At 43.5% G+C, this 57671-nt stretch carries 45 protein-coding genes (2 of these 45 running past the window's edge); 24 read left to right on the forward strand and 21 right to left on the reverse strand.

What is annotated here, in order from left to right; translation table 11 throughout:
- From SNR28_RS06705 to SNR28_RS06715, 3 genes are all read right to left on the reverse strand, one after another.
- Positions 1 to 389, reverse strand: the start of a protein-coding gene (locus SNR28_RS06705) for an HD domain-containing phosphohydrolase (RefSeq protein WP_375748436.1). The gene continues 865 nt to the left of window position 1, outside the view; 389 of the gene's 1254 nt are visible here — the first part of the coding sequence; the start codon lies at positions 387 to 389; its stop codon lies beyond the left edge, outside the window.
- 155 nt (positions 390 to 544) lie between these two features.
- Positions 545 to 1606, reverse strand: a complete 1062-nt coding sequence (locus SNR28_RS06710; protein WP_375748437.1) for a 6-phosphofructokinase — start codon at positions 1604 to 1606, stop codon at positions 545 to 547.
- A 33-nt stretch (positions 1607 to 1639) separates the two neighbouring features.
- The gene (locus tag SNR28_RS06715; protein WP_375748438.1) at positions 1640 to 1819 is read right to left on the reverse strand and encodes a ribbon-helix-helix protein, CopG family; all 180 of its coding nucleotides are present in this window, start codon (positions 1817 to 1819) and stop codon (positions 1640 to 1642) included.
- 267 nt (positions 1820 to 2086) lie between these two features.
- Here SNR28_RS06715 and SNR28_RS06720 point away from each other — a divergent pair, with 267 nt between their 5' ends.
- Positions 2087 to 2488, forward strand: coding sequence for a hypothetical protein (locus SNR28_RS06720; RefSeq protein WP_375748439.1), 402 nt, complete (start codon positions 2087 to 2089; stop codon positions 2486 to 2488).
- A gap of 68 nt (positions 2489 to 2556) precedes the next feature.
- On the opposite strand, the gene SNR28_RS06725 is transcribed toward SNR28_RS06720, so the two are convergent.
- Positions 2557 to 4077 carry an aldehyde dehydrogenase family protein gene (locus SNR28_RS06725; RefSeq protein ID WP_375748440.1) on the reverse strand — a complete coding sequence of 507 codons (1521 nt, stop codon included), beginning with the start codon at positions 4075 to 4077 and terminating at the stop codon, positions 2557 to 2559.
- A 227-nt stretch (positions 4078 to 4304) separates the two neighbouring features.
- On the opposite strand from SNR28_RS06725, the gene SNR28_RS06730 reads away from it, so the two are divergent.
- Both SNR28_RS06730 and SNR28_RS06735 read left to right on the forward strand, forming a co-directional pair.
- Positions 4305 to 6056 carry a sigma-54-dependent Fis family transcriptional regulator gene (locus tag SNR28_RS06730; protein WP_375748441.1) on the forward strand — a complete coding sequence of 584 codons (1752 nt, stop codon included), beginning with the start codon at positions 4305 to 4307 and terminating at the stop codon, positions 6054 to 6056.
- 78 nt (positions 6057 to 6134) lie between these two features.
- Positions 6135 to 7010 (forward strand): multidrug transporter, encoded by an 876-nt coding sequence (locus tag SNR28_RS06735; RefSeq protein ID WP_375748442.1) that lies wholly within the window; start codon positions 6135 to 6137, stop codon positions 7008 to 7010.
- A 19-nt stretch (positions 7011 to 7029) separates the two neighbouring features.
- Here SNR28_RS06735 and SNR28_RS06740 read toward each other — a convergent pair whose 3' ends face one another.
- A complete protein-coding gene (locus tag SNR28_RS06740; protein WP_375748443.1) occupies positions 7030 to 7404 on the reverse strand; it encodes a hypothetical protein in 375 nt (124 codons plus the stop codon).
- Between the two features lie 237 nt (positions 7405 to 7641).
- Between SNR28_RS06740 and SNR28_RS06745 the strand changes: the two genes are divergently transcribed.
- Positions 7642 to 8619 (forward strand): DUF2860 family protein, encoded by a 978-nt coding sequence (locus tag SNR28_RS06745; RefSeq protein WP_375748444.1) that lies wholly within the window; start codon positions 7642 to 7644, stop codon positions 8617 to 8619.
- Positions 8620 to 8697: 78 nt separating this feature from the next.
- Here the strand turns inward: SNR28_RS06745 and SNR28_RS06750 are convergent, their stop codons facing one another.
- Positions 8698 to 8970, reverse strand: coding sequence for a D-fructose-6-phosphate amidotransferase (locus SNR28_RS06750; RefSeq protein ID WP_375748445.1), 273 nt, complete (start codon positions 8968 to 8970; stop codon positions 8698 to 8700).
- Positions 8971 to 9178: 208 nt separating this feature from the next.
- Between SNR28_RS06750 and SNR28_RS06755 the strand changes: the two genes are divergently transcribed.
- Positions 9179 to 10084 carry a LysR family transcriptional regulator gene (locus tag SNR28_RS06755; RefSeq protein WP_375748446.1) on the forward strand — a complete coding sequence of 302 codons (906 nt, stop codon included), beginning with the start codon at positions 9179 to 9181 and terminating at the stop codon, positions 10082 to 10084.
- A gap of 57 nt (positions 10085 to 10141) precedes the next feature.
- Here the strand turns inward: SNR28_RS06755 and SNR28_RS06760 are convergent, their stop codons facing one another.
- From SNR28_RS06760 to SNR28_RS06775, 4 genes are all read right to left on the reverse strand, one after another.
- On the reverse strand, positions 10142 to 11728 hold the full coding sequence (locus tag SNR28_RS06760) for an L-lactate permease (protein WP_375748447.1): 1587 nt from the start codon (positions 11726 to 11728) through the stop codon (positions 10142 to 10144).
- 921 nt (positions 11729 to 12649) lie between these two features.
- Entirely contained in the window at positions 12650 to 12799 is a 150-nt protein-coding gene (locus SNR28_RS06765) for a hypothetical protein (RefSeq protein ID WP_375748448.1), read from the reverse strand.
- A 188-nt stretch (positions 12800 to 12987) separates the two neighbouring features.
- On the reverse strand, positions 12988 to 13977 hold the full coding sequence (locus SNR28_RS06770; protein WP_375748449.1) for an ABC transporter substrate-binding protein: 990 nt from the start codon (positions 13975 to 13977) through the stop codon (positions 12988 to 12990).
- Positions 13978 to 14171: 194 nt separating this feature from the next.
- Positions 14172 to 16076: a PhoX family phosphatase gene (locus SNR28_RS06775; RefSeq protein ID WP_375748450.1), complete on the reverse strand. Its 1905-nt coding sequence runs from the start codon at positions 16074 to 16076 to the stop codon at positions 14172 to 14174.
- A gap of 249 nt (positions 16077 to 16325) precedes the next feature.
- Here SNR28_RS06775 and SNR28_RS06780 point away from each other — a divergent pair, with 249 nt between their 5' ends.
- The 5 genes from SNR28_RS06780 to SNR28_RS06800 are packed head-to-tail and all read left to right on the forward strand — an operon-like array spanning position 16326 to position 22663.
- Positions 16326 to 19496, forward strand: a complete 3171-nt coding sequence (locus tag SNR28_RS06780; protein WP_375748451.1) for a response regulator — start codon at positions 16326 to 16328, stop codon at positions 19494 to 19496.
- Positions 19489 to 20580, forward strand: coding sequence for an HD domain-containing phosphohydrolase (locus SNR28_RS06785; protein ID WP_375748452.1), 1092 nt, complete (start codon positions 19489 to 19491; stop codon positions 20578 to 20580). Before SNR28_RS06780 ends, SNR28_RS06785 begins: the two co-directional genes overlap by 8 nt.
- Before the next feature lie 47 nt (positions 20581 to 20627).
- Complete coding sequence (locus SNR28_RS06790) at positions 20628 to 21920, forward strand: hypothetical protein (protein ID WP_375748453.1); 1293 nt, start codon at positions 20628 to 20630, stop codon at positions 21918 to 21920.
- A gap of 15 nt (positions 21921 to 21935) precedes the next feature.
- The gene (locus tag SNR28_RS06795) at positions 21936 to 22349 is read left to right on the forward strand and encodes a hypothetical protein (RefSeq protein WP_375748454.1); all 414 of its coding nucleotides are present in this window, start codon (positions 21936 to 21938) and stop codon (positions 22347 to 22349) included.
- Positions 22350 to 22387: 38 nt separating this feature from the next.
- The gene (locus SNR28_RS06800; RefSeq protein ID WP_375748455.1) at positions 22388 to 22663 is read left to right on the forward strand and encodes a nitrogenase-stabilizing/protective protein NifW; all 276 of its coding nucleotides are present in this window, start codon (positions 22388 to 22390) and stop codon (positions 22661 to 22663) included.
- A 6-nt stretch (positions 22664 to 22669) separates the two neighbouring features.
- Here SNR28_RS06800 and SNR28_RS06805 read toward each other — a convergent pair whose 3' ends face one another.
- The 4 genes from SNR28_RS06805 to SNR28_RS06820 form a co-directional block, all read right to left on the reverse strand.
- On the reverse strand, positions 22670 to 24136 hold the full coding sequence (locus tag SNR28_RS06805; protein WP_375748456.1) for an FAD-dependent oxidoreductase: 1467 nt from the start codon (positions 24134 to 24136) through the stop codon (positions 22670 to 22672).
- Positions 24137 to 24189: 53 nt separating this feature from the next.
- Positions 24190 to 24933 (reverse strand): murein L,D-transpeptidase family protein, encoded by a 744-nt coding sequence (locus SNR28_RS06810; protein WP_375748457.1) that lies wholly within the window; start codon positions 24931 to 24933, stop codon positions 24190 to 24192.
- A gap of 84 nt (positions 24934 to 25017) precedes the next feature.
- Positions 25018 to 25884 (reverse strand): hypothetical protein, encoded by an 867-nt coding sequence (locus SNR28_RS06815; RefSeq protein WP_375748458.1) that lies wholly within the window; start codon positions 25882 to 25884, stop codon positions 25018 to 25020.
- Positions 25885 to 26008: 124 nt separating this feature from the next.
- On the reverse strand, positions 26009 to 26890 hold the full coding sequence (locus SNR28_RS06820; RefSeq protein WP_375748459.1) for a helix-turn-helix transcriptional regulator: 882 nt from the start codon (positions 26888 to 26890) through the stop codon (positions 26009 to 26011).
- A gap of 198 nt (positions 26891 to 27088) precedes the next feature.
- On the opposite strand from SNR28_RS06820, the gene SNR28_RS06825 reads away from it, so the two are divergent.
- Positions 27089 to 28651 carry an ATP-binding protein gene (locus SNR28_RS06825; RefSeq protein ID WP_375748460.1) on the forward strand — a complete coding sequence of 521 codons (1563 nt, stop codon included), beginning with the start codon at positions 27089 to 27091 and terminating at the stop codon, positions 28649 to 28651.
- A gap of 43 nt (positions 28652 to 28694) precedes the next feature.
- Here the strand turns inward: SNR28_RS06825 and SNR28_RS06830 are convergent, their stop codons facing one another.
- Positions 28695 to 29501, reverse strand: a complete 807-nt coding sequence (locus SNR28_RS06830) for a substrate-binding periplasmic protein (protein WP_375748461.1) — start codon at positions 29499 to 29501, stop codon at positions 28695 to 28697.
- Positions 29502 to 29750: 249 nt separating this feature from the next.
- On the opposite strand from SNR28_RS06830, the gene SNR28_RS06835 reads away from it, so the two are divergent.
- A complete protein-coding gene (locus SNR28_RS06835) occupies positions 29751 to 31718 on the forward strand; it encodes an ATP-binding protein (protein WP_375748462.1) in 1968 nt (655 codons plus the stop codon).
- Positions 31719 to 31735: 17 nt separating this feature from the next.
- Here SNR28_RS06835 and SNR28_RS06840 read toward each other — a convergent pair whose 3' ends face one another.
- The gene (locus tag SNR28_RS06840; protein WP_375748463.1) at positions 31736 to 33277 is read right to left on the reverse strand and encodes a DUF3369 domain-containing protein; all 1542 of its coding nucleotides are present in this window, start codon (positions 33275 to 33277) and stop codon (positions 31736 to 31738) included.
- A 151-nt stretch (positions 33278 to 33428) separates the two neighbouring features.
- Positions 33429 to 34274, reverse strand: a complete 846-nt coding sequence (locus SNR28_RS06845) for an alpha/beta hydrolase (RefSeq protein ID WP_375748464.1) — start codon at positions 34272 to 34274, stop codon at positions 33429 to 33431.
- Between the two features lie 164 nt (positions 34275 to 34438).
- Here SNR28_RS06845 and SNR28_RS06850 point away from each other — a divergent pair, with 164 nt between their 5' ends.
- From SNR28_RS06850 to SNR28_RS06860, 3 genes are all read left to right on the forward strand, one after another.
- Positions 34439 to 35395 carry an AEC family transporter gene (locus tag SNR28_RS06850; RefSeq protein ID WP_375748465.1) on the forward strand — a complete coding sequence of 319 codons (957 nt, stop codon included), beginning with the start codon at positions 34439 to 34441 and terminating at the stop codon, positions 35393 to 35395.
- 166 nt (positions 35396 to 35561) lie between these two features.
- Positions 35562 to 35903, forward strand: a complete 342-nt coding sequence (locus SNR28_RS06855) for a DUF4258 domain-containing protein (protein WP_375748466.1) — start codon at positions 35562 to 35564, stop codon at positions 35901 to 35903.
- 10 nt (positions 35904 to 35913) lie between these two features.
- The gene (locus SNR28_RS06860; RefSeq protein ID WP_375748467.1) at positions 35914 to 36351 is read left to right on the forward strand and encodes a helix-turn-helix domain-containing protein; all 438 of its coding nucleotides are present in this window, start codon (positions 35914 to 35916) and stop codon (positions 36349 to 36351) included.
- Between the two features lie 78 nt (positions 36352 to 36429).
- Here the strand turns inward: SNR28_RS06860 and glgB are convergent, their stop codons facing one another.
- The 3 genes from glgB to SNR28_RS06875 form a co-directional block, all read right to left on the reverse strand.
- Entirely contained in the window at positions 36430 to 38616 is a 2187-nt protein-coding gene (gene glgB, locus SNR28_RS06865) for a 1,4-alpha-glucan branching protein GlgB (RefSeq protein ID WP_375748468.1), read from the reverse strand.
- Positions 38617 to 38817: 201 nt separating this feature from the next.
- Entirely contained in the window at positions 38818 to 40995 is a 2178-nt protein-coding gene (gene malQ / locus SNR28_RS06870; RefSeq protein WP_375748469.1) for a 4-alpha-glucanotransferase, read from the reverse strand.
- A gap of 133 nt (positions 40996 to 41128) precedes the next feature.
- Positions 41129 to 43582, reverse strand: a complete 2454-nt coding sequence (locus SNR28_RS06875) for a glycogen/starch/alpha-glucan phosphorylase (RefSeq protein ID WP_375748470.1) — start codon at positions 43580 to 43582, stop codon at positions 41129 to 41131.
- 575 nt (positions 43583 to 44157) lie between these two features.
- On the opposite strand from SNR28_RS06875, the gene malT reads away from it, so the two are divergent.
- From malT to sstT, 8 genes are all read left to right on the forward strand, one after another.
- Positions 44158 to 46866, forward strand: a complete 2709-nt coding sequence (malT, locus tag SNR28_RS06880; protein WP_375748471.1) for an HTH-type transcriptional regulator MalT — start codon at positions 44158 to 44160, stop codon at positions 46864 to 46866.
- 14 nt (positions 46867 to 46880) lie between these two features.
- Positions 46881 to 47564 (forward strand): hypothetical protein, encoded by a 684-nt coding sequence (locus SNR28_RS06885; RefSeq protein ID WP_375748472.1) that lies wholly within the window; start codon positions 46881 to 46883, stop codon positions 47562 to 47564.
- 480 nt (positions 47565 to 48044) lie between these two features.
- The gene (locus SNR28_RS06890; RefSeq protein WP_375748473.1) at positions 48045 to 48959 is read left to right on the forward strand and encodes a DUF368 domain-containing protein; all 915 of its coding nucleotides are present in this window, start codon (positions 48045 to 48047) and stop codon (positions 48957 to 48959) included.
- Positions 48960 to 49037: 78 nt separating this feature from the next.
- Positions 49038 to 49463: a hypothetical protein gene (locus tag SNR28_RS06895; protein ID WP_375748474.1), complete on the forward strand. Its 426-nt coding sequence runs from the start codon at positions 49038 to 49040 to the stop codon at positions 49461 to 49463.
- A 9-nt stretch (positions 49464 to 49472) separates the two neighbouring features.
- Entirely contained in the window at positions 49473 to 50081 is a 609-nt protein-coding gene (locus SNR28_RS06900; protein ID WP_375748475.1) for an SCO family protein, read from the forward strand.
- Positions 50082 to 50128: 47 nt separating this feature from the next.
- The gene (locus tag SNR28_RS06905) at positions 50129 to 50572 is read left to right on the forward strand and encodes a copper chaperone PCu(A)C (RefSeq protein WP_375748476.1); all 444 of its coding nucleotides are present in this window, start codon (positions 50129 to 50131) and stop codon (positions 50570 to 50572) included.
- Positions 50573 to 50847: 275 nt separating this feature from the next.
- Positions 50848 to 51891 (forward strand): ribosome small subunit-dependent GTPase A, encoded by a 1044-nt coding sequence (gene rsgA / locus SNR28_RS06910; RefSeq protein ID WP_375748477.1) that lies wholly within the window; start codon positions 50848 to 50850, stop codon positions 51889 to 51891.
- A gap of 220 nt (positions 51892 to 52111) precedes the next feature.
- Positions 52112 to 53332, forward strand: a complete 1221-nt coding sequence (gene sstT / locus SNR28_RS06915) for a serine/threonine transporter SstT (protein ID WP_375748478.1) — start codon at positions 52112 to 52114, stop codon at positions 53330 to 53332.
- 90 nt (positions 53333 to 53422) lie between these two features.
- On the opposite strand, the gene SNR28_RS06920 is transcribed toward sstT, so the two are convergent.
- Positions 53423 to 54562 carry a tetratricopeptide repeat protein gene (locus SNR28_RS06920; RefSeq protein ID WP_375748479.1) on the reverse strand — a complete coding sequence of 380 codons (1140 nt, stop codon included), beginning with the start codon at positions 54560 to 54562 and terminating at the stop codon, positions 53423 to 53425.
- A 611-nt stretch (positions 54563 to 55173) separates the two neighbouring features.
- Here SNR28_RS06920 and SNR28_RS06925 point away from each other — a divergent pair.
- Positions 55174 to 57671, forward strand: partial view of an amylo-alpha-1,6-glucosidase gene (locus tag SNR28_RS06925; RefSeq protein WP_375748480.1) — the 5' portion only. Its footprint extends 274 nt past the window's final position; the window shows 2498 of its 2772 coding nt (coding positions 1-2498); the start codon lies at positions 55174 to 55176; its stop codon lies beyond the right edge, outside the window.

Consider the following 57671-nt stretch of genomic DNA (forward strand, 5'->3'; position numbering starts at 1 on the left):
CGGTCAAACTCTTCCAGATCCAGAGTTACCAGATCTTCCCATTGGGTATGATGATATAAGACAGGAACTGCGAACCGACTTAAAAGCGGGCAATTGATGAGCTGGTCATATCCCCTGATGCAGTGCTCGCGGACATTTTCAGGCTGAAGCTTACCGATAAGAGCAGAGTGTTCTTCTGTTGTTGATACGCCGGAGTCATGAATAAGGCCTGTGTAATAGGCAAACTTGGCTTTTTTTTCATTCCAACCAAGTTTTTTGGCACACTCGTAAGCCATATAGGCAACTCTGTGTCCGTGATTAATGTCATCGATACCAACAAAGTCCAAAGCACGGGCAATCATCAACAAAGCATGCCTGAGATCGATTGATATTTTTTCCTTATACACCATAGCCATCATCCATAAATAATTATTTTATATGGATAAAGCATAAACCAGGATCTCAATAAAATCGAAACTAACGGACTTAATGAATTGCGTAGAATAGAAAATGCCACCTATCTGAATAAGGTGGCATTTATGTTGGCTTTTGAGACTAATGTACCTTAGTCGGCAAAACAAATTCCTGTTAGTTTCGCCGACTGAACCGCAAGATGATCTTTTGGAACAAACTTTGTTTTACCTGCAATATCCTCTAGAGGAACAGCTACCACCTCTAAACCTTTAGCAGCGACAATTTTGTTGTACTCGCCTTTATAAAGAAGCTCAGCCGCCTTCGCTCCAAACTGCGTTGCCAGCACTCTATCATATCCAGTAGGGCTGCCTCCTCGCTGAAGATAACCCAGTACCGATACTCGGGACTCATAATCTGATATTGCATTCAACTCTTTGGAAACTCTGTGTGCAGCACTAATGCCTTCTTTCGCTCGTTTTTTCTTGAATTGCTTTTTAGTCAAATCCGCTTCGTCCAGCGTTCTAGCGCCTTCGGCAACAACAATCACGCAGAACGGAGAATTAGATTTCTTCATTCGGTTATCGACGTGCTCTTTTAGCTTATTGATATCGTAAGGTATTTCAGGAAGGATAATGGCATCCGCGCCACCAGCGATCCCGGCATACAATGCAAGCCAGCCTGCAGAGTTACCCATGATTTCCGCTAAGATGACCCTCTGATGTGAAGCAGCTGTTGTATGAAGGCGGTCAACAGCATCGGTACAAAACTCAAGCGCAGAATGAAAGCCAAACGTAATGTCGGTGCCAAAAATATCATTATCAATCGTTTTTGGCAGGCCAATTACATTCAGGCCGCGCTGTGTTAGCCAGTAGCCTCTTTTGTTGGTGCCACCACCACCAAGAACAACTAAGCAATCGAGATTCCATGCGTGATAGTTGTCTATCATTTTCTGCACTTTTGCTTCGTCTTTGAAAGGTCGTTCACGAGAGTTCCTTAAAAACGAACCACCTTCATGCAGTATCCCCGAAAAATCAGCGTGTTCCATCAGCCGGGCATTGTTTTCTACTAATCCTTTATAGCCATCGAAAAAGCCTACAATCTCAATTCCGTAGTTATCTTGAGCAGCTTTTGCTAGCCCTCTCAATGCTGCATTTAATCCCGGAGCATCACCACCAGCAGTCAGCACGCCAATTCTCTTTGTTACCGAACTCATATATTAATCCTCTTCCAATGCATAAGGCTTTGTTTATATTTTATTTTTTTTAGCCTTACCTTCATCTAAATAGTTTTTAATTAACTTCTCTATAATTTTCTGGACAGATGTATCTTCTTCAATCGCTCTGATTTTTAATGCCTTAAGCGTTTTGGCATCAAGGCGCAAAGAAGTATTTTTTTTATCACCTTTGCCCTGTTTATCTTTTGCCATAAAAGACCCCATGATGTAATGACGTCATTACGTCTATTTAAGTAGCAAATTGCAATTCCAACAAATAAAAATGAGAGCTCAATCAGCCTGCATAATACGAATGGATGAGGGGTTTCCGGGTTAACCAGACATATTTCCGACTTAACTAATTATTTTGTCAGAACAATCTATACTTATACCAAACAGGCTTCGAACAGAAACAATGAGGACAAAAAAACAACAGTATTGATAAGTTCGATAGCAGCAAAGTTGTAAGCTGGAGGTACTATGCTCGAACATGGGACTTTTACTCAAGAAGAGCAAGAGAACATTTTTATTTTCTCGTTAATTGGGGAATTTAATGAACAAGGAATCACCGCTTGTTTAAATGCGCAAAAAAAAGCGATTGAAAGTTTTGGGGATAAAGAGTGTTTCATACTGATCGATTCAACAAAGCAAACAGGAGCCACACCAGAGGCTTATCAGGCAGTTAACCGCTATTATCGGGATCTTAATTATCCGCATTTAGCTGCGATTGCCATTGTTCACGACAGTTACGCACTTGCTCGTCTTCACGAGCGAGATATTCCTGAAATGCAACGGCACAATACGAAAACCTTGCCAGATAGAGAATCAGCCATTGAGTGGTTAATCGCACAAACCAAAAACAAGGAAAATCAACACAGTTAGTTGCGGCTCCCATTTAGGGAGCCGCTTGTTTTTATTAGAAGACTTCTAATTTTAGAGAAAACCTAGCTTTAGAAGAATCCTAACGGGTTGACGTCGTAGCTTACGAGTAAATTCTTGGTATTCTGGTAGTGATCAAGCATCATTTTGTGTGTTTCCCTACCGATACCAGACTTCTTATAGCCACCAAATGCAGCATGAGCCGGATACATGTGATAACAATTCACCCAGATACGACCAGCTTCAATCGATCGACCCATGCGATAAGCTCGGTTCGAATCTCTTGTCCACAAGCCCGCACCCAGGCCGTATTCAGTGTCGTTGGCAATCTCCAATGCTTCTTTTTCATCTTTAAAGGTCGTGATGGCAATAACAGGCCCAAATATTTCTTCCTGGAACACCCGCATATTGTTTTTGCCTTTTAGGATAGTTGGCTGAATATAGTAACCGTTATTCAGGTTGCCATCGGTTTCTGCCACCTCACCACCGGTCAGTACCTGAGCACCCTCTTCCTGACCTATTTTCAAGTAACCTAAGATCTTATCGAACTGCTCCTGAGACGCCTGTGCACCCACCTGAGTTTCTGTGTCCATCGGGTTGCCCTGCTTGATCGACTGAGCTCGTTCTACCACTCTCTCGATAAACTTCTCGTAGACCGACTCCTGCACCAAAACACGCGAAGGACAGGTACAGACTTCCCCCTGATTAAAGAAGCCAAGCAGCATACCTTCAACACACTTATCCAGATATGCGTCTTCATGTTCAAAGATATCTTCGAAGTAAATATTTGGAGACTTACCACCCAGCTCCACAGTCGATGGAATCAGGTTATCGGCAGCGCATTTCAAGATATGCTGGCCAACATTGGTTGAACCTGTGAATGCCAGTTTTGCGATGCGTTCACTGGTTGCAAGCGCTTGTCCCGCCTCAGAACCAAATCCATTCACCACATTGACGACTCCAGCCGGAATGAGATCACCGATTTTTTCCATCAATACCAGAATCGATGTCGGTGTTTGCTCAGCGGGCTTAAGAACAACACAGCAACCCGCTGCCAGAGCAGGGGCTAGTTTCCATGCTGCCATTAATAATGGGAAGTTCCACGGGATAATCTGGCCAACCACTCCTACAGGCTCTGGGAAATGATAGCTGGCGGTATTGGCATCCAGCTCAGCAGCGGTACCTTCCTGCGCCCTAACGCACCCCGCAAAATAACGGAAATGGTCGACAACCAGAGGTAAATCTGCAGCGAGCGTTTCACGTACCGGTTTACCATTTTCCCAGGTTTCCGTAACTGCTAACTCTTCCAGATTCTGTTCAATTCTGTCCGCAATTTTTAATAGAATATTCGCACGCTCACCCGCACTGGTTGCCGCCCATTCTGCTCTGACATTGTGCGCTGCATCTAATGCCAGATTAATATCTTCTTCCGTTGAACGTGCAACCTTACAATAGGGCTTACCGTTTACCGGGGAAATGTTGTCGAAGTATTCCCCTCTGCTAGGACCTACCCATTCTCCGCCAATGTAGTTTTCATAAGTCTCTTTGAACTGAATAATTGAACCTTCGATTCCCGGTTGAGCATATATCATGTCGTCTTCCTTTTTAGTGATACATTCAGTGTCACACGTCTAGGCGTGTTACCTCTGATAACGCAAATCACAGGCCAGAATCTACGATCTTGCCCTCGACACCAGTTAACACTATGATTACATTTTATTTACATTACTTTCTATAATGTCCAGATAGTACCGACCTTGATGTGCAAAGTGTTCATGTGTCCCAAAATGGCACACCCCAACTGTTACAAAGTGGAACAATGAGACAACTGACAACCAACAAACAACAGGACTGGTTAAGCAACTCGTGGAATCGAAGCCAACTTGCAGGCATTGAACAACACCGGACCGTCGATAATTTTCGTCTTGGCAATGCCCAATTAAGCGAAAGGAAATTCATACTTTCACGCGTTATAAGCTTGGCTGAGCGGCATGCTAGTCCCCTATTCAGTCAGCTCTTCTCCAAAACCAACAGTAAGCTAATCCTGACCGATGCAGACGGTGTCATTCTGGCGTCATGGGGACAAAAAAAATTTGACGATAAACTTGCCTCAATTGCTCTGGAGACTGGCGTTTGTTGGCAAGAGAAACTCAAAGGCACTAATGCCATTGGAACAGCCATCGTTGAACAGAAAGCCATATCCGTCATTGGCAACCAACACTATATCAATCGTCACCACTTTATTAGTTGCTCAGCCAGTCCTATTTTCGATCACTGTGGCAATATGCTCGGTATTCTTGATATCACCAGTGAGCAACGAATACATCACGGAGATACACTTCAGCTAGTTCAGACCATGGTCCGAAAAATTGAGAATGAACTGCTTTGCGATCACCCTGAAGCCACAACCAGAATTGATCTGGCAGTTAACGAATCATTGATTACCAGTGGTTGGCAGGGCATAGCGATTACGGATGAAAGAGGAAATATTGTCGCCCATAACAGTATTGCCGCTCAGTTATTGGATCAGGAAAACATCGTCGGCAAACCCATAAAAGACGTTATTGCCCAATGTGAAGTACCACTTTTTTATAAGAAGCAGAGTAAAAAGCCACAAACAACGAAGCGCATTTCGATTTACTCCCCCTCTACGAAACTGCATTGCGGAGAAGAGCGAATAGAACACGCATGGCAGCAAAGTTGCAAGCTCATCGACAAAGATATAACCATCCTTCTTCTAGGAGAGACCGGAGTAGGTAAAAACGAGTTCGTCAAACATCTGCATATTGAGAGCAAACGCAGACAAGCACCTTTGGTGACCGTGAACTGCGGTGCCCTGCCAGATACCCTGATTGAATCCGAACTCTTCGGCTATGCGCCCGGGGCTTTTACCGGCGCCAACAACAAGGGGTACCAGGGCAAGATCCGACTGGCTAACGGTGGCATATTGTTTCTGGACGAAATTGCCGATATGCCTCTGGATGCCCAATGCCGCCTCCTTCATGTTCTGCAAGATAAAGAGATCATGCCTATCGGTTCTACAAAGTCTTATAAAGTGGATATCCAGATTATTGCGGCAACGCATAAGGATTTGGAACAGTTGGTTGCACAAGGTCAGTTCCGCGAAGATTTGTACTATCGTCTTAACGGATTAGTTTTGCAGATTCCCGCGCTTAGAGAACGGAAAGACAAGCAGAAGTTGATCGAGAAAATACATCACAAACATCGGGAAGGCATACAAGAAATCGATGGCGAGCTTATGGCGAAGTTGCTTTCTTATCATTGGCCCGGAAACATACGTGAGCTCGACAATGTCATAAAAGTCTCATCAACACTGGCAAGCGGTGAAGACAAACTCACAATAGAGCATATACCCGAGCGAATTCTAAAAAACTTTACTGCTTCTAACGCAGATGAAACCGCAGAAGAAAGTTTAAAGGAAACGTTAGAAGACAAGGTTGTTACCACCTATCAGGCTCATGAGGGAAATATTAGCCGAGCCGCAAAAGCACTTGGCATTAGCAGAAACACCTTGTACAGGAAGCTAAGAAAAGTAGGAATCCTTAAATAACTGTATATCGATGGGTAGATCATCAGGTCAAATTGCATAACAATAAACCCACTATATAAAACTTCAGAAGATAACCCGTTGACCTGGATACTATTCACCGTTCTTGCCGCATTTAGTCAGTCTTGGCGAAACGCATTTCAAAGTAAGTTAAGCAAAGAGTTAAATGTAACAGGCGTAACGCTTGCACGCTTCTTATGGGCAAGCCCGCTTGCGCTTATTTATCTTATCGCGCTCTATAAATGGAAACCTGTCGAACTCCCGACCATTTCAACGACATCGCTGTTTTACATCTTCGGGGCATCCATTATGCAGATAGTAGCTACGGCGCTTATGGTTGTACTCTTCAAGCAAAAAAACTTCGCCATCGGCGCTGGTTTAGCAAAAAGCGAAGCACCTGTATCGGCTTTTCTCGGCGTGCTCTTTTTTGGTACTTCTCTGTCGTTATTAGGCTGGATTGGCGTATTAATCGGTGGTGTCGCGGTACTTATCCTGAGTTGCCCTCAAGGGTTCAGAAGTATATCGTTTTCTACCGCAATGCTGGGCTTGGCTTGCAGTACGGCATTTGCTCTAACCTCATTGTGGATAAGAGAGTCGAGTCTTAGCCTGCATTTACCTTTCCCCCACAGTGCCGCCTGGGTACTATTTCTGGTTATTTCTATCCAAACCATCATGCTTGTGGTCTATTTACTGATGTCAGATAGGGACACTCTGCGAAGTATGTTTGCCAAGCCAAAGTTGGTTGTTATGACCAGTGTTGCCAGCTTTCTGGGATCTTTTGGTTGGTTTAGTGCCATGTCTCTTCAGGCTGTGCCGTATGTAAAAACACTGGGGCAGATAGAGGTATTCTTCACCATGCTTATATCCTTCTTCTGGCTGAAAGAAGGAATCAAAAGAAAAGATATCGGTGCGCTACTTATGATTGCACTCGCGGCCATTTTGGTCATGTGGCAGTAAAGGCAGCTTCAAGCCTATTCTACTGGTTACCAGCTTCTCGGCAGAGATAGTTAGACGTGTTTGTTACTCCCGCTTCATAGACACGTTTTGTAAGCACGTTGAATTCATAATTGAACTCCAGTTCAGACGCTTTACCTTTTCCATCCTCATGAAAAGCGATCCATTTGGTATTTAGAGTTGTGACATAGAAGTTTCTTCGGAACTGTGCAGAAGTAAACTTGAACCCTTCATAGGTGATCGCTTCATCAGCTAAATACAGACCTATTGTATCTGGGCTTACCGCCAGCAATGCTTCGTTGCTTGCAGGAAAACCAACCTGAGAACAGTTCCACATACCTGTCCCAATCGATATGAAGTTGTACTCTCCAATGTCTTTGGAGTCATACGCTTGCAAGTTTGACTCCGCAGCACTAACAAAAGATAAAGAAAATAGTAAGAATGAAACGCTAAGTTTAGGTAGTAAAGACATTGGATCCAGCATCAAAGAAACATAAACCCACTATACGTATTGGAAAATAAAAATTCCATATGGGTATATTATTATTTGTATAACGCAATATTCCCTTTATTATTCATTAAATAAACTTTAATGAAGATCGAAGAATCATTCTGAAAAAGGAATAATTAGATAATGAAACGTCAAATCGCTTTGTCTGCCGCTCTGGGGATTCTCAGCCTTCCTGCCGCGGCAGGTTTTGGTAATCCTGGATTTAGTGGCGAGCTCACTCTTATGGGGGGTTATACCTCCAGTGAAAGTAACTTCAATACCGACAACAAAACAAAAACAGGTGACTTAGACACGGGTGGTGAATCTGATTCTAGTAGCGCCTTCCTTCCGTTAGGCCAGTTAAGGTACACCTTTGGTCCCGGAGCTGTACATCAGGTATTTGCAGGTACCTCCCGTGCAGACGTTGTACAGGGGCTTGTTGCTCTTGAACTTGGATATAAGGTTGCGCTGATACCCGACTCATACATCGCAGTTTCCTGGCTTCCTTCCGTGATGGATAAAGAGACCTGGGCCGATCCTTTTATTACCGGACAAGCACGTAAAGAGACCGATGAATCCGGCAATGCGTTTCGAATTCAATATGACAATATTCTCGCTACAGGCGCTTCCGTTGATTTTGCGATTTACGAGAAAGATATTGAAGAAGAGTTATCCGGAACAGACGGCTTTGCCTCAAGCTCCAATTTACTGGACCGAAATGGTGACGGCGTTTATGGAAAGCTTTCATGGAAAATGAGGCCGGATAGAGCAACGATCATTCAGCCATCAATAAAAATGAACAAATACGACGCTGAAGGCGACGCAATGTCCAACACACGTTACGGCGCAGCGATCACGATGATACGATTCTTCAGACGTCAGTCACTTGCGTTAACAGCCGACTATGCCTCTACCGACTTTGATAAAGAAAACCCGGTGTTCAACAAAACACAGGAGAACTCTGAGCTGGGCTTTACTCTGGCATATGAGTACGGGGACTTGTTAGGTATTCATACCCTTGCATTTACTGCGCTCGTTGCATACAGCGATGTCGATTCCAATATCGACTTCTACGATGAAAGTAATCTCTTTACCGGTGCGGGTATCAGTTACAAGTTCTGACGAAAGTAACGCTGATAATTGCCGATTAACCTAAAGCCATCCTGTATCAATGGGATGGCTTTTGTCTTTTGGCTAACTCTAGCTCTCTTTTTTACTCATCTCGAGGCGATATTTCTGGGTATCAGACACCCATTTTTTCTGATTAATATATCTGCCGATAAAATAAGGAGGAATGACAAACAAAAATAGCGGTATGGACTCGTAGAAAAAGGTACTGGCAATCGCGTCATCATGGGAAAGGTGAGCAAGCAGTGCCATCACATCAAGTTGAATCGCGATAACAACAAACACGCAAGAAAGGATAAGAGCCAAACCTAGAAAATCTCTGTAATAAACTCTGGATGCAGTCATTTATACCCCCTAATAGTTTAGTAGCACGTATAAACTACTCCTCTAATCAAAAAATAAAGTTGATATGAATCACACTTAAACACAAATGTGCTGAATGCTTTTTTCTGGAGGTCAAGTTTCAAAAGCTGACACTAGTTATCAGAATTATTGTCAGACTTATTTTAAACTTCTAACAACATTTTCTATTACTGTTGCAATAAGTTTAACAATGGTTCGAAACACAGACGACTTCATCATTTTTTATCAGCTGATAGAGCTGGGCTCGTTTAGCAAGGCTGCAGAGAAAGTCGATTTGACTAAATCTGTTATAAGCAAACGTATCACCAGGCTTGAAAAAGATCTTGGCGCTCAGCTTATCTATAGAACAACCCGCAAACTCACATTGACTGAGGCGGGAAAAGTATTCTACAAACATGCCCGCGAAATCTACCTGTCAGTACAAAGTGCAGAAGAAGAACTTCAAGATCTCGGCGATACGCTAACAGGAACCATTCGAATAACAGTGCCAACAATTTCCGGTGAACTTGTTCTTCCACAGGCGATAGCAGAGTTTAGCGAAAAATATCCCGATATTAAGGTTCATATGGATCTGGATAACAAGTTTGTCGACCTGCTTGCCGAAGGGTATGACATGGCGATCAGAACCGGAGTACTTCCGGATTCAAGCTTTATTGCAAGGCGCATGATTGATGTACATTGGGTAATATGCGGTGCACCGAAGTACTTTAAAAATCGTTCAGTACCCTTAACGCCCGAAGACCTTACCGAACACAATTGTCTTGGGTATTCCTATCAGGAAACCGGTGCCTATGAATGGCTGTTTAAAGGAGAACCTAATCCGGTCACGGTTCAGGTGTCAGGGAACTTCTGTACCAATAATGCTTCTGCTTTGAGAAAGGCTGCATTGTTGGGGCAAGGGTTAGTCTATGTTCCTAGAGTATTAGTTGCCGATGAACTCGAAAGTGGTGACCTTATTGAAGTGCTGCAGGATAAAGTCGCTAAATGTCTTGGAATTTATGCCGTTTACCCTTACACCAAGCACCTTCCAGTCAAAACCAAGCTTTTAATCGACCATATCTACGAATGCTATAACCGAAACAATCAAAAGTTTTAAACAAAAAAAGGAGCTACGAAACACTCGTAGCTCCAGACGTGTCATTATGACAAAGGCTTAAACAACAACACTCATACCTGCTGCTACCAGACCAAATGCAATCATTGGTATAACGGTTCGTTTAATGATGTAACCTTCCTGGTTAGCGATACCAAGAATTGTTGAAACCGCGATGATGTTATTGATACAAACCATGTTACCCATAGCACCACCTACGGACTGCAGACCCAAAATCGTTGTCTGTTGCAGGCCAACATTCAATGCAATAGTTTGCTGAATAGCACCAAAGGTCAGGTTAGATACCGTTGCAGATCCAGAGAAGAACGCACCAAGAGCACCCAGATATGCAGCTACATACTGCCAGCTTGTTCCCATCAGATCGGCAAAGGCTTTACCCGTTACCATGATTGGCGAATTTTGGTCACCCGTCATCATCAGCTTAACCATGATCAATGCACCAACAAGGGCAATAAATGGCATCTTGATACGGCTACCTGTCTCAGCAAACATTTGAGTAACGGTTTTTCTTTCCAGTTTGAAAACAAAGATAGAGATAATAGCGACCAACAGGAATGGAATTAGTGCCGGAACATAAAGCGTTTTGTATGCCCAGCTCACATCTGTGCCTAGAATGTGGCTTAGCTTGAATATTAGCGCTTTACTCACACTGAAATCACCCAGAACACCGAAAGAGAAGCTCAACATTTCAGTGCTGTCTGTCAGCATTGACTTGATACCAAACTGCTTGATACGAGTGATAACAAGAATAACAATAAGAAGCAGTGTAGGAGTCATTGCTTTAAAAACTTCCGCTGCCGGAATCGGAGCCGATTCGCTTTGTTTTTGCTCCCCACTCTCTTTAGCCAGACCAATACCAGCGCGAGCGACCATAACAGAGGTAATCAGGCCAATTGCACCACCAACCAACGCCGGGAACTCATAGTTCCACTGAGCAATAAGGAAGTAAGGAACGGTACATGAAAGCGTACTGACCAGTACAAATAGGTAGTTCTTTTGGATTTCTTTCCAGCTCACCACAAAGCGTAGTGCCATCGGAGGTACGATAAATGCAGCTACCATGTGAACCATGGCACTTACCTGACCTGCTTCCAGTAGCATTGTTTGATCTAAGCCCAGATTTGAGAAACCAAACCAGGTTGGTGTGCCCACAGCACCGAACGAAACAGGAACTGAGTTCATTACCAAAGCAAGCATCGCCACTTTTAGTGCCGGGAATCCCAAGCCTACAAGAATTGGAGCCGCGATTGCCGCTGGAGTACCAAAACCAGAGGCACCTTCAATCATAAAGGCAAAAGCCCAACCAATAATCATCAACTGTGCAACCTTGTTTCGGCTTATACCCTCTAGCCAGCGACGTATCGTTGCCTCTGCGCCAGACAAGTAAGTAAGACGGTTAATTAGGATCGCGCCAGCAACAATAGAAATTGGGGTAATAGCAGAAAGGGTGCCAGCGATAATGTTTGCACTGATCAATGTAAAGTCGGTTTGAAAATAAAAGTATTGTAGCGAGCCGACAATCAGCGCTGTAACAGGCAGAGCGATATGTGAAGGCACACCATTCTTCTTAGTCATCATCCAGATTAAAAAGATTATAGGGGCTACAGAAATAAATAGGGTTATCATTCAGAACTACTCCATTATTCAAGTTCTTTTGTTCAACATTAATTGTTAAATTTAATTAACATTTTTATTTATAATTATTACCGTCTATTTTTGACAGCTTTCTTATATTTCGATAACCAGTTTAATTATATTTCCTTTGGTTGAAAGGTGGATTTATATCAGCAAGTATTCCAAAACGCCCGCCAAACAAATTCTCATGTTTTATGAAAATTTAAAATTTTGTAGCAAAATCTTTATAAACAACGAGATAGAAACAAATAGACAACAAGAGAGTTAACCAAAAAGCACCCAATAGAAACAGTATGTTGCAAAAGAAGCGACAATAAAATAGCAATATCATTCAATTTAAGCGACAAAAAGCATAGGTTGAATACAAACCAAAATTTCTATTTGTAGTAATATTACGTTCCTATACTTATTTAAATCGATAAGTTACCTATTATTAGGTACTAAAATTGAAATTAAATAACATAGTACCAATTAGGTATGCGCTATTTTATGTTTCAGTATATATACCTATATGTGAGTATATTAAATTTAATATAAGGTTAATTAAATTAATAATTTGTTAAGGTAATACTTAATAACATTTAACACACATTTAAATCACAACTCTTTAGCTATATACGAAACTCTTAATTTCCCACCACCGAAGTACAAAGGATATCGATGCACAAAAGAAATAGAGAAGGAGGGTTAATTCTTGTTCAGCAATGAACTACAATTTGCCTTTAACTTTCGTTACGAGTAGACATGATGAAGAAGTGTTGTGGTAACTGCAGACAGTTTGAAAGAAATTCTGGAAAACCGATAGATTTGTGTGGAGCGTGGGGTAATCCGACAAAGGCCGACCGCGCGGCCTGTGATTTTTGGATGATGATTGAAAAGAAGCCGAGAAATAGCAGCGAGGCTTCCGATTAATCAATCTTGTTTAGGCTTGTGAGATAGCTCATCAACGGTTTCGAGTGCCAGTTTAGTCACTCGGTCTAATGCCTGCTCTCTCTTCTCTTTTTCGGTACTTTCTGTATTTTGGTCTGGCAACATAGGTGAGTCGGGGGAAACTCTATCCATAGGATTAACCTTATTTCTATTTGATACGACTGTTTTAGAGCTTTAATTTATAGTTTTATTATTTACTCCACGATATATTCACAAAGTTTCTTAAACAAAAATGTTAGTTCGCTCAAAGATCCAACAGTTTATTGCCTCTTTGAGCGAATAGATTCTAAGAGAATATACCTCTTATATTGATTAGAACCCTATAAAGCGTTCTCTACCTTATCTGCCACCTTCTCAGGCAACCACTTTTTCCAGGTCTGCGGATAAGTTTCCAGGAAGTGGTACATCGCCTCTTCTCCATCGGCCTGATTCTCTTCCATCCAGGCCAGAAGTTTGCTCATCTCTTTATTGGTAAATGAACGTTTAGTGAAATAGCCATATGCCTCAGGCGCACGTATTGCAAACTCTTCTGTTGTTACTGTATGAACAGGTGAAGGTGGGTACATTGTCACCTTAGGCGCTTCACACTCAGGCTGAGTCGTACAGTTAACATACTCTTCCAGATCTACGCCACTGCCAAAGTCTACTTTCACCATCTCATACTTACCTAACACTGGTGTTGGTGACCAATAATAGCCAAACCACGGTTTCTTTCGTTCATACGCCTTCGCCAAAGCACCAGCCAATGCCGCACCAGATCCTGGGTCAATGACTTCAAACCCGGATTTCTCCAGCTTCATCGCATCAAATAAGTGACCTGCTGTAATCTGACATGTCCAACCTGCCGGGCAACTATAAAACGCATGTAGCTCATCGCTTTCCGGATGCTCAAATAGATGAGCATGTTTGATTACACCATCGATGGTCTTCATTTCGGGATACTGCTCTACCAGATATGAAGGAACCCAAAAGCCTTCTTCTCCACCATCGGAAAGAGATTTACCCGCATAACGAAGTCGCTTCTCTTGTACCCCTTTATCCAAAGCTTCTTTGACGCTATTGGTCCACAGCTCTGGAGCAACATCTGGTTGTCCCTTTTCAATCATGGATGTACCCGTAGGAACACTATCTCCGGGAATAAGTTCAGCTTCACAATCATATCCATTGTTGAGAATAAACTGGTCGATATGAGCCATCAGGCTCGCTGAATTCCAATTCATATCTGCGATGGTGACAGGACCACACTCGGAAGCGATGGAAGGCGTGGAAAGTACAGTAAGTGACAAAATTGCAGAAGGTGTAAACTTCATCTAACCCGTATCCTTTTCTTTGGTTCGAGGAATCAGTATAGATAAGTTAGCCAGAGTCTGAACATTAAAATTGGATGAACATCAAAAATTTAGTGAGCCAGGTTATATATTTATCTTTCGCCAATACATACCAGCCTCAAGAAGAAAAGAAGCCCTGGCAGTGAAGCAGGGCTTGCTGAATAACTATCTATAGATTATGCGCCTATGATGCCACCATCTTTACGCGTTATCGCAATCACCGATGAACGTGGAATAGCATCACCACCATCAGGGAAATGAGAAGGTGCCAGTTTTTCGCCTGGATGCTGTACACCGATAAACATCGTCTTGTGGTCCGGAGCAAATGTCAGTCCCGTGATTTCACAAGCAATTGGTCCAGTTAAGAATCGACGTATTTCACCGGTAGCAGGATCACTGCATAGCATCTGGTTGTTACCCATTCCAGCAAAACCATCTTTGTTTTTGTAATTGCCATCGGTCTGAATCCAAAGGCGACCTGCCATGTCAAAACCGATGCCATCCGGACTATTAAACATGTTGTCTTTGTTGATGTTCTCAGAGCCTGCCATCAAACCAGAATCATGCACTTCTGGATTGCCTGCCAGAACATAAATATCCCACTCAAACGCCTCTGCAGTATGGTCACTGTTGGTTGGATTCCAGCGGATGATATGCCCATAGGGGTTTTTCTCACGAGGGTTTGCTGCATTAAGAGGCTGAGTCTCTTTCACGCCACGATATTTGTTATTGGTCAGAGTACAGAATGCCGATTTGTTATCAGGATGAACCGCCACCCACTCAGGACGATCCATCGTTGTTGCACCAACCTGAGTTGCAGCCTGACGAGCAAAAATCATAACAGACGCTTCATCCGGGAACCCATTCTCTGGAGTCAGACCATTTTTACCCCAGGTCAATTCTAACCACCGCCCTTTACCATTGAGTTCACCTTCCGTTCCTTCAAACTTAGCAACGTATAGTGTGCCCTCTTCCAGAAGATCGCGATTGGATTCTGCACCCGGTCCCGAAACATACTTGTTCTTTGAAACAAACTTGTATAAATGCTCACCTCGTTCATCATCGCCAAGATAAACAACAACATGACCGGAATCATCCACCGTCAAAGCTGCATTTTCATGCTTGAAACGACCAAGAGCACTTCGCTTTTTAGGTGTTGAGTTCGGGTTCATTGGGTCAATTTCAACAACCCAGCCAAATCGATGTGGCTCATTCGGATGCTTAGCCAAGTCAAATCGCTCATCATGCTTGTACCAGTCATAGCCCCAATCTTTGTCTTTAAGACCGTATCGAGCGTATTCATCACCTAACTGCTGATCTGAAGAAGAACCAAAGTAGCCATTGAAGTTTTCTTCACAAGTCAGATAGGTACCCCAAGGAGTCTGCCCGTTGGCACAGTTGTTCATGGTACCAAGGATCTTCATGCCGGAAGGGTCAGCATCTGTTTTTAAAAGAGCGTGTCCGCGAGCAGGCCCCGTCATCTCCATCTCTGTAAATGCGGTAATTCGACGGTTTGCGCGACCATTTGGATTAACCACCCATTTACCCTCTTTTTTCTCAAGCTCCACAATGGACACACCGTGAGCCGCCTGCGCCTTACGCGCATCATCTGCACTGATGTTTTTCCCTTGGTGATCGTAAAGATACTCATTGTTGGTGTATTCATTGTTCACCGCTAATACCGCTCGAGTGGCTGATACCAGGAAAAACGTCATACCGTCATTGTTATCACCAAACTGCTTTTCCTGAGCTTTAGCATCATTCGACTGACTGAATGCCGGAGCACCTGACATCACGGGGTCACCCCACGAAATAAGCACATCAGCATGATATCCATTCGGCACTGTAATAGTGTCCGCTGTTGACATCGGAACCGCTTCAAACCCCATCAGATTTTTATTTGCAGAAATACTGCCTGCGATAGCCTGGCTAATTGGACTTGCTGCAAAAAAACCGACCGTACCAGCCGCGCCTGTCGTTTTTAGAAAACGACGACGAGACATGGCTGCATCGACAAAACGGTTAAACTCTGGTTCGTGATCGAGTGGACGTTGATCGTGATTGTGATCAAGTTGCTTCATTATTGACTTCCTTTTATATGCTGATATTTCTGTGCTTTATCGGGCACTTATAATTTCGCCAATATAGTGAGCAATCTTTGTGACAGTTAACTTACAGTTTTTTAACATATTAAAAACTTCATAAAACCGAAACCTTTGGAAATCACTCTCATTTAGGCTAAATAATCAAACTTATTTGCCGATACAGATATAAAGGGCAATACTTAAGACTGAGACCCATAAGTGTCAGAGAGTAAAAGGAATTACTGCATGAAGCTGTCTACGGCCTCTATCTATTTTTCTCTAGTGTTATTTTTATCGCTGTTTTTTAACTCATACGCACTGATCAATGTGAAAAGTGCCTATGATGATGTCGTGGAAGCTCAGATACACCGACAGGAATCTCTCTCCCTCACTAATGACCTGCGTACAGAAACAAGCCAGCTCGCTCAGCTTGTTCGCTTATATACGGCAACGAGTGAGTCTCGATATCTTTTTTATTACTACGACATCATCGCCATTCGAAATGGTGAAAAGGCCCCACCCGTCAATTACGTTCCGGCGATTTACTGGGACGATGTGATAGCAAAAGAGCGAAATCATTCAACTCTCGATGTTGGGGGCACCTCTCTCTATACAAGAATGGAAGGCTTAGGGTTTAGTGAAAGTGAAATTCGGCTGCTAAATAATATCTTGAGATACCTGGACTCTCTTGGCGAGATTGAACAAATTGCTTTTGCCTCTACACAGGGCTTATACGATCAGAGTAAAGGAGAGTTTGTATCAGACACTGAGCCCAATCTGGAGTTTGCAAATCAGCTGGTATTTAGTGAGAGGTATAACACCGAAAAAGCGGCTCTTTCTCAGGCGATTAATAACCTTTCTCTTGAAGTAGAAAATCGTACATATAGTGAAATATCTAAAGCAACCATGCACCTTAAAGCATTAATTACCAATGCTTTCGCAGCGGTCGTCACAACATTCCTGATCATCTTTATTTCTTACGTCTATTTCCGGTTCTACGTTCTCAATCCGATTCAGAGGTTATCTGATGCCGCAGAAGAGATAGCACAAGGCAAGTACTCTACAAAAGTGAAAAGTGGCAGCAGTGCTCAGGAGCTGATTACTTTAGGCAATACGCTGAACCATATGTCCAGGTCCATAGAAGAGGATATACACCACAGAGAGCAGATTCAGGAAGAGCTGGAGCAGGCAAACTCAATGGCTCAAGAGGCAACCAAAGCCAAATCCATGTTTTTAGCAAACATGAGCCATGAGGTGCGCACGCCAATGAATGCGATCATAGGTATGGCGTATCTGGCACTGAAAACGGACCTATCAACCAAACAGAAACACTATATCGACACCATACATAACTCAGGAAAATCTCTGCTTAATATCATCAATGACATCCTGGATTTCTCCAAAATTGAGGCTGGAAAAATCGAGTTAGAGTCCACTCGCCTTCGGATTGAAGATGTTGTCGGTAATGCGCTTCCTCTAATAAAACCTAGTCTGCAAAAGAAAGAGATCGAACTTTTATATTCAGTACGGGATTCGTTTTTGATTGAAGAAGATGGTTCGCTCATAGGTGACCCGATACGCTTGGGCCAGGTCATCAATAACCTTTTGTCCAACGCAGTCAAATTTACTGAAAAGGGCTGCATCATCCTGGGTGTGGATGTCATTGGCAGAGATCGGGATAAGATCACTCTGCAGTTTTCGGTCGAAGACAGTGGCATTGGTATGAATGAAGAGCAGGTTGGCCGCCTGTTCCAGGAGTTTACTCAAGCCGATAGTTCAACGACTCGCAAATATGGCGGTACCGGTCTTGGACTCAGCATATCGAAAACACTGATTGAGCTTATGAACGGTGACATCAAGGTAGAGAGCACACCGGGTTTCGGTTCAACTTTCACCTTTACTGCTGAGTTTACAGTGGCTGATAACCCTCTGGGTAAGCCACTAGAGAAAGAAACTGAAGCGAAGAAAGTGCTGATCATCGACGACAAAAAAGAGGCTCGCGACGTCTTGCACGGAATGATATTCGCTTTGGGTCAAAGTAATGCAGTGAACCATGAAGTCGATGTGACAAATAGTGCATTCGAAGCGGTCGAGATGGTTAGACGCGCGAACAACATTGAACAACCTTATGACCTGATTTTCTTAGACTGGTTAATGCCCGGTATGGACGGCGGAGATTTCCTTTACGCACTTAAAGAGATTGAAGACAGAGACAACGCAGAGATAGTCATCACATCAGCTTACGACTACGAAGTTATACATGAGCATGTAAAAAACATGGGCGTCAGACACTTCCTGCCTAAACCCATCTTGCCCGCAACCCTGAAAAATCTTCTGTTCTCTATCTACGAAGCGGACTCTCTATCGATCACATTGGATACCGAGCCTGAAAAACCCCACTACCTTCGCGGCATGAGCGTCCTGCTCGTCGAAGACAACCGAACGAATCAAGAGTTGGCGATAGACCTTCTGAGAATGAAGGGAATCAATGTAGATATTGCAAGCAATGGACAGGAAGCGGTGAATAAGATCATGGGAAATGAACATGATCACTATCAGGCTGTATTGATGGACTTGCAAATGCCCGTCATGGATGGCTTTGAAGCGACAAGACAAATCAGAGCCAATCCTTACTTCGATAATCTGCCTATCATTGCCATGACCGCTCACGCAATGGTCGAGGCGATCGAAAAAGGGGTACAAATGGGAATGAACGGGCATGTAGTCAAACCTATTTTACCCGAGACACTGTATGCAACCCTTGAGCAGTACTATCGACCCACAACGCCTCCATTACCTCATGAACTTCGCGCTGATAAGAACTCTCCAACTGTTGCTATCAGGAACATTAAGGGACTGGATATCGCACAAGGCCTCAGAAACGCAGCGGGTGATCCGGTTCTTTATCAGAAAGTACTTTCGAACTTCGTGTTGGATTTCTCTGCTTACGCTGAGACAACCATTAATCATATAAAGGCGAAGAGCTGGGAAGAAGCGGCAATTTTTACTCATTCATTAGCAGGCCTGTCCCGGACTATTGGAGCAAATCAGATTACCGAGCCAGCCAGGAAGCTGGAACAATTTATTTTGCATCAGAAAGAGAACGATGCAACGCGCCTTGTGACTGAAGTGGCTAAGGATCTTCACCCTATCATCCGAGAGATAAAACGAAACATCGTTAATACTCAATTGGATACCGAACAAGCGGACGTGGATACCAAAGCGATTATTATTAAGCTAAACAAGTTTCTTTCTGAAGGCGATTCTGAGGCTATTGACCTCTGGAATCAGAGCTATAACCAGCTTACCAACACTCTGCCAAAGACTGAGGTATCACGTATTCATCAGTATATTAATCACTATGAGTTCGACAGAGCTTTACAAAGCCTGGAGAAGTTAAGGGGCGAACATGGATAACAGCAGACCTACGATCCTAATCGTCGATGATACTCCGACAAACCTGACGCTTCTGACAGGTTTGCTCAGCGATGAGTATCGGGTAAAAATAGCTAACAATGGCACACGAGCGATAGAACTGGCGCTCTCCTCACCACCAGATTTGGTGCTGCTGGATGTCATGATGCCAGGGATAGATGGCTATGAAGTGTGTACCCGATTGAAATCTGAACCGGTTACTCAGCATGTACCGGTCATTTTTCTAACAGCAAAATCGACGATCGAAGATGAAGAACAGGGATTTGAAGTAGGCGCGGTTGATTTCATCCACAAACCCATCAGTCCCCCTATTGTTAAAGCCCGCGTCAGAACTCATCTTCGCTTAAAAGAGTGGCAGGACTCTCTTATCGATAACAACTTGTGGTTAGAGAAAGAGGTAACAAAACGGTTGTCACAGGTGAATCAACTTAAAGATGCCACAATACATGTAATGGTTTCACTGGCTGAGTTTCGTGATGAATGTACGGGCAACCACATCAGACGAACTCAGGCTTATGTTCAGGCGTTGGCGGAAAAGCTCGCAACATCATCAAGGCATCAGTCCTTTTTAACACCTGAAAAAATAGAGCTTATCGCGAAATCTGCACCTCTGCATGATGTTGGAAAGATTACCATCCCAGATGGCATTCTATTGAAACCGGATAAGCATACTAATGAAGAATTTGCGGTAATGCAGACCCACTCTCAGCGGGGTTACAAGATTCTAAAACAAGCCTCTGACTTTATGGGAGGCGAAGACGACTTCCTGAACTGCGCAATGGATATTGCTCTTTACCATCACGAAAAATGGGATGGTTCAGGCTACCCATTTGGATTACAAGGTGATGAAATTCCGGTTGCGGCGCGATTGATGGCGGTTGCCGATGTCTACGATGCGCTGAGAAGCATTCGCCCATACAAAGACGCTTTGACGCACGAAGAAGCCATCAGTGTTATTAAAACAAACAGTGGCAATCATCTGGATCCTGAAATCGTTGATGCACTGATTTCGATAGAACAGCAGTGCATCTCCATAGCGGATAGTTGGCCGGACGAAAACATATAAAGCACCATTACAATAAAATAAAAAATAATAGTTAGAAGGATTTAGCAGTGGATTGGAAAATCGATACCGTTAAGGTAAGAGGGCTCGTCTTGCTCGCAACACTGAGCCTCAGCAGTACCGTGTCCCAAGCAGAAGTCAAAGTAGACTTCTCTGGGTTCGGGACCCTTGGCTATGCCGTTTCAGACAAACATTACAATTACCTTACCAATATCGATAATACAGGCACCTTTAGTCAGGATAGTTTATTGGCTGGGCAGTTGGATGTGCAGTTCACTCCTAAGTTTAGCGCTACGCTGCAACCACAAATCGAGGCTGATTCCTCTGACGATACTGGCTGGGAAGGCAACTTTGCATGGGCATTTCTTTCTTATCGCCCGACCAACGATTGGTTACTTCGCGCAGGTATGTTGCGCGTCCCCGGTTATCTCAACTCAGAAAACCGCGATGTCGGTGTTACTTACGACTATATCCGAGTACCTGCTGAATTTGACTCCTTAAGTCCGACTTATGACTTTACTGGTATATCGATTAATCGCTCCTTCATTCTTTCTGAAGGTGATCTCTATCTGGACGCTTATTATGGTGAAGCTAATACCGACTGGCGTTTCTTTTATCGGGAAGATGTAGGTAACGAAATCAAAGCAGGAAGCTTTTACTTCCCCATACGGCTGGAATTGACGGGAGCGGCCCTCACTTTCGAAACTCAGGAAGATGCCTATATCGCAGGTATACATTACGCTGTCAGCAACAATGAAAGTGAGCAGTTTAAGTGGTATGAAAAACCATTGTACGTCGAGAGCAATGGTGTCGGCTTTTACACCTATCAGGGTGCAACGCCTGTTGACCATCAGGACGTTATTATCGCAAACATTGGGGCAGATATTGCCCTGCGAAACGATACTCGACTGGCGTTTGAGTTTGCAGCCCGAAGAACAATCGGCAATGTGACTAACGGGCAAAATGGCTACACCGGATATGTTTCCCTTCGAAAGAATATCGATAAGTGGACACCCTACATCTTCTACTCTCAGATAAAAACCGATAGCGAAGAGACTAACTTTTATAACGCGTTAAATAACTCCTCTGTACCAGACGCTTTTCCAAATTCTAAGGTTATAAACGCTTCCCAAAAGGCGATGGCGGATGTTTACCAGTGTTACGACCAGTACTCTGTTGCGATTGGTACTTCTTATCGCTTAACACCCACCAGCAAGTTAAAAGCAGAACTCATGGTTAGCCGCATTGGGGACGCTTCAAGCCTGGTTGATGTACCTAAGGATACCGATATCCGAAATACAAACATCGGTGTCTTCTCATTGTCCTACAGCTTTGTGTTTTAAGTGAGGGGGATGAGAATGAAGTACTATATCTCCTGCTTAACACTTGTGTTAACGCTAATGAGCAACACGGCATACTCTGATGTCGTTGTTATCGGCAATCGCAATATCACTTCCGTAAGCAATGACACTATCGTGCGTATTTATACGGGACGTGTCATTGAAGTCGACGGAGTTTCGATAACGCCTGTGAATTTAAACCCTAAAAACCAGACGCGTAATCAGTTCCTCGATGTATTCTTAAATCAAGATGAAGACAAATACTCAGCATACTGGACGGTCAGGCGCTTCATAGGTAAAGGCACACCACCGATTGAACTAAAAACGGACAAAGAAGTTCTGGAATTTGTAGAGAAAAAAGCGGGAGCCATAGGATATGTCGATGACCAAAACATCGAGATTCCACCAACCGTGAATATTTTGAGCAAGTAAGTTAGACTGACTCTGTCCGAATCAGGAGTGTTACAAAGATGAGTCAGGCAGATATACAAAGCAAAATCGCCAGCTTCACTTCTATTGAACAAGCGCTGGAGTATTTTGAGATAGAGTTCGATAGTCGTTTTATAGAAGAGTATCGAACTCCTTTGATGAAAAGGTTTAACGGGTATCTGCTGATGGATAAACCCGATGACTGGTTTTCCGGTCGTCGGGCGTTAAAGAAAGCTTATTGCAAGGTTCAAAGGGGGCGACTGGATCCGCATACCCGATCCGCCTGTCGCGGCTGTACTTCTTGTCAGCGAAGGTAATTCACCTCAACTCAAAACCTTCGCTAAAGCCGTTGGGTACCCCCTTTCTTCCGCCAGTTTAATTGCCGTTTTCTCTACCTCGTCCAGACTCAACGACAAGTGTCTTGGGTGCTTTTCTTCGATTGAACAAGAGCCAGTGCTTATCAGGCGTTTACCGATCTCCTCACATATCTTATTCGATATCTTACAAGCTGCCTGATACGCAGAAGAGGCCTTTACTATCTCTACCCTTGCGTAATTGTTCAGAGTAAACGAAACATCCACCGCTCTTAGTGAAGGATCATCTCCGGGGATTTGCTGAGCTCCGTAAAGTGGTTTTCCTGCTTCATAAGCGGTCGAAAACGTCGGAACAAATCGACTTAGGTGTTGAATCGCAAGAGATGTTCGATGTGTTTGAATCGATTCAGGCCAGCCGGAACGAATTTTTTGCTCCAACTCTAACGGAAGTTTAGGCTGAGAACTGGCGTCATCAGAAGAGGACAAGCCGTCCTTGAATAGCGTAATATCCTCTGTCATGCCATGCAGTTGAAAATAGCCATCGGGATAAGGCGTCAACTGTGCCATGCCTTCCGGGGTTCCTCGTTCTCCATGGAAAATGACTTCAGGCCATTTCATATCGCAGTCTGGCCAGCGAGTCACGAACGCAGACTTAAATTCCACCAGTCGCTTTTGTGGCTGTCTGGTTACATCATCAATGGTTCCGCTCTTGTAGCCACAAGCATTTACAAGATAATCCGCTTTTAGTAAGTGCTTACTATTATTTATATCAGTAAACACAATATTCCATTGCTTCTTAGAATGCACCGGAGAGTGGCTATGGGTAAAGTTGGCTTCATCCAGGTGACTACTTGTAAGCAATCGACAATTTGGATGCGCTTCTAATGTCATAGTGACACTGGCTGCGAGGCGAAACACGCTAAGGCCAAACTCCTGAACAACGACAACCGGATATTTTAACTTGTCCAGCTGTGCTTTTTTTGCAAATGGTATGAGCCAGTCATCAATAGTCGTAGGATGTTCAGGCTGAGTTAATGCAGCTAATTGCTGTAAATCTTCTTGAGAATAAAGCTTGTAGTACTCTTCGGGCTGGCCCAGTACGTTATTGTTTTTATCATGGGCAACCAACTCCTGATATGTCTGTTTAACTATCTCAAGTCTTGGTAAAAGATCGGTTGGATTTCCACTGTCCGTAATCGGTGTGGCGATGACCGTAGGCCTTACATTCAAAGCGTGAGGGTATAAACGAACAGTTTCAATAGACTGTTTTAACAAGTCGAGACATTGTTGCTGGGAGATCTCTCGATATAAATTTCCGCCTGCATGCAGGTGACAAATTGGAGGGCCACTCACCAGCCCACTACCCTGCTCTATCAATGTCACCTTATAACCCTGCTCTGCGAGGTGCAAAGCGGTGGTTGAACCTGCAATACCACCACCAATAACCGCAATATGGCAAGCAGAGTTATCTGTCATTTTGTTCTCCACGTCTTTTACATCGCCTTTATTCATCTGTTAAGCGCTTTCCCTTATTTAAAGCTATACGGCAAAAAAGCCGATTCGATGTCTTTATACAGCATCCTTACCCAATCAGGATCACTCTCTTTAGGTATCAGTGGTTTCTTTCTGGGATCTTCTGGCGCGATTATAACCTCAATATTTCTTATTCCGGTATCGACAGCGAGAATAAAAAGCTCTTCAATATTTTTGTCACCCACCGCCAGGCATCCAACCGAGTATGATTTACCATGGATGAAGATATCACTACCCGGATTATCTCGACCCTCAGCTTTGGCCCATTTCAAATCAAACGCATTTGGATAATTTAACGCCATGGAAAGGTGAAACTTGCTGTTGGGATTTAATCCGGTAATTTGATAAATACCTTCAGGTACCTGCTTATCGCCTTCTGTCAGTTTTGGGCCAACCTCACCACTCGCACTCCAGATAAAATATTGCTTAATAAATCGTGTTTGCCCCCCACTTGTCGCCCACACCTCTATGATATGGCGCTCCTTAATCGCCAATAAGGTTACTTTTTCTGGTGGATATTGGATATCGACATGTTGGAAATGTGGAAGAAGGGCTTGTCTGGCTCCAGATGAAAACTCGGTAATGGCCTGATCTAAGGTGCGCTTCTGTTGTGAGCTAACCGCTTTTGAATTTGATGATGCAGAAGAGAGTGTTTCTGCGTAAGCAGAGAATATCGAAGAAGAAAAAAGAGCAAATGCACTCAAGGAAAGAGACAGAAATAAACGTTGAAACACCGGCATTGTAAATGCGCTTCTCTGACAGATAATAACCCGTTCATGATAAGCGCATTTTAGTTTAATTAGCCAGATCTATCTTAAGCGATATTAGAAGCCAAACTTACCATTCTGGTTTTTCCATTCACTTTTAGCCGGAATTTCCTGAATCGCATCCCAGTGCTCAACAATCATCCCGTTTTCAACGCGGAACATATCGTAGTAAGCAACATGGTTACCTAAGAACTCGCCTTCACTGATCGACACCACAAAATTGCCTTCGCCCAAAACCTTGTGGTTTTTTGTGTAGATCATTGATACCCCGTTTTCTGCCATCGCAGCAAATGCTTTACCAAGACCACTCAAACCATCAGCAACTGCGACATTATGTTGTAGATAGTCTTCGTCATTCGGACCGATAAACCTGCCAATCTGATCCATTTCACCATTCATCAAGATCGTGTTAACGAAATCAGCCACAATAGCTTTATTCTCTTCAGTTTTATCCAGATCTTTTATCTCTGTCGGACCGTCAAACTGAGTGCGACCACTTGGGTTCGCAGGAGCCTGTTCCTGTAGGTTATCCCAGTGTTCAACAATCAAGCCATCTTCAAATCGGAATACATCGAATCCAACCTTTGGCCCAAAGAAGTTGTATTTAGTATGAAGAACAACATACTCGTCATCTTCTATTGCACGCAGTACCTTCGCTTTTGCACTGCCTTCAGGAAGTGCCTTCATCACCTCTCCGAAACCAGCAAGACCATCACCAACGGCTAGGTTATGCTGTATATATTTTTCAGGATTAATGTACGCGACAGGCTCTGGGTTACCTGTTTCAATGCTAGAAATCAGCGCAACTGCTTTTTCTTTATTTGAGATAACAGAAGCTTGTTCATCTGCGGTAGTAGAACATGCTGCCGTTGCCAGAACACCAGCAGTTAAAAGTGTACGAGTAAAAAGTGTAGTAAGTTTCATTGTTCGTTCCTCTTGTTGGGATGGACGTATCTTAGAGTCATCCCAAAACCTTCGGCAGGTCATTCGAGGCCGAAAAATGGTAAATGTCGAACCTTACAGCAACTCCTACACCTACTCTTACACCTTACAAATGTGGATTGATATGCATCTTCTGAAACTGTGTCGGTGTATGTCCCGTATGCTTCTTAAAATATTTCACGAAGTTACTGGCATCTTCAAATCCTAGCTCATAGGCAAGATGTTGTATCGTGTTGTCCTTCAACACCAAACGACGCTTTATTTCGAGGATTGTGTAGGAATCGATAAGCTGTTTTGCCGTTAGATTGGTCGCAAGCTTGCATACCTGATTTAATGTTTTATAGGTAGTGTGTACTTGATTGGCATACCAGTTTGCATCCCGGATGGAGGAGTAATTCTCCTGCAGCAAGGTAAAAAAGCGGGCAAACCTTTGGTTCTGCTCTTTAGACATTTTGTCTTGTCGCGACTCTGGCCTTTCTCTGTGCAACATCAAAGACAAAGAGGAAAAAAGATACATAAGGATCAGCGGATCACAGTGCTTTCTGGCCGTCTCTTTGAGCATCTCTTCTATTAGGTGCTGAACACTCAAAGCCAAATCTTCATTGAGTTTTATCGCTGGTTGATACTGGAAATCCAGATGTGTTGGAGTGTAACTTGGAAGGCGCATGTTGGCGTGTACCTGATCCAAAAAAGCCTGCGTAAAAAGAAGCACGCTCCCCTTTGGGTGTTGAGAAAAATCGTAAGAATGGACCTGCTCTCGCTGTATAAACAAGATGGTATCTTTTTCAAAGGTGTGATCGACAAAGTCTATCGTATGGGTGCCTGCGCCTTTCTGAATATAGATGACAGCAAAGAAACTTACCCGGTGAGGCGACTCTGGGCTATGTTGTAAAGACGAGGCTCGCTTAGCCAGTTCCTCCAGGTCAACAATTTCGAACTGAGCGTCTTTGTTTGTCCTGTTATTAAAATTGACCAGTGGCACATTCATAATGTGGCCCATTCCTTCTCACTCATATACAGAAATCTCAGTTTAGTGGAGAGCTGTAATGAGATTCAAGAAATATATAATTCAGCAAGTTACCTGTCAGGAAATTTCGCAAAAATAGAGCTATATTAAGCCATTATTCAATTTATTGAGCTAATCTACTTTATATGAAACTTACAACACCGACATGCAAGGATGATAATGTTAGATGTGTTTAGAAAAATATCGGTTAAGGCTCGAATAGGGATAATTATTTCGTTATCCATTGTTTGTATTCTGGCTTCTCTTGTCATTAATCTTGTGCAGTACAACCGACTTGGTAATCTGGTCGAGATGATTTACGACCATCCTGTCACTGTTTCAAACGCCATCGATGAAATCGCTCTAAACATAGAACTGATCAACCGAGAGATGAAAGACATCACTCAGGAAAACGACGTAACACAAGCAGAAAGAGAGATTAGCCGCCTTCACCGAGAAACTCTCGGTCACTATGAGGTTCTTAAGGAGAGGTACTTAGGGGACCCGTCTGAAATAAAAAAACTTCGCCAACTATTTTTGGATTGGGAGCCAATCCGACAGAAAGTCTTTAACTATCGTTCCCTAAACCGCCCCGAACTCGCCTATCAGGTCACAACCACAGAAAGTGCCGTTCATATCGAACGTTTAACCAGAGTTGTAAATGACATAAAGCTATTTGCCGATAATAAACTCAAATCTTTTTATGCAGACACGAAAAGTGAAACTCAAAAGGGAATGGTGCTTATTAGCCTTATCGCAGTGGCGACAATAGTATTGTTTGTCACCTGCAGCTATGCCGTTCTTTTGAGCATCAATCATCAACTCAACAAACTATCACGCTTCTCCAAACAAGTGGCTAAGGGTGATTTACTCGCAGATTTGGACGTTTCTGGTGAAAATGAAATAGACCAGCTAGGCAGGGACATGTTGTCTATGCGCGAAAGCCTGAAGCAGCAAATCTATAAAAATGAAACTCAAAATAAACATTTAGTTGAATCAGAAAAACTGGCAACGTTGGGAGGACTTGTTGCAGGTGTGGCTCACGAAATGAACACACCTTTGGGTATCTCTATTACTGCGACATCTGTCATTCAGGATCTAAGAGATGAACTCAAAGAGTCGTTTCAAAACCAAACTCTTACCAGTCATCAATTTGAAGAGCTGATGGAAAGATTGACGATAAGCTCGGACATGCTTGCTGAAAACCTAAACAAGGGTACCAGACTTATACATGACTTCAGACTAACCGCTATCGATCAGGTATCGAACACTTGCTGTTCTTTCAATATCAAAGAGATCTTGAAAGCGTTGATGTCGAGTATGTATCCGGAGACGCGAAAAGTCCCTGTAGTCCCACTCATCACCGGAAGCGAAGAGCTGATGATGAACAGTCTGCCGGGAAGTATCACACAGTTTTTGTCCAACCTGATCGTAAATAGTGTACAACACGCATTCTACGACCAACCCGAACCTGAGATTGAGATATCATTCCGCGAATCTGGTAAGAATATAGTTCTTGAGTACCGGGACAATGGGTGCGGTATTCCTGAGTCTTTACATGAAAAAGTCTTTGAACCTTTCTATTCCAGCAGTAAAAGAACCGGAAAAAATGGACTTGGCCTCAATCTGGTTCAGTCACTGGTTCATGACAGGCTTAAAGGGAACATGAGTTTTACCTCCAGCCCAGGTCAGGGAGTGCACTTTGTCTTCACCTTACCAAAAGAGTTGAACTGCGATGACTAAAAACCGATGACCGTCCGAGTGATGGTCATCCAATTAATATTCCTTAGTGATATTTTCCCTCTTGCAGATTTTTATATATCAGATCATAAGTACCATTGCGTTTAATGATACTCAGACCACGATTGAATTTTTCTCTTAGCATTTTGTTTTTCTTTATCTCTTTAGAAAAGACAACGTAAAAATCTCGGCTTGAAAGCGGAACTGGTGAATAATCGATTCTTGATTTCTCTTCTTCGGAGTAGTTGTTTTCTAAATAATGAAGCCCAACTTCCTTAGTCATGGAAATGGCATCTATCTGACGATACAAAAGCTTAGTTAATAAGACTTCATATCCTCCACCTGTATCTAGATAGATAAGACCGTTTTTGGCTGCTTTTGATAACCTTGAGTATGGATTAACTAAGGTGACACCAATGGTTTTCCCTTTTAGATCGGACAACTCCTTCCAGTACACCGGTCTGGATTTTAGGAAGAAGAGCACTTGTTCGCTTTGTCCTAAGGCATCACTAAACTCATAGTATTTACTTCTTTCTTCCGTATATGCCCAACCAACGGAGCCATGCCACTCCCCGCCATGAGTATCTCTTCCACGCTTTGCATATTCTCCAGCTCGGGCCCACGGCAAAAATCGATACTCCACATCCATACCAACTGCGCTAAACGCTTCGGTAACGACATGAGCAGCAAACCCTCCAAACGGGCTTTGTTGAGATGTGTAGGGAGGCCATTCGCCTATGGTCAGGTGTACGATGTCATCTGCATGAGAAGGAAGTGTGATGAACACATTGAGCGCAGATAAAAAAGCAAGAGCAGGTAGTCTGGCTATTCGACACAGCAAGCGTGATTTCATAGACCTCTCCTAAACCCGATTAACACCTTTCCTAATTATAGAAAATGAAAATAGAGTTCACGTTACTACCAATTGATTAATTTATTATTAGTAATAAATCCTTAAATGTTCTCAATATTTGATATCCAAAAATGGAAAACGAGTTTGATTGAGTATACTTATGTCAGAGTTTTCTTTTTTTAACAAACTATCTAATATAAATATATACTTATATTACCTCTACCAAAGGATTGAATGTAAAGGTCAAAAATGAAAAATAAAGAGCTTGAAGAAAGTATCAAAAGCCCAATATTCAGCGGTGTTGGTAAGCGAATCATTTTAATCATGGTTCTGATCAGTAGTACGGTTACTTTATCTTCAACTCTTCTTCAGCTGTCCTGGGACTACACGCGAGAATTTAATGCCGTAGAAGCGAGACACAAAGAGATCCAAATGGTCCACGTTCCTCTACTTGCAGCATCACTTTGGGAGTTCGATTTAAAGCTTGTGCAACAACGTCTGGAAGGTCTGGTAAACCTACCTCGAATCGATTACCTGGAAATACGCTCAGCACACGATCATTTTAAAGCGGGTACCGCAGTACCCACCAACCGGGTTATCGACGGTTACCCGGTTGTATATAGAAAAACTCCAAGTTCCAAAGCCGAATATCTTGGTACACTGTACGTTCATTCCGATGCACAAGAGATATACGATTATCTTTTGTGGCAATTTATGGTGACCCTGATCATCAATGGTATTAAGACCATGATCGTCTGTCTGGTCATTCTGATGGTCGTCAACGAGAGTATCAATAAACGTATTTTTGCTATCGCTCGTTATCTTAGAAACTACAACCCAAGGCATCCCAGAAAGCCTCTGCGATTGAGATACAGAAAAATCATGATGTCACGAGCCGATGAAGTTCAATGGCTTGGTGATGAAACAAACCGAATAACCAATCGATTAACAACGCTCTACAACAACATTAAGTATGAGCAAGAACGATTTACCGATTTTGCCAATGTCTCTTCCGACTGGCTGTGGGAAACCAACGCAGACAATCAGCTTATCTATGTATCCAGCGAAATGGAGAAACACCTGGGACTGGATACCAGCGTACACCTCGATATTCGCGAACTGAATATCTTTGAAAATACGCAACAGTTTCTAACCAATATAAACAACAAACAGTCATTCGAGTTTTGCCAGGAGAAAGTCGAGATACATGGTAAAACCCATTACCTCTTGCTTCAGGCCATTGCAAATTATGAAGAGGAACAGGACGGAGAAGAAAGACAGTTCCTTGGTTTCCGTGGTACTGCCATTGACATTACCGTGCTGCAGCAAGCGCTCATTGATCTGGAAGAGCTCAATGAAAACCTAGAGAAAAAAGTGGAAGAACGAACTCACGACCTTCAGGCCAGTATGAATAATCTAAGGCAGACTCAGGAGAAACTGATTGAGTCTGAGAAACTGGCAGCATTGGGTGGCTTGGTCTCTGGTGTGGCGCACGAAGTAAATACCCCACTCGGAATCTCGGTAACAGCTGCCTCGATTATCAAAGAGATTGCTACAGAGCTAAATCGTGCATTCGATTCTCAAACACTAACAAGTGTTCAGTTCCAGGAACTGATGTCCCGCATGAATGACACTAACGTAATGCTTGAAGACAATCTTAGCCGGGCAGCTAAGCTCATCAAAGACTTCAAGCAAACAGCCGTTGATCAGGTTTCAGAAAGCCGAAGCCAGTTCGTTGTTTACAATGTATTGGATGCCTTACTGGCGAGTTTGCATTCAAGGACACGTAAAGTGCCTGTAGAGCCTGTCATCATCGGTGACAAAGCAATATCGATGAATAGTCTGCCTGGAGTGCTTACTCAAGTTGTATCTAACCTTGTGCTCAACAGTGTGAATCACGCCTTTGAAAATCAGGAGAAGCCGGAGATAAGCATTACTTTCGAGTTAAAAGGTGACGATGTTGTATTTGAGTACCGGGACAATGGTTGTGGTGTCGATAGATCGTACCACCAGAAAATTTTTGAGCCTTTCTTTACCACGAAACGTGGATTCGGCGGTTCTGGTTTGGGGCTAAATCTGGTATTCAACTTAATTCACCAGAAGCTCAAAGGGAATCTGGAGTTTGATTCTAATCCAGACGAAGGTGTGCATTTTATATTCTCTATCCCACAAAATTTACCACTCTCCTTAGAGAGTGGTATTGAAGAGGAAATATAAACGAAACGGTAAGAAGTTTAATCAGGATACATATCGCGAATGGCGATAAATTCTTCCCAACGTTCAACCATTAGTTCAACCAGCTTAGGCTCAAAGTGTTTACCGCTTTGGGCCTCAATTTCGCGTTGTATATCTTCATCAGACCAAGGATCTTTGTAGCTACGTTTAGAACCAAGGGCATCAAATACATCCGCCAGTGCCGTAATGCGTCCGGCAATTGGAATGTCTTCTCCGGAAAGTTCATTTGGATAACCGGAACCATCCCATTTCTCATGGTGATAACCGGCAATTTCTCGGGCAACCAGAATTAAACGACGTTTGGATTTACTCAGGATCTCCACACCATAATCCACGTGTTTCTTCATGATTTCCCATTCTTCCGCATCAAGCTTGCCTGGCTTATGCAGAATACTATCAGGAATCGCTACTTTACCAATATCATGAAGCGGTGAAGCGTGCTTAATCATCAGCGTCGTTTCTTCATCCAAACCGTATAGCTTAGCCAACTTCTCGGATATCATGGAAACTCGCTGTACATGCGCCCCTGTTTCCTTACTACGCGCTTCTACTGCGTTTGCAAGGTTATATACAAGCTCCTTAGAAGTGTCCTGCAAATCAACTAACAGGTTCAGGTTTTCAAAGGTTAGGGCGATGTTGTGCATGTAAATTCTAAGCAGCTGTCTGTCCAGATCAGAAAGTTGCTCTTTTAAGTTTACATACAAGATACTGATAACCTTACGCTCATCTTCAGAGAAAAGCACGTATGCATCATCGTATTGAATGGATTCGTTTTGTTCGAGCACTGCAGTGCAGCGAGTCGCAACCAGCTCAGGTAATAGATCAAACGAACAAACCGGATAAAAGTTGACGTAATCGCCTGTCGCTGCAAGCGTCAATGCTCTTGTATCCTCACTATCCGGACAAGGTTGCACAACACAGTAAAATGCGGATGCTTCAAGGTCGAGAAGAGAAGTCAGTTGATTCAGAACGGAAGAAGCATAAGTTTTGAGAGTATTCGTATTCTGCACATTCGCTGAAGCTTCGATAACCTTGCTCAGTCCTTCTTTCTGCTCTTCGATAATACAGAGATCGCGATAAGAGCGAAGCATGGAGTAAAGCAATGTTCTTAGCTTCTGCGTGGTAAGTTCAGTCTTCTCTTTATAGTCATCAATTTCATATTCCTGAATGACCATATCTTCAGGAGCCTGACCAGCCTGCCCCGTACGCAACACCAGCCTCGTCATATGGTTCTGAAGCTCGGTACGGATGTATTTAACTAGCTCTAACCCTGCATGCTCAGTTTCCATTACAACGTCAATCAAAGCTACAGCGATATCATCACTGCTGTCTAAGATCTCTTTTGCTTCGATCCCAGTGTAAGCAGAGATCAACTCTAACTTTCTGTCCTGAAATAGAAAACCATTAAGTGCCAACTTAGTAATTTGATGCATCTGTACATCATCATCAACGAGCAGAACCCGCCACGGTTTAAGTGGCGCTTTTCGCTGATTATCTTCATCATTATTATTTTGTTTACGGTGGTCGGCAAACAACTCCATTTTCACCTCACAGCTACACTCTTGCGGTCATAGTCTAGTACTTGTATATAACTATAGTAACGCTCTTATTTTGGAAAAATTCAAGAAAATTCTTGTACTTCAAATATGGATCACTAAGAAGTGAGACATATGTTAATTAATAATGGCTAATTTACATTAACCTGGAGAATGCTTCCATTACCTCTGGACATTTCATAACTCTTCCATGCCCTTGCCCATGTGTCGTTAGGAGTGTCACTTCATCACTCTCTTGGGCTGCTTTCTTTGATACTGAGTATTTAGTAAATCGATCCTTCTCATCGTGGACGATATACGTAGGAGATTTTCGGTTCATCAGGTGCTGATACGGGTCGATAATGTGAATAGGATAATGATACTGCGCGGCAACATCCTCCACGACTTCCTGAAACAGCTTCATTGAATAACCTGAACGTGCAACGCTGCCAAACAGGTTATCGAGATAATCGAGAACGGGTGCAATAAGCAGCAGAGGACATTCCGCAATTTTTGCGTGACGACACTCCAGTGTAGCGGCAGTTCCCATGCTATGCGCGACGACACCTGCGACATCATCAAGATGATCAAGCACCGCTTCAAGGCAACGGACAAATACAGGTATATGCCCATATGCGCCACCGCTATCTCCGTGCCCAGGCTGGTCGTAAGCAACAGCTGTATAGCCATTGGCAGCAATATGTTCCATGAGAGGATAAAACTGGCTGGATGAACCGGACCAACCGTGCGTTAACAACCAGACAGGCCCTGAACCTAAGGAGTAGAGTTTCAATACGCCTTCGTCGGTTTTTAGATCGTGCGCTATCAGACCCTCTGGCGCTTCATTGGCATTCCGCGTTCTGACCGGTGTTAAAAATAATCTCTTCGCAGTGTTTTTTGCATGTTTTGGTGCAACGGTATGATGTAAGCGGGTAGAGAGATTAATAAGTTGTTTTTTAAAACTATTTTTTCCTGATTTGCTGAAGTAAATCTTCTCACTCATTATTTAAGCCATTTTAATTATATTTTTCGACACTATAACAAATGACTTAGCATTAATCCGTTACAGATACGCAACATTTGAATATTTACTCTCATCAACTCGCTATTCCCTCTGCTAATACGGTATGACACAATAATGCGTAACACTTTTGGCTTAGGGAAAGAATGGACAACTTTCTAGCACAACTGGCTTTTTCTGTTTCAATTACAGGCCCTATCTGCCTGATGCTTTTTCTTGGTGTTATCTTCAAAAAAGTCGGACTTATTAATGATAATTTTATCGATGTAGCCTCAAAACTGGTTTTTCAGGTTACTCTTCCAGCCCTACTTTTTTTAAGTATTGTTAAGTCAGATCATGATTTTGGCAGTGCAACAGACTTTATCGCATTTGGCATCATCGCCAATATTCTGTTTTTCATTTTTACTTCAGCCACCGTCGGTAAGGCGATTTCAAACAAAAAAGATAAAGGTGTTGTGGTTCAGGGTGCTTATCGCGCAAACACCGCGATTATCGGACTGGCGTATGTTGCCAACGCATATGGCCATGATGCTGTCGCTGTTGCTGCGATTTATGTTGCTCCTATGACTATCTTGTACAACATACTGGCAGTTATCGCTCTTACACCAAAAGGAGACAGCTCTTTTTCTCAAGTCAGCAAAGTGATGGTAAAGAGCATCACACGAAATCCGCTAATTTTAGCGATCATGACCGGAATCCTTTTTTACACTCTTTCCATTCCTGTCCCTGAGATGGTACTAAGTGCAGGCCAGTACTTTGCCAATATGACGCTGCCTTTGGCACTACTTTGTACCGGTGGTTCACTCAATCTCTGGTCCCTCAAAAACGAAGGTAAGCCTGCGTGGGTTTCAACTTGTTATAAGCTAGCTCTGGCTCCACTATTTATTACCTCAGCAGCACTCTTATTGGGCTATCGCGGACTAGAGCTAGGTATTGTGTTCTTTATGAGCTCAGCACCCACCGCTGCCGCTAGCTATGTAATGGCAAGAGCCATGGGAGGCAATCCAACTCTTGCCGCTAACATCATTGCACTCACTACCCTACTTTCTTTGTTGTCAACAACCAGTGGTATTTTTATCCTCTCTGTATTCTCCTTAATGTAAAAATGAAGCTCACCTAAGTGCATAGACCAATTGAATAGAATGAAGGCTTATAAACCGAGTTCCATTTAATATCCGCCCCCCTTCTACTCTGTATAGCTTTCTATATTCTTGCGTTTGATCTTTTTTTAACACATACTTTTAGCTATCAATTTGATAGGTAGTTTTTATGTCCGACAATCAAGTTGAAGGGATTTACGAGTTTCCATTGACTTCACAATCAGCGAAGAAACTTGTAAATAATTTGGCGATTAATGATACATCCAAAATATTCCTTGGTGCTCATGCGAGAGAACGAATGGAACAACGGGGAGTTACTCGAATGCAACTTTTTCAAGTATTGAGTAATAAGCACAGCCGAGTTACAGAAGCACCTCACCAAACACCTCGTGGTGAGTGGAAATGTAATCTACAAGGTATCGCTTCAGGTGAAATAATCGAAGTCGTTGTCTCGCTAAGAAAGCACGACACTAATCCGTCAGCATTCGTCGTTACCGTTATGGTTAAATAAAGGGGTTAACGTGTATCACTATTTAGAGTGTGGCCTGTCATATGTATATTTGACGAATGGCTTCACAAGAAAAGTCATTGATGACGAAGAGTTTGTAAGTATCGATAACCTTTACGATCTTCATGCCTTAATCGGCAGAAACATCGTTTCTCAAACCAGACCAATACTGGGTGAGGAGTTTAAGTTCATCCGCATTGAGTTAAACATGTCTCAAAAATCACTTGGTCATTTGCTAGGAGTAGACACCCAAACCGTTGCACGTTGGGAAAAGGAACAGTCCCAAATACCGCGAACGGCTGATGTTACGCTCAGATCTTTATACGCTGAGTTTCACGACGAAGATAGTCAAATCGGTTTGATGTTAAACATGCTTTCCGACGTAGAAATTGAATATTCAATGTCAGAGCTGCACCTTGAAGAAGAAGAGCGAAAGTGGCGGATCGCTTAGCATTATCTACACAAACAAAAAATCCGATATCAATTGCTGATATCGGATTTGTTTTTTTAGCCTTCAGTTAAGAAATTGCTACTTGCCAACTTTATAGAACACGGTAGATAGTGGTGGCAGTTTAAGAACCAGAGACTGTTCCAAACCTTCACTTTCCACATCTTCGGTTTTACGAGTCTTATAAGCACCAAAATCACTACCCTGATATTTTGCATCATCAGTATTAAGTAGTAACTTGTACTTGCCTTTGACCGGTACGCCCAGACGGAACTTCTCGTGTGGTACTGGGGTAAAGTTTGTCACGACCAGAATACGTTCACCATCTTCACTGATACGCTCATGAGCAAGAACACTTGCATCTGCAGCATCAGAAAGACGCCATTCAAAGCCTGCAGGCTCACAATCCTGATCGTACAGAGCCGCCTCTTTACGGTAAAGGAAGTTAAGGTCACGAACCAGATCCTGAACACCCTGATGGCGTTCATACTCAAGAAGATGCCACTCTAGTTGTTCATTGTGGTTCCATTCGCTTGTCTGACCAAACTCAGTGCCCATAAAGTTCAGCTTCTTACCTGGCTGACCATACATATAGCCAAGGAAAGCACGCAAGTTCGCTGTTTGCTGCCACTCATCACCTGGCATCTTGTCATGAATAGAGCGTTTACCGTAAACCACCTCATCATGAGACAGTGACAATACATAGTTTTCACTGTGTGCATAAATCAGTGGGAAGGTAATTGTGTCGTGGTGGTAGCTACGATGCACAGGCTCTTCCTGAATGTAAGAAAGGCTGTCATGCATCCAACCCATGTTCCACTTAAAGCCAAAGCCCAGACCACCCATAAATGTTGGCGCGGATACACCTGGGAACGCTGTTGACTCTTCTGCGATTGTCATTGCGTTCGGGAAGTGGCGATAAACTTCTTCGTTCATCCACTTAAACATAGCAATGGCTTCGTAGTTTTCACGGCCACCGTCAACGTTAGGAATCCACTGATCATGACTACGTGAGTAATCCAGATACAGCATAGAAGCAACCGCATCGACACGAATACCGTCGATATGGAACTGTTCAAACCAATACAGTGCGTTAGATACAAGGAAACGGCGAACCTCTTCCTTGTGAACGTTATAGATGAAAGAGTTCCAGTCCTGATGCCAGCCACGACGTGGATCTGGATCGTGGTACAGCGGTGTACCATCAAAGTTAGCCAGGCCGTGACTATCCGCAGGGAAGTGGGCCGGTACCCAATCTAGAACCACACCGATTCCTGCCTCGTGACACGCGTCGATGAAGAATTTGAAATCATCCGGAGAACCAAAGCGACTTGTCGGTGCAAAAAGACCTACTGGCTGGTAACCCCACGAACCATAGAATGGATACTCAGATACAGGCATCAACTCTACGTGTGTGTAGCCCATATCTTTTAGATACGGTACAAGCTCTTCAGCCATTTGGCGGTAGCTCATAAAGCTGCCATCTTCGTTGCGCTTCCAGGAGCCCGCATGAAGCTCGTAGAAAGACAGAGCTTCTTTGGTCTTAACCGTGACTTCACGATTCTGCCATGCCTTATCTTTCCACTGGTAACGATTGTGGTCATATGTTACTGACGCAAATGAAGGATACTGCTCCGCGTGGAAACCCCATGGGTCAGCTTTGTGCGGCAGGCCTTCACCGTGTGGGCCTTTCAGCTCATACTTGTAGGAAGTACCTTCCGGCATCTCTGGCATAAAGATGCCCCAAACACCGTAGTCCAGACGCTGCATTGGCGTGCGGCGGCCATCCCAGTGGTTAAACTCACCGATCAGACTTACTGCTGAAGCGTGCGGTGCATAAACCAGAAAACGTGTACCAGAAATCTGCTCACCATCACGTTCGATGGTCATCATCTGTGCACCCATATGATGGAACATGTTTACAGGTGTGTGCAGATCTTCATATGAAGCGTAAAGCCCATGATACTGATATGGATCGTCAATGATCTGTTCAACACCAGCCCAATCGATTGCTAATTTGTAGTGCGTAAACGTTAGGTCTGAACCATCACGCAGAACAAAGCCGCTCTCTGAGTCTCTTTCAAGCTCGACACGCGGCTTACCTTCTAAAACAAGTTCTACTTTATCCGCACCCGGCATCCATACTCTAAGGGAAACCTTATCTTCCGCGATATGATAAGGTCCAAGAAAGGAGAATGGTTCCGAAAAAGCCGCCTGAGCTAGCTGGTTATAAGCCTTGGTCTCTTTCGAGATTTTAGAATTGTTCAACTGCCGTCTCCCTTTAATATCTTACTTACAAAAAATAATCCATGGCATTTTGAGGGGGTTATTATCAATTGTTGCCTTTCGCAAAAAAGCCCGCTAGTGCGGGCGGTTAGCGTACGGTTAATATACCGAACATCCGATGTACATTGAGTGACGTAAACAATGAATTACGTCACTAACAGCGATTTCTTTGAGTTTAAACAACTATTCGCTCGCTTGTGCTCGGACTTCAGTCAGACGTTTCGCGATTCGGTTTACCTCTGCTCTTGAGAAGATCTCGTCCAGAGTAAGTGAAAGCTTACGTCTCCAGTTCGGGTATTCATCTACCGTACCCGGAATGTTAACGGGTTTATCCATTTCCAGCCAGTCTTCAAGCTGCACACTTAGCAGCGCTGAAGAACCTGCACCAACGTGAAGCTGCAACGCTTCCGCCAGATAGGAGTCCATAGGAACCAAAGAAGCATCACGTCCAACACCTTCTGGCAGGAATCCATGCCAGGCAACGCTGTCCAGAATACCTTGTTTACATTCAAGTCGATCATCGAACAACTTCTCTAGTTGCTCCTCATCCGGGTACAGACCAAGCTCTTTACCCATCTTAAGGTCGTCGCAGTGCCAGAAGCCGCGCAGTGTTGGCATATCGTGCGTACAAAGTGCAGACATTGATTGCTCTTTGTAGTGTGATGGAGAGTAGAAACCGCCATCTTCCGCTACTTCGAAGAAGAATACCTTGTATGAGTGTACACCTGCATCAGCAAGAATATCTACGATTTCGTCAGGAACTGTGCCAAGGTCCTCACCAATAACACTACACTGATGACGATGTGATTCAAGCGCAAGAATCGCAAGCATATCTTCTACAGGATAATAGATGTATGCACCTTCTGTCGCACCCTTACCTTCTGGAATCCACCAAAGGCGAAGCAAACCAAGTACGTGGTCAATACGAAGAGCACCACAATGTTTCATGTTCGCACGTAGGAGTTTGATGTATGCGTCGTAACCTGTCGCCTGAAGTACCTGTGGGTTAAGCGGTGGTAGTCCCCAGTTTTGTCCAAGAGGACCAAGAATGTCTGGTGGAGCACCAATGCTTGCGTCCATTACCAGGTTGCCTTCGTCTGCCCAAGTTTCTGAACCAGAGTTTGCTACACCAACCGCTAAGTCGCGGTACAGACCAACTGACATGCCCTTCTCTTCTGCAAGAGCCTGAGCTTCTTTGATCTGGCCATCAGCCAGCCACTGAAGGTAAAGATAAAGCTGAACCGTATCACCGTGATCTTTAATGAACTTTTGTACTGCTGCATTTTCAAAGCTACGATATTTTTCAGGGAATACCGGCCAGCCCCAGACAGACGAGTCTTCCGCATGTAAGTGTGCATGAATCGCGTCAAAAGCTGCTTGATGCAACAAGCTGTCACCACCAAGCTCAACAAATGACAAGAAGTTACCTGCACGTTCAGTTTCTTTATCCAGATGTCTGGTTTTAAATTCGTTATAAAGAAGCGGAAGTACACTCATCTTAAGATCAGAAACTTCTGTGTAGTTTACCCAGTGTTCTTCACGTACTTTCTTAAGGCGCTGCTGGAACTCAGAGCTGCCTACTTTTTGCTGTGCTTCAACACTCAATGCGAACTCAGGTACTGAGCTAACATCGATATATAGGATGTTCAGCCAACGACGAGAAGACGGGCTGTACGGGCTCGCCCCTTCTGGGTTAGCCGGGAAAAGAGAGTGAATCGGGTTAAGACCAACAAAGTCACCACCACGAGAGGCGATCTCACCAACAAGTTGCTTAAGATCACCGAAGTCACCAATACCCCAGTTATGAGGTGTCTTTAGGGTATAAAGCTGAACGCTCGGGCCCCAAAGTTTCTTATCTTGTTCGAGGCTATCTTGCTTGAAACATGACTTTGGAGTAACAATGATAGTCATCTCGTACGGAGTCTTACGACGCTTACGAGAAACAGAAAGTTTGTGGTAACCCCAAGGTAAGTTAGGAAGCTGGAATACCAGAGGGCCACCCTCTGCACGATCGTCACGAACAATCTGAGACTGAAGGTAACCTTCCAGAACATCGCCCTGCTCGGTTTCCAGACGCCAGCTGAACTCGCTTTCACGCGCGCTAACACCCAGGTTCAGCTCAACTTCTACCGGCTGGTCGCTATCTTTGATAACTTGAACCGGACCTAAAACATCTTTTTTATGTTTTTTTTCTGCAGACTTAAGCAGGTTCTCATCACTGGACGTATCGTACCCAAGAGAGCCCAGAAGGCTCCTTATCGTTTCATCAGAAACGAATGCGTCATCTCCCCATGCACTGACATAGCTGTCTGAAATTCTAGCCATTTCAGCGACTTGTTTTAAAACTGATTTATCTTTCATCGCTCTCTCCGAAGGCTGAAGCGGGCCTTCACATATAATAAGTAGGGTATACCAAATCCAGTAAGCATCTCGGATGTAAAATGGTTATTGGATTGGGTATTAAGCCGGGGAAGTATCCCCGGCTTAGTGTCAATTAACGCTTAATTGCGTCCAGTTTCCAGATGTTGTTCACGTAATCGCGAATCGAACGGTCTGAGCTGAACTTACCAACTAGTGCAGTGTTCAGAATTGCCTTCTGAGCCCAACCAGCCTGGTCACGGTACTGTTTGTCCATCGCTTCGTGCGCTTCAACGTAAGAAGCAAAGTCAGCAAGACATAGGTACGGGTCACCACCATCCAGAAGTGAATCGTATACAGGACGAAGACGACCTGGTTCACCCGGAGTGAAAGTATCTGTTAGCAGAAGGCCAAGAGATGCTTTTAGCAGTTCGTTAGTGTTGTAGTAATCGAATGGGTTGTAGCCACGAGCACGAACCTCTTCTACACCATCAACGTCCAGACCGAAGATATAGATGTTCTCATCACCCACTTCTTCACGAATCTCTACGTTTGCACCATCCATCGTACCAATAGTCAGTGCACCGTTCAGAGCCATCTTCATGTTACCTGTACCAGATGCTTCTTTACCTGCAGTAGAAATCTGCTCAGAAACGTCTGCTGCCGGAATGATGATTTCAGCCATGCTTACACGGTAGTCTGGGATGAATACCACTTTCAGCTTGTCACTGATGCTTGGATCATTGTTGATCGTCTCAGCTACTTTGTTGATAGCGTAGATAATTTCTTTCGCCAGGTGGTAACCCGGTGCTGCTTTCGCTGCAAAGAACACGACACGTGGTGCCATATCGAACTTCGGATCGTTCTTCAGACGGTGGTACAGAGACAGAATGTGCAGCAGGTTCAGGTGCTGACGCTTGTACTCGTGAAGACGCTTAATCTGTACATCAAAGATGGCATCAGTATCCAGTTCAATACCCATGTTCTCTTGAACCCAGTCAGCAAGACGTACTTTGTTCGCCTTCTTCACTGCCATGTATTCTTTCTGGAACTTCTTATCTTCAGCAAACTTAGCAATCTGAGTTAGCTGATCCAGATCCGCTGGCCAATCGCTACCAATCTTGTCAGTGATAAGCTCAGAAAGGCCTGGGTTACAGAACTTCAACCAACGACGTGGCGTCACACCGTTTGTTACGTTAGTCAGACGAGTTGGGTATAGCTCGTGGAACTCAGGGAACAGGTCACGCTTAACAAGTTCAGAGTGAAGCGCTGCTACACCGTTAACTGCGTAAGAACCAACAACACATAGGTTAGCCATGCGAACCATACGGTGGAAACCTTCCTGGATGATAGAAAGCTTACGCTGCTTCTCTACATCGCCTGGCCACTTCGCACGTACTTCTTGCATGAGTAGGTGGTTGATATGGTAAATAATTTCCATGTGACGAGGAAGCAGACGCTGAATAAGTGCTTCAGGCCATGTTTCCAGTGCTTCAGGAAGAAGTGTGTGGTTAGTGTAAGCAAATGTCTTGGTTGAGATTTCCCACGCTTCGTCCCAGCTCAAACCACGCTCATCGATCAGGATGCGCATTAGTTCAGGAATAGCGATAGTTGGGTGCGTATCGTTAAGCTGAATAGTTTCGTACTTAGGAAGATCCTGGATCTCGTGACCAGCCACTTCCAGACGACGAAGAATATCGCGAACAGACGCCGCACTGTGGAAGTACTGCTGCATTAGACGCAGAGTCTTACCTTTTTCGTGGTTGTCGTTCGGGTAAAGTACTTTGGTGATGTTACCAGCGTCGATCAGTGAGTGCTGAGCTTCGAAGTAGTCACCGTTGTTAAAGCTTTCCAGAGAGAAAGGCGCGATAGCCTGACATTCCCAAAGACGTAGTGGGTATACAGTATCGCTTTCGTAACCAACAATTGGCAGATCCCAAGGCATACCTTTAACAAACATGCCAGGAACCCAACGACGCTTCTCTTTGCCATTTTCAACATAAAGTTCTACGTGGCCGTAGAAGCCGATTTCCTGAGCGTACTCTGGACGAGCAACTTCCCAAGGGTAACCTTCAACACCACGCCATGCGTCTGGTGCTTCTTTCTGGTGACATTCTTCGAAAGACTGTTTAAACAGACCGTATTCATAGTGCAGGCCGTAACCTACCGTCGGGAACTCCTGTGCAGCACAAGAATCCATAAAACATGCAGCCAGACGGCCAAGACCACCGTTACCCAGTGATGGGTCACGTTCTTCTTCAAGAAGGTCTGTCAGGCTCTGGCCCATTTCTTTCATCGCAGCATCAATCTGTTCGTATAGACCCATGCTGATAAGGTTGTTACCTGTTAGACGACCAATCAAGAATTCAAGAGACAGGTAGTTTACGCTTTTTGCATTCTGAATCTTTTTGTCGTTCTCAGTTTGTAGCAGATCAGACGTTGTTAAACCTGCAAGAGCGCGGCCCATTGCCAGGTACCAATCGCGTGGTGTAGCCAGCTCTTCTGTCTTTGCATATGTTGTGTTTAGGTGGTTTTTAACATCAGCCTGAAACTGAGCTTTGTCAAAAGTCTTCTGTTGGGTAGGTTTCATAATGAAATCTCATAACTTGATTCAATTTAACTGTGGCTTATCCTGCACTTGTAATAAAAGCAGAACATCCTCCTAGTATGGCCTTGCCGAAGGAGGAGTACTGAGGGCGTAGATACTCCTCTCCCACTAACCAATTGATGGACCTCACAGAAACGAAGGTATTACACCCTAATATCAGTGATGCGCATCACATAAAAACTTCCAATGTAATCTGGCCTTCACAAGGGTGAGAAAATGAAAAACTTCATCCCCACAATTGAAAAGTGTTGTACTGATCACATTAACCTCACTGCTCTGTTTACACTCAACCCGAAATAAAGACGACATCCAACACTTTAAATCGGTGATATGTACTAAATATTAAACAGTTCGTTTGATACAACATGTCTAATATGTACAGGCACCAGTACGATAAGCACTAAAATAGTATACAAAAATTGATCACACTCACATTAAAGGGGCGTAGATGATAAGAAGTGTGTGAAAGATCATGTAATTAGTAACATGTCAGTAGTCAGCATGAAGCTCCATAGGTACTATCAGAAGCGAATATTCAATAATTAGAAAAAAGTAGTATGTGGATTCCATCTAAGCTTACGAAACCCGGACGATTACACAACGCGATCCTAAGACCTCGCGTACTAGATTTGCTGCAACAAGCTCCTTTCTACAAGCTTGTTCTTTTCCGATCCCCCGCAGGATATGGCAAAACCACCATGGCAGCACAATGGTTAGCAGATAAACCAGCCGTTGGTTGGTACAGCCTGGACGAGGGTGATAATGACACCTTCCGATTTATTAACTATTTCATTCAGGCAATTAACAAGGCGACTAATGATAGTTGCCCGAACTCCCAGACGCTTGCTGAAAGACGTCAGTACTCTTCACTACATTCTCTGTTTGGTGAACTGTTCGCTGAGTTAGCAAGCTATACCAATGAATTTTACGTTGTTCTCGATGATTATCATCTTATTAATGAAGACGAAATCCACGAGACGATGCGCTACTTCCTTAAACATGTACCAGAGAATATGACACTGGTCGTGACCAGCCGATCCAATCCACCATTAGGCACAGCTAACCTAAGGGTACGAGATCTGATGATCGAGATCGGCAATGAACTCCTTGCATTCGATACGGAAGAGACAACCCGTTTCTTTAATCAGCGAGTATCTGAAGGTATCGATGATAAAACGGCTAACAACCTGAGAAACTATGTTGAAGGCTGGCCTTCTGCGCTGCAGCTAATTGCCCTTCAGGCACAGCACCAACGAAAGACACTTGCTCAGTCGGCAGAATCTGTTTCGCAGTTCAGTAATGCTCATTTGTGGGATTATCTTGTTGAAGAAGTTTTTGACATTCTGGATAACGAGACGCGTCACTTCCTGATGCAGTGTTCAGTACTGGATACATTTAATGACAAGCTAGTGAGCGCCCTGACAAACAGAGACGATGCGCTAAGTATGCTCGAATCGCTGAACCGATTTGGTCTGTTTATTTATCCTCTGGAAGGTGAACACAACTGGTATCGATTCCATCATCTTTTTGCTGAGTTCTTAGCTCATGAACGCAGCACCAGAATCCCTCATGAGGAAGCGTCACTGCATAACGCAGCAGCACAAGCCTGGCTGAAACTAAAAATACCTCATCAGGCCTTGCGTCATGCTCAAAAGGCAAATGACGGTGAGCTGATTGGCAGTATCGTCTCCGAGTACGGATGGAGCATGTTCAACCACGGTGAACTCCGTGTGATGGAAGATGCCATTAATCAGCTTTCAAAAGATCAGCTATATTCTGATATTACGATCCCTCTACTCAGGGCATGGTTAGCACAAAGTCAGCACAGGTATACAGAAGTAGACGCGCTGCTAAAAGAAGCAGAAGAAGAGGTTACCAAGCGAAATATCGCTCTTTCGACGGGTTATCTTGGTCAAACCAATGCGCTTAGGGCTCAGGTCGCCATTAACAAGAACGACCCAGAAAAAGCGCTAGAATTAGCAGAACTGGCTCTGACTCAACTCGATCCAACTATCTACAGAAGCCGAATCGTTGCGACCTCAATCGTGGGTGAAGTTAACCATGTTATGGGGCAACTTGATCGTGCCCTGCCGCTCATGCAGCAGACAGAAAAGCTTTCGCGTCAATACCAACTATTCCATCAGGCCCTGTGGGCACTGATACAGCAAGCAGAAATCTTGTTGGCTCAAGGTTTTGTTCAGGCAGCCTATGAAGTTCAGGATACGGCCTTCAAGTTAATCGAAGAGCAGAAACTGCAACAGCTACCTTTACATGAATTTCTGCTACAGAATCGCGCGCAAATCTTGTGGTGCTGGAACAGGTTGGACGAAGCAGAAGAGTGTGCTTATAAGGGTATAGATGTACTTGGAGATTTAGATCCTAGCAAACAGCTACTTAGCCATGCCATGCTCGCTCGCATTGCGCTTAGCCGTGGTGAGATAGACAACGCAGGACGATTTGTAGACAAGATACAACACCTGATGCAGCAGTCGACTTACCATGTAGACTGGACGGCTAACGCCTCACTGTCGTTACTACTTTACTGGCAAGCTCGTGGAGACATCGCATCAGTCAAACAGTGGTTAGACGCAGCAATGCGCCCTGCTGAAGCCAGTAACCATTTCCTTCAGCTCCAATGGCGTAACATTGCCAGAGCCCAAATCTTTACAGAAGATTATGAAGCTGCAGAAAGGACCATGCGCTTCCTGCAAGAAGAAGCTGATAAGTTTGAGCTGGTAACGGATACCAATCGCAACCTAATTGTTAAAGCCATTTTGGCAGTTAAAACAGGTGATGAAGCACTCGCTTCTGAACACCTGAAGAAAGCTCTGTTGATGACAAACCAAACCGGAATGATAGGTAACTTCCTTATCGATGGTGGTGCGATCGAACACTTGCTTCAGAAACTTATGAACAAAGCCACTTTAGGTGATCTTGAAAAACATCGTGCTCAACAGTTAGTAAAAGATATCTCCAGTAAGCAACGAAGCCGTTCTGTTCATTTTGATGAAGAGTTCATCGATAAGCTATTGAATCATCCGGATATCCCTGAACTGGTAAGAACCAGTCCACTCACCCAAAGAGAGTGGCAGGTACTAGGACTCATCTATTCCGGCTTTAGTAATGAGCAGATAGCACAAGAGCTGGATGTTGCGGGTACTACTATCAAAACGCATATCAGAAACCTCTATCAAAAGCTGAATATTGCTAACCGTAAAGAGGCCATAGAAACCGCAGAGAAGCTACTAAGCTTAATGGGGTATTAACAACCGGAGCTTGTATGCTGATAAACGAGTGGGAACCAGATAAGTTATGGTTTGTGGATATGCCTTATACCAAATTGGGGCTAACACACATCCATCGCATGGTGATCATTAAAATCAGTGACAATGCTCTGTTGATACACTCTCCGATCGAGCTCACAACCACTCTGCAAAATGAGCTCTCTCAACTAGGAATAGTAAAGGGGATAATCATCCCCTCTCCTTCTTATCACGTGTATTTATCGGATTGGTGGCTGGCCTACCCGGACGCACTCTATTACGCGACGCCAACAGTAATACAAAAACGTTCCGACCTTAATTTTGATGGTGCTTTATCTGGAAAAACACCTCAGCTATGGAAGGGAGAGCTCTACCAAACTGCACTACTTGGAATCGACAAACCCACAAAGATGTTATTTTGCGATCCAGCAAGCCAAACCCTTATCCTTAGTGATCAGTTGCTCTGCGTACAGCCAGATCTTCCTTTGGGGCAAAAATGTACCACCTGGCTACATGGTATAAACCGAGAACTTAAAATCCCTTTCTCCGACAAAAGGCATATTCATCATATGCCGCTTTTTAGGGCTTCCGTACAAGAAGTAATGACCTGGCCTTTTCAACGCATAATTTCTAATAATGGACTCAAGATCGAAAAAAACGCAAAAGAAACCTTCTATCAAGCGTTTTGGTGGGCATTTTGACACCAGTCTGACACCGTACGGTAAACATGGTCTACTATCTAATCAATAAGCAAAAAAAAACCAACCGCAAATTCTGTGCGATTGGCTTATAGATAGTGTGAACAATAATATTCACTAACAACGTCAGTTGGCTAGGTGACCCTCGGCTTTAGTAAGGGTCACTTTTATATATGCAGTTTACATGCCAACTTTTATTACCGTCTTTTTACCTCATTCCGGTAAATTTTGAGCCTAGCTCAAAATCTTCTTTGCAAAATGCAATTGCATTTTGCATTCTCGTGCATATTGCTATGAACCAAGTTGCAATTTGACATCTTTATCTATAGATAATTCTCTTTATAGGCGTCTTTTATTTGCGCTATCGAATACTTTTTAAGCATCTTCACCTTTTTTTGACATGAATATGTTAAAACAGCGAGTATACCGGTTAGAACCATGGGTATAATCCCTGTCCACCACTCAAGCATTACAAGTAATTAAATGAATTATATTTCTACATTTCTCAAGGGCGTAGCAATGGGGGCAGCAGACGTTGTTCCTGGAGTTTCAGGCGGTACAATTGCTTTTATTACAGGCATTTATGATACGCTTCTCGAAAGTATCCGAAGAGTGAACCCTAAGCTTATTGGCATACTAAAGAACGAAGGTTTTAAGGCTGCATTCAACCATATTAATGGTGCTTTTCTTATTAGCCTATTCTCCGGAATCATTATAAGTATCCTGACTTTGGCTAAGTTAATTTCCTGGTTACTGGTTACTCATCCGATACCAATCTGGTCCTTTTTCTTTGGGTTAATTCTTGTCTCTGTTTACCATATCTTCAAACAGGTCGAGAAAAAGGACTTATTGCGCGGTATAGCACTGCTAATCGGTATTGGCTTTGCGTACGCAATAACAGTGCTTAAACCTCTGGAAATGGATCCGACGAACATTAACCTTGTCATCGCTGGTGCAATCGCTATCTGCGCAATGATTCTACCGGGCATTTCTGGCAGCTTTATTCTGCTTCTAATAGGTATGTATGCACCTATTCTTGGCGCCGCTAAATCAATGCAAATAGACGTCCTACTCCTGTTTGTCGTCGGTTGTGTAGTCGGTCTGCTTAGCTTTTCTCACCTGCTATCCTGGCTACTTAACAAACATCGTGACTCGACACTTATGTTCTTAACCGGGCTGATGATCGGCACCTTACCGAAGATCTGGCCTTGGAAAGAAACCCTGACATGGCGAACGAATTCTCACGGTGAACAGGTACCCCTGTTGCAGCAGAACCTAATGCCATCCGAGTTTGAAGCGATTACTTCTCAACCATCACAGGTGTTACTAGCGGTTGTTATGATGGCTTGTGCCATAGGTTTAGTGCTTACACTTGAAAAATTTGGAAGTCGGGATTAATCGACTAGAGCGTCGTCACATAATAAGTTGAATAATATGTTAACATTGCAACTTATTGGTAACACCTAGTTGTAAATAATGAAAATAATTCCACCTATTTTATTATGCCTGGCCCTCGCGGCCGGGTTTTTTGCCCCAGATATCATCGAATCCATTCGACAGTCTAGCGAACAAGTTGACCTCTCTAAATACTGCGTGCTATCCACCCAGCCTTGTGTTCAGAATGAAGTATCTATGCTGTTAGAGCACGATGTTACCCGCCCTCTCGTTCCAAGCACTCTCTCCGTACATTGGCCAGATTCTGAAGCGAAATCTCTTATGGTTGAACTACAAGGGTTAGAGATGGACATGGGTGTCGCGAAATACGTGCTAAAACAGCAAGAAAACGGTTATTATCAGGCGCAATTATTATTGCCAGTTTGTGCATTCGATAAAATGACCTGGATAGGCACAATTTCTGACGGGGAAAGTACCGTTTATCCTGCAGTAAAAATGGAACGATGAGTAAAAGTTATGAGTAAAAACTGGTCTTTAGCAATTGTTGTTGCTTTTGTTTTGGGATACGGATTAAAGGCATATTTGGATATGCAAGAGCAGGTTAAGGCCGAGCAAGCTCAGGCTAAGATCGACGCAATGTTGGTTGATCCTGTTTTTTATGGTGAAGATAACCAACCAGTGCATATTTTCGATAAAGACGATGACAGAACACGAATAGTCTACTTCGGTTACACTCGATGCCCGGACGTTTGCCCAACTTCACTGGCTATGCTCTCGGGAGCTTTAAACCAGTTCGATGAAGAACAGTTAAGCCACTTCCGTCCAATGTTCATTTCTATTGATCCTGAGAGAGACGATGCAGCTTCAGCTCACCAATACGCGCAATATTTCCACCCAACCATCGAAGGGCTATCTGCACCGTTGGAACTCACTAAACCTGTAGCCGATAAGTTTGGTGTGATATTCAGAAAGACTGAACTTGAAGATTCTGCGATTGGATACGTCGTCGATCACAGCTCCTACTTCTATTTTCTGAAACCAGATGGTTCTCTCATTACAAGCGTACCTCATACTCTAGAACCCACACCGATTGCTGTTGAAATACAAAAACTATTGAACAAATAACAACGAAATAAAGTAGAAGAAGACTATTGCTCAAGAAGGAACTTACAATGAAAAAAACATTAATTTTACTAACAACGCTTTTTGCCAGTTGTATCGCTAGTGCTGCCGATATTGACGTCCATCACCCATATGCTCGTGCGATGCCACCGGGTGCCCCGGCTAGTGCTGTATTTGTGACTTTAATGAATAAAGGAGACAACGATCGAACGATTGTTTCAGCGTCTACTCCAGCGGCAGGAATCGTAGAATTACACGATCATATTATGGATGGTGATGTCATGAAGATGCGTCAGGTTCCTGAAATCAAAATTCCGGCAAAAGGGAAAACCGTCCTTAAACCCGGTAGTCTTCATATTATGATGTTTGAGCTTCAAAAGGCCTTTGTTGAAGGCGATGACATAGAAGTTACTATCAACTATAAAAATGGTGAAAGCCAAACCTTTACTGCACCGATTAAAAAGGTCATGAAGGGAATGAAGATGAAACACTAAATTTTGATAACGGCTCCGAAAGGAGCCTTTATTTTATCTGCTTTAGAGATTAATATTACAGAGTTCAAACCAAACTAAGGAGATGTATTGATGATTGTAACAACAACCCACCCGGTAATGGTTAAGGCGTAAGAGCAAAACAGGTTAACCCTTTTTAAAACCAGCCTCTTTCCTTCCTTATTACCCGGTGTTCTGACCGGGGCGTTACAAAATTTGCCCCTATAAAATAATATTATGTGATCAACACAGGCACTATTGTGTCCGGGGTTTACGAAATGAATTCAGAATTAACTTTGCCACAACTTGGTTGGCAACCTTTTTTTCAGCAACAACTTACTTTAGAAGACTACGAAAATAGAATCATCGCCAGAGTATATGCGCACCACAGGTCAGGATACGAACTTATCTCTGAACAAGGCAGATATACGTTAGCTATCCGCACGTCACTGCCACAAATGACGGTTGGTGACTGGGTATTGCTCGATGATGAGGGCAATTTCGAACGTCTGTTAGAGAGAAGTTCACTGTTTCAGCGCAAGGCCGCAGGGACCAAGTTGGCCGAGCAATACATATCAGCCAATATAGATACTGCTTTTATTGTGAGCTCCCTGAATCAGGACTTTAATCTTAGCCGAATAGAACGTTATTTATCTGTAACCAATGAAGCGGGTGTCGAGCCTGTCATCGTACTTACAAAATCAGACCTATGTGATGATATCGAGGAGAAAAAAGCTTCTCTACTTAATATCGATCCACTCTTGTTGGTTGAAACCGTCAATGGTCTCGACTCAGAGAGTGTCAAGGTTCTGAACAACTGGTGTAAACCGGGTAAAACCGTTGTATTTATTGGCTCTTCAGGCGTCGGTAAATCTACGCTTATCAATACGTTGACCGGAGATACTGAGCAGAAAACTCAAGGGATCCGAGAAGACGACAGTAAGGGGCGTCACACCACTACTTCCAGGTCTATTCACTTTTTGCAAAGCGGTGGTGTATTGATAGATACTCCCGGAATGCGCGAGTTGCAGCTGACTGGATGTGAGGATGGCATTCATGAAACCTTTAGTGATATAGAGGAGCTTACATCCCAGTGCCGTTTTTTCGACTGTCAGCACCAATCCGAACCGGGATGTGCAATACAAGCCGCACTAAAATCGGGTGAGATTGATGATAGGCGTCTTAATAACTACTTTAAGCTATTAAGAGAGCAAGAGAGAAACAATGCTTCACTAGCAGAGCTTCATGACAAGAACAGAAAACTAGGAAAATTCTACCGTTCAGTCCAGTCTGAGAACCGACTCAGGAAAAAAGGCTACTGAGAGCACAATTTTTAGGGAGCATACGCTCCCTTTTTTTGACATTTTATTATCATTCATTCACAATTCAGCAACTTTTAGTTCTATAAATGAACCATATGCTAAATTTTTGCGTTATATATCGCGTTAATAGTAGACACTTTCACTTCTACAACTAAAATATCCTCTCTGGCAGAAAATATTACAGCCAGAACATAAATAAAAAATATTATTAGGAAAACCCATGCAAAACGAAAACACACTCATCGCAAGATTTGCCGGAGGTAATCTGGTTCTTCAGATTCTAATCGGTATCGTCCTTGGTGCCTTCCTGGCAACTGTAGCTCCTGAAGCTGCTAAAGATGCCGGACTACTTGGTAGTCTATTTGTAGGCGCGTTAAAAGCTGTAGCACCCATTTTGGTATTCATTCTGGTTGCAGCTTCTATCGCAAATCAAAAGAAAGGCCAGCACACACACATGCGCCCAATCGTTACTCTGTATCTGATTGGTACACTGGCAGCCGCTTTCACTGCGGTAATGCTAAGCTTCATGTTCCCAACTACGCTGACTCTGGTAGCCGGTGCTGAAGGTACTACTCCTCCTCAAGGTATTGGCGAAGTACTTCATACATTGCTATTCAAACTGGTTGATAACCCAATCAACGCTCTGAAAGAAGCTAACTACATTGGTATTCTTGTTTGGGCTGTTGGTCTAGGTATTGCACTTCACCACGCATCAGACACAACAAAAGCAGTATTCCAGGATCTAAGCCACGGTGTATCTCAGATCGTTCGCTTTATCATCCGCCTAGCACCTTTTGGTATCTTTGGTCTGGTTTCTGCGACTATCGCAACAACAGGTTTCAGCGCGCTTGCTGGATACGCGCAGCTTCTGGCTGTACTGCTTAGCGCAATGTTAATCATCGCTCTTGTTGTAAACCCAATCATTGTTTACGTTAAAACTAAGCAGAACCCTTACCCACTAGTATTTAAGTGTCTTCGCGAAAGTGGTGTAACCGCATTCTTCACACGTTCAAGTGCTGCGAACATCCCTGTAAACATGACACTTTGTGAGAAGCTGAAGCTGGACGAAGATACTTACTCTGTATCTATTCCTCTGGGTGCGACTATTAACATGGCTGGTGCCGCTATCACTATCACAGTACTAACGCTTGCAGCTGTTCATACTATGGGTATCGAAGTTGATATGGCTACAGCTCTGCTACTAAGTGTTGTTGCTGCTGTTTCAGCATGTGGTGCATCTGGTGTTGCAGGTGGTTCTCTTCTACTTATCCCACTAGCATGTAGCCTATTTGGTATCTCTAACGACATCGCTATGCAGGTTGTTGGTGTAGGCTTCATCATTGGTGTTATTCAGGACTCAGCAGAAACTGCACTGAACAGCTCTACCGACGTAGTATTCACTGCAGCAGTATGTGAAGCTGAACATCAGAAAAACGCATAACTGACGTAACTGTTCCGTTCTCTCGTACAACAAAATAAAAAGCTTCAGGCAAAAACCTGAAGCTTTTTTATTTGAACCCGTTTTTATTTATCAGTTTTTATCCATTGGTGACATTGAGAAGTCAAAGCTGACTTCATCATCTTCTTTTGAACTCTCTTTCTCAGCCTCTTCACCCTGCTCTGGTTTACTTCCCTTTTCTGTAAACATAAACTCATTCCCGTCACGATCAGGAAAATAGTTTGCTCTCTTGTAAAGTTTATTAAGGGCCGAAATAAGTGAGTGTTTTTCAATCGCACCTTCGGTTAGCTTTTTCACTAAAGGTTTCGCCATTCCCTGAAGGCCAACTACAGCATCAACACCCAATAAATTACCTAAATCATCTCTCTTAGACTTTGCGGCTTCATAACCAAAGTGTGCTGACAAGTAGAGCCAAAGATAAGCAACCGCGTTGCCTTTTGAACCACGTCCGATCCATACGTCACCTGCGTAATACTGACCTTCCGAGCTTCCTCTTTCCCCTGCAACCTCGAACCAATAGGTTGCTCGCTTCAGATTCTTCTCGACACCAACGCCATCACGATAATTGATGCCAAGCCTGATTTGTCCATCAATATAGTTTTGCTGTGCAGCTCGGTAAAACCACTCTGATGCCAGCTTGGGATTTGGATTCATATTGGACTCAGCAATGTGCCAGTCTCCCATATAGACCTGCGCCTCTGGGTTTCCGTCATTAGCTACACCTTCGATGATCTCGATCCCTTTATCAATGTTAGTTTCTACACCGATTCCACCAATAAGCGCTTTACCCATTTCCAGCTTGGCTCTCTGAGAGCCGTTATGCGCTTCAATAGCCACTTCCCAAAACCTTGATTTTTGCTTAAGTACCGGGTCTTCTTTAGCTCTGGCACAGATACGAACGACACCATACATGGCCATTTCGTTCTCTTGCATCGCAGCTCTTTCGTACCAGTGTAACGCCTCTCTCGGGTTGGCACGCTCAGCTTCTTTTGCAAGAAACAATTGAGTAGGAATATGCCCGGTTTCAGCTTTAAAGATACGCTCTTGTCGCTCTTGTTCTCTTTGCTTTTCAATTTCTCGACGGAAATTACGCTCTCGCTCTAACCTCTCCTGTGCTAATCGCTTCTTACGCGCAGAAATGGCAGACACCCAGCCAATTATGACCAGGAGCGATACGCCAGTAGCACCAAGAATGAGAGTCATTGTGTTCATATATTACTTTTCTCGTACTGCAACACTTCAGAGGTTCCCTCTTCAACGTTCCGAAATTGAAATTGTTAGTATACCCTAAATTATATATCGGCTATTTACTATGATTCTTAATAGTAATGGTAGGTTACTTTCGTTAGCATACCCAAAAATATGCGGTATTAACTCTAATCACTCCTCTAAGAACACATTTTTACAATTGAATGAAACCAACTGTCTGATGGTTAAAGGGATTCCACATAAACTAAAGAAAAGTTTCCAAGGCTAAATTACATATGTATCAGTTATTAAAACACAAAAACATTGCCAGTAGTTATATGTTGAGCTCTCAAAAAACCTTTTAGAATAAATGCACAAAACCAAGCAACTCAACTTAAATCACTATTATTCAATACCTTAACTAACAGCCTCAGCACCTAACGCTAATTAAAAACGTTAATAAAATCACACCTTTGAGCCGCAAGTAAAACCCCTATGCTAGTCGCGGTCCAAAACATTAGTGCTGCATGGGTAACATGATATAAATTCTATATATACCTCCTACAAATTTAACTATTTCCCGCGGTAAGTATAGGTGGCTACTATCTTTCAAATAGAAGAGATTGGAGCATTTCATGAACAAAGTCATTCCGACACTGTATCTCAAGGGAACATTCAACGGATGGGGATTAGATACACCATTTAAGAGTACTGATAAGTCAGTTTTTGAAACATCAATTGTGCTTACACCTGACGCCCACCGATTCAAAATATCAGATCTCGATGGAACCTCTAAATGGACACTATCTGGAAATAAAGAAGCGGAAACCCAAGCCTCACTTGATCATGTCATCGGGTTAACAACGACCCAAGGAATAGGAAACGACCTGGTGTTTGCGCCGACTAGTACTGGTCGATTTATACTAAGATTGGATATTGGCAAGACTCCACCGACATTAACGATAGTCAATGAGAGCTCAGATTCTGGTGAATGCTTCTCACGCCCTCTAGTCGACGAGGTGCTTACACCAGAGCAAATAGGCACAATAGATTTACAACGAGCTGATCATGCGTTTAGTCCTGATACGTTGTTTGAAGAACTTGCAATAGAAGACAAGTCCTCGTTCCCGTTTGTGTTTGGAGACAACACAGACGGCTATTATGAGGGCAGAACCCACACTATGTCAGAATCGGGCAGATATCGTCATCATCAAGGGTGGTATTTAGGTAGCTTCGCTTCATTTTTAGAAAACAAGGAAAATAACAAGCAACATGCGAAGAGTGCCAGACTTCTTCCCTTCGGCGTTGAGCACAGATTCGAGGACTGTGTTGAACAACTATGCCTAATACAAGGGCAACGACTAGCGAGCATTACAGTATGTTCCGACACAGCCAAAAATCTATCTGTGATTCCCGAGCTGAATATTCCTGTTAGTTTCAGTAAACCAGAGAGCCAAAAAGGTGTTCTGATTTATGCTGTGGATCCTGCTTTGTGTCCTGAGGGATGCCCTGGGTATATCGCCATTAGTGCTAATCAGGTGTTTCGTGCCCAAGAGGTTAATAACGCTTCAGATAACGAATTTGTAAGTTCACTGAACTTGTCTAAAAGCAATGTGAACCTAATACTGAGTTCAGACTCCCAAACTAAGAACTTTACTGTTTACCTCTGTTTTGAACATAGCAAAGAAGCTGCAATAAATAGTGCAATTAACGCGGTCAAAGAGGACGCGCGAATCAAACACCAGCAAGCTGCATACGACTTTCTTACCACCAATTATCTATGGACCAGTGATGTAGAATACAACCGCGCGGTAATGTGGTCACGTCTTGCCAGCAGAGTTTTTGTAAGCAAAGAATTTGGCAAAGGCATTTGGGCCGGTTTACCCTGGTTTAAGGACTGCTGGGGAAGAGATACTTTTATTGCCCTATCTGGAGTTAGTCTGGTTAATGGACTTTTTGATGAGGCCAAAGAGATCATTGAAAACTTTGCTTCCATGCAAATGAAAGACGAGCAGTCGGTAAACTACGGACGAATACCAAACCGAGTTACAAGCAAAACAAACATCATCTATAACACTACAGATGGTACACCCTGGATGATACGGGAAGCCTTAGAGTACATAGACTACTCCGGTGATATAACTTTTGCTGCATCTATCTACCCGTTTGTAAAACGATTTGTACAAGGCGTTGAAAAATATTACCTGGACTCAGATGGTCTTATCACCCACCGACATCCAGACACTTGGATGGATGCGAAGATTGAAGGAAAAATCCCCTGGTCTCCAAGGGGGCCAAAAGCAAACGACATACAAGCATTGTGGGCTGAAAGCTTGCAAGTAGCACTTCGCTTAGCTGAAATTACGCAAGATACAGACTCTATTCCCGCATTCACTCAGATGTTTAACAAGGTACAAAGCAGCGTCAACAAAAAATTCTGGAACAAGGAATATCAACTTCTGGCCGATCATTTGAGTCCGGGTGACGAGCCTGACTACTCGGTTCGACCAAATCAGTTAATGGCGCTGACCATTCCTCGCAGCCAAAGCCTGGTTACTGGAGAACCAGCGCAATCTATTGTAAAACAGAGCGTTGGCAAACTTCTCTTCCCGTGGGGAATCTGTTCTCTGGAACAAACCCACCATGAGTTCCACCCTTATCATGATGGACGGGATGAATACCACAAAGATGCGGCGTATCACAACGGTACGATTTGGGGGTGGAATGCTGGTTTTACCGTTAGCGCACTCAACAGATTTGACCAAGCTGAGCTCAGCTATCAGCTTTCTAAAAACCTGGCTAAACAAATCCTTGAACAAGGTCATCGCGGTACGATGAGTGAAAACCTAAATGCTTACCAAGCTAACCCAGAAAAGCTGATAGAAACAGGAACCTATGCCCAAGCCTGGTCGGTATCAGAATATGCGAGGAATGCTCAACAAGACTATATCGGCTTTAAACCACAGTTGAGTAAAAATCTAATTACACTTGAGCCCAAGTTGCCTAAACAATGGGATTGCTGCAACTCTCGGATGACATGCGGAAAAAATGGAACCGTTGATTTCAAGATGAGAAGAGATCACCGAAAAGAAAGATATGAATTACGCGTTACCGGAGTGGAGCCTAGTACAAC

The sequence above is a fragment of the Vibrio iocasae genome (genome assembly GCF_042245395.1).
Lineage (GTDB): Bacteria > Pseudomonadota > Gammaproteobacteria > Enterobacterales > Vibrionaceae > Vibrio > Vibrio iocasae.

Coding starts and splice junctions, on each gene's coding strand:
- SNR28_RS06760 (WP_375748447.1), bottom strand. CDS start 11,728: ATGATAACCCTATTTATTTCTGTAGCCCCTATAATCTTTTTAATCTGG.
- SNR28_RS06815 (WP_375748458.1), bottom strand. CDS start 25,884: ATGAAACTTACTACACTTTTTACTCGTACACTTTTAACTGCTGGTGTT.
- SNR28_RS06855 (WP_375748466.1), top strand. CDS start 35,562: ATGTCCGACAATCAAGTTGAAGGGATTTACGAGTTTCCATTGACTTCA.
- sstT (WP_375748478.1), top strand. CDS start 52,112: ATGCAAAACGAAAACACACTCATCGCAAGATTTGCCGGAGGTAATCTG.
- malQ (WP_375748469.1), bottom strand. CDS start 40,995: ATGAAAGATAAATCAGTTTTAAAACAAGTCGCTGAAATGGCTAGAATT.
- SNR28_RS06905 (WP_375748476.1), top strand. CDS start 50,129: ATGAAAAAAACATTAATTTTACTAACAACGCTTTTTGCCAGTTGTATC.
- SNR28_RS06730 (WP_375748441.1), top strand. CDS start 4,305: ATGAGACAACTGACAACCAACAAACAACAGGACTGGTTAAGCAACTCG.
- SNR28_RS06745 (WP_375748444.1), top strand. CDS start 7,642: ATGAAACGTCAAATCGCTTTGTCTGCCGCTCTGGGGATTCTCAGCCTT.
- SNR28_RS06820 (WP_375748459.1), bottom strand. CDS start 26,890: ATGAATGTGCCACTGGTCAATTTTAATAACAGGACAAACAAAGACGCT.
- SNR28_RS06770 (WP_375748449.1), bottom strand. CDS start 13,977: ATGAAGTTTACACCTTCTGCAATTTTGTCACTTACTGTACTTTCCACG.
- SNR28_RS06825 (WP_375748460.1), top strand. CDS start 27,089: ATGTTAGATGTGTTTAGAAAAATATCGGTTAAGGCTCGAATAGGGATA.
- SNR28_RS06900 (WP_375748475.1), top strand. CDS start 49,473: ATGAGTAAAAACTGGTCTTTAGCAATTGTTGTTGCTTTTGTTTTGGGA.
- SNR28_RS06720 (WP_375748439.1), top strand. CDS start 2,087: ATGCTCGAACATGGGACTTTTACTCAAGAAGAGCAAGAGAACATTTTT.
- SNR28_RS06750 (WP_375748445.1), bottom strand. CDS start 8,970: ATGACTGCATCCAGAGTTTATTACAGAGATTTTCTAGGTTTGGCTCTT.
- SNR28_RS06845 (WP_375748464.1), bottom strand. CDS start 34,274: ATGAGTGAGAAGATTTACTTCAGCAAATCAGGAAAAAATAGTTTTAAA.
- SNR28_RS06785 (WP_375748452.1), top strand. CDS start 19,489: ATGGATAACAGCAGACCTACGATCCTAATCGTCGATGATACTCCGACA.
- SNR28_RS06710 (WP_375748437.1), bottom strand. CDS start 1,606: ATGAGTTCGGTAACAAAGAGAATTGGCGTGCTGACTGCTGGTGGTGAT.
- SNR28_RS06920 (WP_375748479.1), bottom strand. CDS start 54,562: ATGAACACAATGACTCTCATTCTTGGTGCTACTGGCGTATCGCTCCTG.
- SNR28_RS06895 (WP_375748474.1), top strand. CDS start 49,038: ATGAAAATAATTCCACCTATTTTATTATGCCTGGCCCTCGCGGCCGGG.
- SNR28_RS06840 (WP_375748463.1), bottom strand. CDS start 33,277: ATGGAGTTGTTTGCCGACCACCGTAAACAAAATAATAATGATGAAGAT.
- SNR28_RS06795 (WP_375748454.1), top strand. CDS start 21,936: ATGAAGTACTATATCTCCTGCTTAACACTTGTGTTAACGCTAATGAGC.
- SNR28_RS06715 (WP_375748438.1), bottom strand. CDS start 1,819: ATGGCAAAAGATAAACAGGGCAAAGGTGATAAAAAAAATACTTCTTTG.
- SNR28_RS06835 (WP_375748462.1), top strand. CDS start 29,751: ATGAAAAATAAAGAGCTTGAAGAAAGTATCAAAAGCCCAATATTCAGC.
- SNR28_RS06805 (WP_375748456.1), bottom strand. CDS start 24,136: ATGACAGATAACTCTGCTTGCCATATTGCGGTTATTGGTGGTGGTATT.
- malT (WP_375748471.1), top strand. CDS start 44,158: ATGTGGATTCCATCTAAGCTTACGAAACCCGGACGATTACACAACGCG.
- SNR28_RS06725 (WP_375748440.1), bottom strand. CDS start 4,077: ATGATATATGCTCAACCGGGAATCGAAGGTTCAATTATTCAGTTCAAA.
- SNR28_RS06765 (WP_375748448.1), bottom strand. CDS start 12,799: ATGGATAGAGTTTCCCCCGACTCACCTATGTTGCCAGACCAAAATACA.
- SNR28_RS06780 (WP_375748451.1), top strand. CDS start 16,326: ATGAAGCTGTCTACGGCCTCTATCTATTTTTCTCTAGTGTTATTTTTA.
- SNR28_RS06755 (WP_375748446.1), top strand. CDS start 9,179: ATGGTTCGAAACACAGACGACTTCATCATTTTTTATCAGCTGATAGAG.
- SNR28_RS06890 (WP_375748473.1), top strand. CDS start 48,045: ATGAATTATATTTCTACATTTCTCAAGGGCGTAGCAATGGGGGCAGCA.
- SNR28_RS06850 (WP_375748465.1), top strand. CDS start 34,439: ATGGACAACTTTCTAGCACAACTGGCTTTTTCTGTTTCAATTACAGGC.
- SNR28_RS06875 (WP_375748470.1), bottom strand. CDS start 43,582: ATGAAACCTACCCAACAGAAGACTTTTGACAAAGCTCAGTTTCAGGCT.
- SNR28_RS06830 (WP_375748461.1), bottom strand. CDS start 29,501: ATGAAATCACGCTTGCTGTGTCGAATAGCCAGACTACCTGCTCTTGCT.
- SNR28_RS06810 (WP_375748457.1), bottom strand. CDS start 24,933: ATGCCGGTGTTTCAACGTTTATTTCTGTCTCTTTCCTTGAGTGCATTT.
- SNR28_RS06885 (WP_375748472.1), top strand. CDS start 46,881: ATGCTGATAAACGAGTGGGAACCAGATAAGTTATGGTTTGTGGATATG.
- SNR28_RS06800 (WP_375748455.1), top strand. CDS start 22,388: ATGAGTCAGGCAGATATACAAAGCAAAATCGCCAGCTTCACTTCTATT.
- rsgA (WP_375748477.1), top strand. CDS start 50,848: ATGAATTCAGAATTAACTTTGCCACAACTTGGTTGGCAACCTTTTTTT.
- SNR28_RS06775 (WP_375748450.1), bottom strand. CDS start 16,076: ATGAAGCAACTTGATCACAATCACGATCAACGTCCACTCGATCACGAA.